The sequence below is a fragment of the Pseudoalteromonas sp. T1lg21 genome (genome assembly GCF_002964625.1).
GTDB lineage: Bacteria > Pseudomonadota > Gammaproteobacteria > Enterobacterales > Alteromonadaceae > Pseudoalteromonas > Pseudoalteromonas gelatinilytica.
Map to the genome: position 1 here is coordinate 1 of NZ_PQBX01000066.1, position 56,060 is coordinate 56,060.

General features: G+C 42.5%; 58 protein-coding genes, 2 tRNA genes and 1 rRNA gene (1 of these 61 running past the window's edge). 27 read left to right on the forward strand and 34 right to left on the reverse strand.

What is annotated here, in order from left to right:
• Positions 1-182: 182 nt before the first annotated feature.
• The 9 genes from rrf (at position 183) to C2M25_RS20125 (ending at position 7,149) form a co-directional block, all read left to right on the forward strand.
• Positions 183-297, forward strand: a 5S ribosomal RNA gene (gene rrf / locus C2M25_RS20080).
• 778 nt (positions 298-1,075) lie between these two features.
• Positions 1,076-2,008, forward strand: a complete 933-nt coding sequence (locus C2M25_RS20090; RefSeq protein ID WP_105181969.1) for a hypothetical protein — start codon at positions 1,076-1,078, stop codon at positions 2,006-2,008.
• Positions 2,009-2,038: 30 nt separating this feature from the next.
• Complete coding sequence (locus tag C2M25_RS20095; protein WP_105181970.1) at positions 2,039-2,938, forward strand: DUF350 domain-containing protein; 900 nt, start codon at positions 2,039-2,041, stop codon at positions 2,936-2,938.
• Between the two features lie 73 nt (positions 2,939-3,011).
• The gene (locus tag C2M25_RS20100; protein WP_442793044.1) at positions 3,012-4,664 is read left to right on the forward strand and encodes a polyamine aminopropyltransferase; all 1,653 of its coding nucleotides are present in this window, start codon (positions 3,012-3,014) and stop codon (positions 4,662-4,664) included.
• A gap of 79 nt (positions 4,665-4,743) precedes the next feature.
• On the forward strand, positions 4,744-5,157 hold the full coding sequence (locus tag C2M25_RS20105; RefSeq protein ID WP_063700564.1) for a YjfI family protein: 414 nt from the start codon (positions 4,744-4,746) through the stop codon (positions 5,155-5,157).
• A 24-nt stretch (positions 5,158-5,181) separates the two neighbouring features.
• Positions 5,182-5,874: a PspA/IM30 family protein gene (locus C2M25_RS20110; protein WP_105181972.1), complete on the forward strand. Its 693-nt coding sequence runs from the start codon at positions 5,182-5,184 to the stop codon at positions 5,872-5,874.
• A 71-nt stretch (positions 5,875-5,945) separates the two neighbouring features.
• Complete coding sequence (locus C2M25_RS20115; RefSeq protein ID WP_055199258.1) at positions 5,946-6,584, forward strand: hypothetical protein; 639 nt, start codon at positions 5,946-5,948, stop codon at positions 6,582-6,584.
• On the forward strand, positions 6,581-6,898 hold the full coding sequence (locus tag C2M25_RS20120; protein WP_063700569.1) for a hypothetical protein: 318 nt from the start codon (positions 6,581-6,583) through the stop codon (positions 6,896-6,898). Before C2M25_RS20115 ends, C2M25_RS20120 begins: the two co-directional genes overlap by 4 nt.
• 65 nt (positions 6,899-6,963) lie before the next feature.
• A complete protein-coding gene (locus tag C2M25_RS20125; RefSeq protein WP_054554683.1) occupies positions 6,964-7,149 on the forward strand; it encodes a hypothetical protein in 186 nt (61 codons plus the stop codon).
• On the opposite strand, the gene C2M25_RS20130 is transcribed toward C2M25_RS20125, so the two are convergent.
• The 5 genes from C2M25_RS20130 to C2M25_RS20150 form a co-directional block, all read right to left on the reverse strand.
• Positions 7,142-7,543: a hypothetical protein gene (locus C2M25_RS20130; RefSeq protein WP_105181973.1), complete on the reverse strand. Its 402-nt coding sequence runs from the start codon at positions 7,541-7,543 to the stop codon at positions 7,142-7,144. The genes C2M25_RS20125 and C2M25_RS20130 overlap by 8 nt on opposite strands.
• Positions 7,544-7,556: 13 nt before the next feature.
• Complete coding sequence (locus tag C2M25_RS20135; RefSeq protein ID WP_105181974.1) at positions 7,557-8,042, reverse strand: hypothetical protein; 486 nt, start codon at positions 8,040-8,042, stop codon at positions 7,557-7,559.
• 149 nt (positions 8,043-8,191) lie between these two features.
• Positions 8,192-9,568, reverse strand: a complete 1,377-nt coding sequence (locus tag C2M25_RS20140; RefSeq protein WP_105181975.1) for a class II fumarate hydratase — start codon at positions 9,566-9,568, stop codon at positions 8,192-8,194.
• 8 nt (positions 9,569-9,576) lie between these two features.
• Positions 9,577-9,903 carry a hypothetical protein gene (locus C2M25_RS20145; RefSeq protein ID WP_058585360.1) on the reverse strand — a complete coding sequence of 109 codons (327 nt, stop codon included), beginning with the start codon at positions 9,901-9,903 and terminating at the stop codon, positions 9,577-9,579.
• Between the two features lie 145 nt (positions 9,904-10,048).
• A complete protein-coding gene (locus tag C2M25_RS20150; protein WP_036974335.1) occupies positions 10,049-10,243 on the reverse strand; it encodes a hypothetical protein in 195 nt (64 codons plus the stop codon).
• 183 nt (positions 10,244-10,426) lie between these two features.
• On the opposite strand from C2M25_RS20150, the gene C2M25_RS20155 reads away from it, so the two are divergent.
• A complete protein-coding gene (locus C2M25_RS20155; protein WP_105174394.1) occupies positions 10,427-11,017 on the forward strand; it encodes a DUF938 domain-containing protein in 591 nt (196 codons plus the stop codon).
• Here the strand turns inward: C2M25_RS20155 and C2M25_RS20160 are convergent.
• The 3 genes from C2M25_RS20160 to C2M25_RS20170 all read right to left on the reverse strand — a co-directional run bounded on the left by C2M25_RS20160 (position 10,994) and on the right by C2M25_RS20170 (position 14,027).
• Entirely contained in the window at positions 10,994-12,133 is a 1,140-nt protein-coding gene (locus C2M25_RS20160; protein ID WP_105181976.1) for a GNAT family N-acetyltransferase, read from the reverse strand. The two genes, C2M25_RS20155 and C2M25_RS20160, sit on opposite strands and share 24 nt — an antisense overlap.
• Positions 12,130-13,497 (reverse strand): alpha/beta hydrolase, encoded by a 1,368-nt coding sequence (locus C2M25_RS20165; RefSeq protein ID WP_105174396.1) that lies wholly within the window; start codon positions 13,495-13,497, stop codon positions 12,130-12,132. Before C2M25_RS20165 ends, C2M25_RS20160 begins: the two co-directional genes overlap by 4 nt.
• Before the next feature lie 68 nt (positions 13,498-13,565).
• Positions 13,566-14,027, reverse strand: coding sequence for an Lrp/AsnC family transcriptional regulator (locus tag C2M25_RS20170; RefSeq protein WP_105174397.1), 462 nt, complete (start codon positions 14,025-14,027; stop codon positions 13,566-13,568).
• A gap of 113 nt (positions 14,028-14,140) precedes the next feature.
• Between C2M25_RS20170 and C2M25_RS20175 the strand changes: the two genes are divergently transcribed.
• The gene (locus C2M25_RS20175) at positions 14,141-15,310 is read left to right on the forward strand and encodes a PrnB family protein (protein WP_105181977.1); all 1,170 of its coding nucleotides are present in this window, start codon (positions 14,141-14,143) and stop codon (positions 15,308-15,310) included.
• Positions 15,310-16,437 carry an aminotransferase class V-fold PLP-dependent enzyme gene (locus C2M25_RS20180; RefSeq protein ID WP_105181978.1) on the forward strand — a complete coding sequence of 376 codons (1,128 nt, stop codon included), beginning with the start codon at positions 15,310-15,312 and terminating at the stop codon, positions 16,435-16,437. Before C2M25_RS20175 ends, C2M25_RS20180 begins: the two co-directional genes overlap by 1 nt.
• Before the next feature lie 122 nt (positions 16,438-16,559).
• Here the strand turns inward: C2M25_RS20180 and C2M25_RS20185 are convergent, their stop codons facing one another.
• The 5 genes from C2M25_RS20185 to C2M25_RS21885 form a co-directional block, all read right to left on the reverse strand.
• Positions 16,560-17,327: an MBL fold metallo-hydrolase gene (locus C2M25_RS20185; RefSeq protein WP_105181979.1), complete on the reverse strand. Its 768-nt coding sequence runs from the start codon at positions 17,325-17,327 to the stop codon at positions 16,560-16,562.
• Positions 17,328-17,395: 68 nt separating this feature from the next.
• Positions 17,396-17,896, reverse strand: coding sequence for a DUF4124 domain-containing protein (locus C2M25_RS20190; RefSeq protein ID WP_158679753.1), 501 nt, complete (start codon positions 17,894-17,896; stop codon positions 17,396-17,398).
• Positions 17,897-18,004: 108 nt separating this feature from the next.
• Positions 18,005-18,097 (reverse strand) — tRNA-Ser (locus tag C2M25_RS20195).
• Between the two features lie 53 nt (positions 18,098-18,150).
• Positions 18,151-18,241 (reverse strand) — tRNA-Ser (locus tag C2M25_RS20200).
• A 227-nt stretch (positions 18,242-18,468) separates the two neighbouring features.
• Positions 18,469-18,609, reverse strand: a complete 141-nt coding sequence (locus tag C2M25_RS21885; protein WP_167350231.1) for a hypothetical protein — start codon at positions 18,607-18,609, stop codon at positions 18,469-18,471.
• Between the two features lie 324 nt (positions 18,610-18,933).
• On the opposite strand from C2M25_RS21885, the gene C2M25_RS20205 reads away from it, so the two are divergent.
• The gene (locus tag C2M25_RS20205; RefSeq protein WP_105181981.1) at positions 18,934-19,782 is read left to right on the forward strand and encodes a diacylglycerol/lipid kinase family protein; all 849 of its coding nucleotides are present in this window, start codon (positions 18,934-18,936) and stop codon (positions 19,780-19,782) included.
• 54 nt (positions 19,783-19,836) lie between these two features.
• Here the strand turns inward: C2M25_RS20205 and C2M25_RS20210 are convergent, their stop codons facing one another.
• The gene (locus C2M25_RS20210; protein WP_063700595.1) at positions 19,837-20,766 is read right to left on the reverse strand and encodes a DMT family transporter; all 930 of its coding nucleotides are present in this window, start codon (positions 20,764-20,766) and stop codon (positions 19,837-19,839) included.
• A 101-nt stretch (positions 20,767-20,867) separates the two neighbouring features.
• Here C2M25_RS20210 and C2M25_RS20215 point away from each other — a divergent pair, with 101 nt between their 5' ends.
• Positions 20,868-22,310 (forward strand): aminotransferase-like domain-containing protein, encoded by a 1,443-nt coding sequence (locus C2M25_RS20215; RefSeq protein WP_063700597.1) that lies wholly within the window; start codon positions 20,868-20,870, stop codon positions 22,308-22,310.
• A gap of 65 nt (positions 22,311-22,375) precedes the next feature.
• On the opposite strand, the gene C2M25_RS20220 is transcribed toward C2M25_RS20215, so the two are convergent.
• Positions 22,376-23,176 carry a YggN family protein gene (locus C2M25_RS20220; protein ID WP_063700707.1) on the reverse strand — a complete coding sequence of 267 codons (801 nt, stop codon included), beginning with the start codon at positions 23,174-23,176 and terminating at the stop codon, positions 22,376-22,378.
• A gap of 391 nt (positions 23,177-23,567) precedes the next feature.
• Here C2M25_RS20220 and C2M25_RS20225 point away from each other — a divergent pair, with 391 nt between their 5' ends.
• Positions 23,568-23,756: a PA3496 family putative envelope integrity protein gene (locus C2M25_RS20225; RefSeq protein WP_082389337.1), complete on the forward strand. Its 189-nt coding sequence runs from the start codon at positions 23,568-23,570 to the stop codon at positions 23,754-23,756.
• Positions 23,757-23,808: 52 nt separating this feature from the next.
• On the opposite strand, the gene C2M25_RS20230 is transcribed toward C2M25_RS20225, so the two are convergent.
• Both C2M25_RS20230 and C2M25_RS20235 read right to left on the reverse strand, forming a co-directional pair.
• A complete protein-coding gene (locus tag C2M25_RS20230) occupies positions 23,809-24,291 on the reverse strand; it encodes a glutathione peroxidase (protein ID WP_105174404.1) in 483 nt (160 codons plus the stop codon).
• 67 nt (positions 24,292-24,358) lie between these two features.
• Positions 24,359-25,225 (reverse strand): LysR family transcriptional regulator, encoded by an 867-nt coding sequence (locus C2M25_RS20235; protein WP_105181982.1) that lies wholly within the window; start codon positions 25,223-25,225, stop codon positions 24,359-24,361.
• A gap of 162 nt (positions 25,226-25,387) precedes the next feature.
• Here C2M25_RS20235 and C2M25_RS20240 point away from each other — a divergent pair, with 162 nt between their 5' ends.
• On the forward strand, positions 25,388-26,542 hold the full coding sequence (locus tag C2M25_RS20240; RefSeq protein ID WP_063700603.1) for an iron-containing alcohol dehydrogenase: 1,155 nt from the start codon (positions 25,388-25,390) through the stop codon (positions 26,540-26,542).
• On the opposite strand, the gene C2M25_RS20245 is transcribed toward C2M25_RS20240, so the two are convergent.
• Positions 26,539-26,838: an AzlD domain-containing protein gene (locus C2M25_RS20245; protein WP_063700605.1), complete on the reverse strand. Its 300-nt coding sequence runs from the start codon at positions 26,836-26,838 to the stop codon at positions 26,539-26,541. The two genes, C2M25_RS20240 and C2M25_RS20245, sit on opposite strands and share 4 nt — an antisense overlap.
• On the reverse strand, positions 26,835-27,542 hold the full coding sequence (locus tag C2M25_RS20250; RefSeq protein ID WP_063700709.1) for an AzlC family ABC transporter permease: 708 nt from the start codon (positions 27,540-27,542) through the stop codon (positions 26,835-26,837). Before C2M25_RS20250 ends, C2M25_RS20245 begins: the two co-directional genes overlap by 4 nt.
• 152 nt (positions 27,543-27,694) lie before the next feature.
• On the opposite strand from C2M25_RS20250, the gene C2M25_RS20255 reads away from it, so the two are divergent.
• Entirely contained in the window at positions 27,695-28,345 is a 651-nt protein-coding gene (locus C2M25_RS20255; RefSeq protein WP_063700607.1) for a cytochrome b/b6 domain-containing protein, read from the forward strand.
• A 61-nt stretch (positions 28,346-28,406) separates the two neighbouring features.
• Here C2M25_RS20255 and C2M25_RS20260 read toward each other — a convergent pair whose 3' ends face one another.
• The gene (locus C2M25_RS20260) at positions 28,407-28,859 is read right to left on the reverse strand and encodes a c-type cytochrome (protein ID WP_063700610.1); all 453 of its coding nucleotides are present in this window, start codon (positions 28,857-28,859) and stop codon (positions 28,407-28,409) included.
• Positions 28,860-28,950: 91 nt separating this feature from the next.
• Entirely contained in the window at positions 28,951-29,421 is a 471-nt protein-coding gene (locus C2M25_RS20265) for a DUF2721 domain-containing protein (protein ID WP_063700612.1), read from the reverse strand.
• Positions 29,422-29,668: 247 nt separating this feature from the next.
• On the opposite strand from C2M25_RS20265, the gene C2M25_RS20270 reads away from it, so the two are divergent.
• The 3 genes from C2M25_RS20270 to C2M25_RS20275 all read left to right on the forward strand — a co-directional run bounded on the left by C2M25_RS20270 (position 29,669) and on the right by C2M25_RS20275 (position 35,362).
• Positions 29,669-32,791, forward strand: a complete 3,123-nt coding sequence (locus tag C2M25_RS20270) for a S8 family serine peptidase (protein WP_234003621.1) — start codon at positions 29,669-29,671, stop codon at positions 32,789-32,791.
• A complete protein-coding gene (locus C2M25_RS22130; protein WP_234003622.1) occupies positions 32,782-33,066 on the forward strand; it encodes a GlyGly-CTERM sorting domain-containing protein in 285 nt (94 codons plus the stop codon). Before C2M25_RS20270 ends, C2M25_RS22130 begins: the two co-directional genes overlap by 10 nt.
• Before the next feature lie 130 nt (positions 33,067-33,196).
• Positions 33,197-35,362, forward strand: coding sequence for a S9 family peptidase (locus C2M25_RS20275; RefSeq protein ID WP_105181983.1), 2,166 nt, complete (start codon positions 33,197-33,199; stop codon positions 35,360-35,362).
• 21 nt (positions 35,363-35,383) lie between these two features.
• Here C2M25_RS20275 and C2M25_RS20280 read toward each other — a convergent pair whose 3' ends face one another.
• The 4 genes from C2M25_RS20280 to C2M25_RS20295 are packed head-to-tail and all read right to left on the reverse strand — an operon-like array spanning position 35,384 to position 39,059.
• A complete protein-coding gene (locus C2M25_RS20280; RefSeq protein WP_105181984.1) occupies positions 35,384-36,859 on the reverse strand; it encodes a sensor histidine kinase in 1,476 nt (491 codons plus the stop codon).
• The gene (locus C2M25_RS20285) at positions 36,859-37,584 is read right to left on the reverse strand and encodes a response regulator transcription factor (protein ID WP_105181985.1); all 726 of its coding nucleotides are present in this window, start codon (positions 37,582-37,584) and stop codon (positions 36,859-36,861) included. Before C2M25_RS20285 ends, C2M25_RS20280 begins: the two co-directional genes overlap by 1 nt.
• A gap of 59 nt (positions 37,585-37,643) precedes the next feature.
• The gene (locus tag C2M25_RS20290; protein WP_105181986.1) at positions 37,644-38,348 is read right to left on the reverse strand and encodes a spondin domain-containing protein; all 705 of its coding nucleotides are present in this window, start codon (positions 38,346-38,348) and stop codon (positions 37,644-37,646) included.
• Between the two features lie 9 nt (positions 38,349-38,357).
• A complete protein-coding gene (locus C2M25_RS20295; RefSeq protein WP_063700620.1) occupies positions 38,358-39,059 on the reverse strand; it encodes a spondin domain-containing protein in 702 nt (233 codons plus the stop codon).
• Between the two features lie 205 nt (positions 39,060-39,264).
• Between C2M25_RS20295 and C2M25_RS20300 the strand changes: the two genes are divergently transcribed.
• Both C2M25_RS20300 and C2M25_RS20305 read left to right on the forward strand, forming a co-directional pair.
• Positions 39,265-39,636: a DUF4870 domain-containing protein gene (locus C2M25_RS20300; RefSeq protein ID WP_105174407.1), complete on the forward strand. Its 372-nt coding sequence runs from the start codon at positions 39,265-39,267 to the stop codon at positions 39,634-39,636.
• A 57-nt stretch (positions 39,637-39,693) separates the two neighbouring features.
• On the forward strand, positions 39,694-40,128 hold the full coding sequence (locus C2M25_RS20305; protein WP_105181987.1) for a YqaA family protein: 435 nt from the start codon (positions 39,694-39,696) through the stop codon (positions 40,126-40,128).
• Here the strand turns inward: C2M25_RS20305 and folX are convergent.
• The 3 genes from folX to folM are packed head-to-tail and all read right to left on the reverse strand — an operon-like array spanning position 40,125 to position 41,779.
• Positions 40,125-40,484: a dihydroneopterin triphosphate 2'-epimerase gene (gene folX / locus C2M25_RS20310; RefSeq protein ID WP_054554637.1), complete on the reverse strand. Its 360-nt coding sequence runs from the start codon at positions 40,482-40,484 to the stop codon at positions 40,125-40,127. The genes C2M25_RS20305 and folX overlap by 4 nt on opposite strands.
• A gap of 2 nt (positions 40,485-40,486) precedes the next feature.
• Complete coding sequence (gene folE / locus C2M25_RS20315; RefSeq protein ID WP_063700628.1) at positions 40,487-41,041, reverse strand: GTP cyclohydrolase I FolE; 555 nt, start codon at positions 41,039-41,041, stop codon at positions 40,487-40,489.
• An 18-nt stretch (positions 41,042-41,059) separates the two neighbouring features.
• Positions 41,060-41,779, reverse strand: a complete 720-nt coding sequence (folM, locus tag C2M25_RS20320) for a dihydromonapterin reductase (protein WP_063700630.1) — start codon at positions 41,777-41,779, stop codon at positions 41,060-41,062.
• 248 nt (positions 41,780-42,027) lie between these two features.
• Between folM and C2M25_RS20325 the strand changes: the two genes are divergently transcribed.
• Complete coding sequence (locus C2M25_RS20325; protein ID WP_234003623.1) at positions 42,028-42,888, forward strand: sulfite exporter TauE/SafE family protein; 861 nt, start codon at positions 42,028-42,030, stop codon at positions 42,886-42,888.
• Here the strand turns inward: C2M25_RS20325 and nadE are convergent.
• The 3 genes from nadE to C2M25_RS20340 all read right to left on the reverse strand — a co-directional run bounded on the left by nadE (position 42,885) and on the right by C2M25_RS20340 (position 47,798).
• Positions 42,885-43,721, reverse strand: a complete 837-nt coding sequence (nadE, locus tag C2M25_RS20330) for an ammonia-dependent NAD(+) synthetase (protein WP_063700632.1) — start codon at positions 43,719-43,721, stop codon at positions 42,885-42,887. The two genes, C2M25_RS20325 and nadE, sit on opposite strands and share 4 nt — an antisense overlap.
• A gap of 67 nt (positions 43,722-43,788) precedes the next feature.
• Positions 43,789-44,415, reverse strand: a complete 627-nt coding sequence (locus tag C2M25_RS20335) for a YceH family protein (RefSeq protein WP_105174409.1) — start codon at positions 44,413-44,415, stop codon at positions 43,789-43,791.
• A 17-nt stretch (positions 44,416-44,432) separates the two neighbouring features.
• The gene (locus C2M25_RS20340; protein WP_105181988.1) at positions 44,433-47,798 is read right to left on the reverse strand and encodes a response regulator; all 3,366 of its coding nucleotides are present in this window, start codon (positions 47,796-47,798) and stop codon (positions 44,433-44,435) included.
• Positions 47,799-48,226: 428 nt separating this feature from the next.
• On the opposite strand from C2M25_RS20340, the gene C2M25_RS20345 reads away from it, so the two are divergent.
• Positions 48,227-50,509, forward strand: a complete 2,283-nt coding sequence (locus C2M25_RS20345) for a penicillin acylase family protein (protein ID WP_105181989.1) — start codon at positions 48,227-48,229, stop codon at positions 50,507-50,509.
• On the opposite strand, the gene C2M25_RS20350 is transcribed toward C2M25_RS20345, so the two are convergent.
• Complete coding sequence (locus C2M25_RS20350; protein ID WP_233999161.1) at positions 50,502-51,602, reverse strand: GGDEF domain-containing protein; 1,101 nt, start codon at positions 51,600-51,602, stop codon at positions 50,502-50,504. The two genes, C2M25_RS20345 and C2M25_RS20350, sit on opposite strands and share 8 nt — an antisense overlap.
• A gap of 261 nt (positions 51,603-51,863) precedes the next feature.
• On the opposite strand from C2M25_RS20350, the gene C2M25_RS20355 reads away from it, so the two are divergent.
• Complete coding sequence (locus tag C2M25_RS20355) at positions 51,864-53,396, forward strand: carbon-nitrogen hydrolase family protein (RefSeq protein WP_063700640.1); 1,533 nt, start codon at positions 51,864-51,866, stop codon at positions 53,394-53,396.
• The gene (locus tag C2M25_RS20360) at positions 53,396-53,713 is read left to right on the forward strand and encodes a DMT family transporter (protein WP_054554646.1); all 318 of its coding nucleotides are present in this window, start codon (positions 53,396-53,398) and stop codon (positions 53,711-53,713) included. The genes C2M25_RS20355 and C2M25_RS20360 overlap by 1 nt, the downstream gene beginning before the upstream one ends.
• 41 nt (positions 53,714-53,754) lie before the next feature.
• On the opposite strand, the gene C2M25_RS20365 is transcribed toward C2M25_RS20360, so the two are convergent.
• Positions 53,755-54,633: a DMT family transporter gene (locus C2M25_RS20365; protein WP_105181990.1), complete on the reverse strand. Its 879-nt coding sequence runs from the start codon at positions 54,631-54,633 to the stop codon at positions 53,755-53,757.
• Between the two features lie 235 nt (positions 54,634-54,868).
• Here C2M25_RS20365 and C2M25_RS20370 point away from each other — a divergent pair, with 235 nt between their 5' ends.
• Positions 54,869-55,252: an MAPEG family protein gene (locus C2M25_RS20370; RefSeq protein ID WP_063700644.1), complete on the forward strand. Its 384-nt coding sequence runs from the start codon at positions 54,869-54,871 to the stop codon at positions 55,250-55,252.
• 78 nt (positions 55,253-55,330) lie between these two features.
• Here C2M25_RS20370 and C2M25_RS20375 read toward each other — a convergent pair whose 3' ends face one another.
• Positions 55,331-56,060, reverse strand: the 3' portion of a protein-coding gene (locus tag C2M25_RS20375) for a M56 family metallopeptidase (protein ID WP_105181991.1). The gene runs 476 nt beyond the window's last position; the window shows 730 of its 1,206 coding nt (coding positions 477-1,206); its start codon lies off the right edge, out of view; its stop codon occupies positions 55,331-55,333.

A 56,060-nucleotide genomic window follows, 5' to 3' on the forward strand; every position in this document is an offset into this window, starting at 1 on the left:
TGGAAGTGGTGTGAGCCATTAAGCTAACCTGTACTAATTACCCGTGAGGCTTAACCATACAACGCCAAACGCGTTTTATGACAGCGTAACGACAGAAGTTAAGTTACTAAAGTAGACATTTACTTGATATCAGAATTCCAGATTTATTAATTTGCTCAAAAGAGCGAATTAAACCAAATTTGCTTGGTGACAATAGCGTTTTGGACCCACCTGACCCCATGCCGAACTCAGTAGTGAAACGAAACAGCGCCGATGATAGTGTGGCATTTGCCATGTGAAAGTAGGACATCGCCAGGATCCAAATTAGAGAAAGCCCGATTCGAAAGAGTCGGGCTTTTTTGCGTTTGGAGCTATCCACATAACGTGCCCTATTCATTCTTCAGGTAGGTTGGGTAGAGCGCAGCGAAACCCAACGTCAGTTAGCGAGTGGCTAGTTAGCAAGGGTAAAGTTGAACTGTAGGGGGGTTGTTAAGTACAGAGTCACCCTCACTAACAACCCCATGTAGGAGGCACTTCAGTGCCGAATAGACAAGAGATATCAGACTTCAGATATTAGAGGTCAGTTGAGCTGTGGGGTTGTTTAGTACAGAGTCACCCTCAGCAACAAACCCCGTAGGAGGCACTTCAGTGCCGAATAGACAGGAGACATCAGACGTCAGATAGTAGATGTCAGTTGAACTGTGGGGTTGTTAAGTACAGAGTCACCCTCAGCAACAAACCCCGTAGAAGGCACTTCAGTGCCGAATCTAGACCATAACAAACATATTCATGGCTAAAGCCATTCCTACAAGTACACTTTGCCTAGAACCTAGAACCTAGAACCTAGAACCTAGAACCTAGAACCTAGAACCTAGAACCTAGAACCTAGAGCCAGAGGAAGACGCAGCAGCAAACACCCACACCACGCGACTGATCGCTGAAGGCTGAAAGCTGATAGCTCTGTGTTTATGTTGGGTTTCACTTCGCTCTACCCAACCTACCACCCAATTTACCCTTTGTTGCAATTTTAATCTTGGTTTAGTACCTGAGCTATGTAAAACTATTTGCGTTTTTAAACCACAATCAGGTGACATGAATGTCTCAAATAAAAGCTTGGAAACTTATTAGCCTGTTTTGTTTGGTAAGCTTGCTTATGGGCTGTGAGTCGAAAGAAGAGCAGCTGAAACAAACAATACAACAATCCATAGAAAAAGCTGAAGTTGAATTAAATCAACTTGGTACAGCGCTTGATAATGGCTCTTTGCGTAATGCGATGATACTTAAACAATACGGACAAGTGCTTGCTGAGCAGCAGCCGCAACTTTCTGAGATCGCGCGAGTAATTAGTCTTGATGCCACTCGTGAAGGGGCTATCTATACAGGTCTTAAACAACGTTTAGCAGATGTTAAGTCTACTTATCTAATACCCCCTTATGAAGATACCCTTCATCAACTTGATCTTATTCGTGATGCTGCTAAGCCATCTTTATTTCAGGATGCGCTGACTGATCCTATCAATATGCTTGCCGATATGTCGCAAGGCTCACTAGCGCGGGTTGGTGCAATTAGTGAAGCTGCTGAAGGTGAAAGTGTTGGTAACCAGTTAGTTGGTAACCCTAACTATGGGCAATGGCAAACAAATAGCAGCGGTACCAGTTTTTGGGTTTGGTACGGTATGTATCGCATGTTGGGCGATGTATTCGACCGAGTTGAATATGGTCGCTGGAGCCGTCATAGAAAGTATAGCTATTACAATGACTATGGCCGTTATCGTTATTCGAGCCCAAAACAGATTAAAGCACAACAAACGGTAGAGACGCGTACTCGACAGTCTTATCAACGCCAAGGTAAACAATTCACTAGTCCGTATGCCACTAAGCGCAGTGGTGCATCTGGATTAAGCCGTAGCAGCTATACGCCGCCACGCACACGCAGTAGCTATGCTTCTAGCAGTAGTTACAGTAAAAGCTCTGGGTCATTACGCAACAGCTCGAGCAGAACATCACGTGGCATTAGCCGCGGTAAGTAGTGAAAAGAATAACCACCGGAGTTACAACACATGTATGAATTTAATGGAATAACAACTTGGTCGTTGCAAGCTTTAGCAATCGACTTTGCAATCATTATCGCTTTATTTGTCAGCCTAAAATTTATCAAAGGCTGGGTATCTAACTTACACGCTAATGATGAAATAACTGAGCGTGATAATTTTGCTTTTGGTATTAGCTTTGCGGCAGGACTTGTGGCATTGGCTATTGTTCTAAGTGGCGTGAGCAGCGGCTCATTTGCACCAACCTTGCAACAAGAAGCATTACAAATGCTTGGATATGGTTTGATGGCGATTGTACTTATTAAGCTAGGTCATTTCTTCCAAGACAAGGTAGCGCTTCGTAAAGTGAGTCTGCACGACGAAATCGTTAAAGGTAATGCGACTGCTGCATTGATTGATTTTGGTCATGTAGTAAGTGTGGCTATCGTTATTCGCTCAGCTTTATTTTGGGTGGCAACTGAAGGTTGGCATGGTATTCCAATTGTGATCGCAGCTTTTGCGATTGGCAGCATTGCGATGCTACTGATCAGTCAATATCGCGTGCAGTTATTCAAACGTACTAATCGCAGTGGCGATTGTTTACAACAAGCGGTTATTGACGGCAACTTAGCTGTGGGTATTCGTTACGCTGGCTTTTTAGTAGGCAGTGCATTGGCATTAACTGCTGCATCAGGTATTGCTCCTTATGCTGCTGACAACATTGTAGCTAGTTTAGGTTACTGGGCATTAAGTGCAGCTGTGAGTTTAGTGGCTTTCATTTTACTACACTTAGTGACTATCAAAATCATCCTATCTGGTTGTGATATTTCAGACGAAGTGAACCGCCAGAAGAACGTGGGTGTAGCTGCTATCTCTGCAGCAATCTCATTTGCGATTGGGTCGACTATGGCAACCTTGTTAGGTGCCTAATTAAGTGTCTACTACAACAAGCGCCCCAAGTAGAGCTCATCTACTTGGGCATGATTTCCTATTAATAACTGTTATGGCCGTACTCGCTGGGTGCGGCCTTATTTATGAATACCTGCTATCTCATTATGCTGGTCGTGTATTAGGCTCGGTCGAGAGTGCCATATATGCCATGATTGGCACCATGATTGTCGCTATGGGTATCGGTGCCTTTTTAGCGCGATGGTTTAAAGATGCGTTTACTGCCTTTGCTTGGCTTGAGAGCATAATTGCTTTGGTTGGCATGGGCTGTATTTTAGCGATAGCAAGTATTATCGCTGTCAGTTATTCATTGCCGCATATCTTCTCCGAAATATTTAACCTGCCTGCAGATACCGTACTTAATGGTTACGTGTTTGAAAGGCTGCAAGAATGGTCTCGTTTTTTACCTTATGTGTTTGGTCTATTACTTGGGCTATTAATTGGTATGGAGATCCCGCTAATTGCGCGTATTCGCCAGCAAGTCTATGGGCGCTTTTTAGAGAACAATGCGGGCACCATTTACGGGGCTGATTATATCGGTGCCGGTATAGGTGCTGCGATTTGGGTGAGCATTATGCTCGCGATGCCAATTATGCAAGCAGCAGCGTGGACAGCGTTATTTAATATTATTGCCGGCCTCGTATTTTTATGGCGCTATCATCAACACGTTCGCTTCGCTAAGTTACTGTTAGTTTGCCATGTACTGTTGTTGGTGTTTTTTGCGTTTGTGCTCGTGCTTGGCACTAACTGGATGAAAAATCTAAGCAATGTTTTATACAAAGATAAAGTCATCTACTCGCAAGCAACTAAGTATCAGCATTTGGTGTTAACTGAGCGTTTGAGTCGCAATCAGCCCAATGCAATTACTGATCTTTACCTCAATGGTCGTTTACAGTTCTCAAGTGTGGATGAGCAAATTTATCATTCAATGCTTGTCTATCCTGCTATGTTGGCCTCAAATCGCCATGACCGCGTGTTGATCATCGGTGGCGGTGACGGGCTTGCATTACGTGATGTTTTGAAGTGGCCAGTAGAGCATGTCACTCTGGTTGACTTAGATGGTCAGCTGTTAAACTTATTTGGTAATGATGTTGGCGACTATGATGCGCCAGAGAAAATCAGAACACGTTTAACAGCGCTAAATAAACATTCTATGAGCGACCCTCGTGCTGATATTCGCATTGCAGATGCCTTTTTAGAGGTCGAAGCAATGCTGGCAAAAGGCGAGCGCTTTGACACTATTTTAATTGACCTACCAGACCCTAATCACCCTGATCTCAATAAGATGTACAGTGACTATTTTTACAATCATGTACGTCAGTTATTGGCACCTGACGGGGCTGTGGCTGTGCAATCAACATCCCCTTATCATGCGAAGAAAGCATTTTTGAGTATTGCTAAAACAATGAAAGCTGCGGGTTTTGGTTATGTTGAGCAATACCAACAAAATATTCCTTCGTTTGGTCAATGGGGTTGGACAATCGCGACTACCGCTGGCAAATCAGCAAGTCAGCGAATTCGTGAAACTAACGAATTACCCGTGCCATCTCGTTGGGTAAGCAAAGAATATTTATTGGCTTCTTTTGTGTTTCCGAATCATTTTTTTGAACAAGTAAACACGATTGAAGTCAATAGATTAGGTTCTGGAACCTTATATGATTATTACCGCCAAGCGTGGCAAGTTGAAACCGAATTGTACAAAAATTGATATTTTATAGTTGACATAATATGTCGGCTATGCAAATCTTAACTCAGACATAATATGTCAAAACGTAAAAAGGTGAGACATGGAATTAAATGAACTATCAATCAAACTGGCTTCTTTTGAAACAGAAGGTGTGAGCTTTGAGTCTTTCTTGATTGCCAACGAAGGTGAGCAAGATGTGTTACAAGTTATCGTCGATGGGAATGATGAGTTACCTATCTTTGTTACTCAAACAGAAGAGCAATTACTGTGTATTAGCTACCTGTTTGCTGAAGACGAAGTACAAGCAGATATGCGTAATGAGTTAAACGAAACGTTACTACGTTTAAATGTACCAATCCCATTAAGCGCATTTGCAAAAATTGATGATAAATACGCTATTTTTGGCGCGTTATCGGTTAATTCATCGTTTGATGATATTACCCATGAGTTGGTAACACTGGCAGACAATGCGATTGATGCACTTGAAGCCGTGACCATTTATTTAAACGATTAATTAGCAATTTCTGGAGTTAAGATTATGAGTATTTTAAAGAAACTATTTACAGCTGTACGTGGTGGCGCTCGTGAAGCAGGACAAGCAATTGTTGATGCAAACGGTATCCGTATCTTTGAACAAGAAATTGCTGATGCACAAAATGCCCTACAACGTGCTAAGAAAAGCCTGACTGAAGTAATGGCAAAAGAGATGCAAACGAAGCGTAAAATTAGCGTACTAGATGCATCAATTGCTGAACATGAAGCGTATGCAGGCCAAGCACTTGAAAAAGGTAACGAAGCTCTTGCATTAGAAATCGCAGAAAAAATCGGTGATTTTGAAGCTGAAAAAGCAGAGAACGAAGAAGTGTTTGCTGGTTTTAGTAACCACATTGTGCAACTAAAGCAGCAAGTTAAAGAAGCTGAAAAGTCGATTAAAGAAAACCAACGTCAATTAACAATGGTTAAAACGACTGAAAGTGTGCAGCAAGCAACAATGGCTGTAAACAGCACGCTAAATACGAATAGCTCATCAATGACATCAGCACGTGAGTCTCTAGAGCGTATTAAACAACGTCAGCAAGACCGCCAAGACCAGTTAGGTGCGGCTAAGCAATTAGAAGCTGACACTAACGGCGATGATTTAAAAGCGAAAATGGCTGAAGCGGGTATTGGTGATACGAGCCCGAAAAGCGCAGATATTTTGGCGCGTATTAAAGCAAAGCAAAATAGCTAATCAGTTAGCGGAAAAACAAAAGGTAACCCACGCACTGGGTTACCTTTTTTGCTTCAACAAGGAGTCAGCCAATGTTTAACTTTTTCAAATCTAAAAAAGCCCCAGAGCGTCAGCTTACTGATCCAAGCCAATTACTTGTTGGTGATATGCTAACAGTGATTGATTCGTTCGCTTACCCAAGCTGGTTAAAAGGACAGACACTGCGTGTTATTGATGTGCAAACGTATCAGTATCAGCGTAGTGCAGAGTATGAGTTGGTACTCGAAAGCGAATCTGGCCAAGTGGTGTTTTTGCAAATTGAGTCAGATGACGGTGAACAGTGGGCAAACTTTGCGATCAAAATTCAACGCGATGATGTTGATGAGATTTTTACCCTTGATGAGTTTGCTCGTATTTTTGATGAAGACGAATTAACGGCAATTAATGTACAAAATAGTCCAGAGCGTTTTAGTCACTTTTTAGCATCGAGCTATAAACAATCAGAAGCACCTTATGTGTGTTATTTCCATAATAAGGACTACCGTAATAAGCCTTTACCTCGATATGAAGATGAAGGTGGTGAGCCGTGTGAAATGATCTGTTTAAGCTCTGACGATGAATCGCATAGTCTAAATATTGAGATCTGGGAAGGCGGTGAGACAGAAGTATCACTGACGTTAACTAGACCAATTAGCGATATTGTTGACTTATTTCCTGGGGATGCCAAGTGAGTGATGCAAAAGCCAAATGGCAGCGTCAGGAGCAAGCTGTTAGAGCCACACAAATGGCATTTGATTTAAGCTCTGAAGTGCAAAAATCAATTAAAAAGCAAGCCATTGACCAAGAGCTTACGCCATCAGATATGATCCGTAAGATTTTGGAGCTCGACGTTAAGTCGAAAAAAACCAGACAACGCTTATCGTTTAACTTAAATGATGAAGAGATTGCCTTATTGGCTGAGCGGTTTGGTGTTGCTGCTGATGATAAACGTGCTGTGAAACAGCGAGTGGCAGAATTACTCATTGCACACAGCAAAAAAAGCTAAGGTTTTGCCTTTACTTCTTTAAGCCCTTACACTGAGACTAGTTGTTTTAAAGAAGTGGCATGACTGTGGATATTATTTTACTTGCGTATTTAGTTATTTTTGCATTATTTGGCACTGCAGCAAGTTACTTTGTTCGCTACATTTATGCTTATTGGGTGCATAATACAATGCAAGTAAAGTACATTTATAAGGCCGGGATTTGTATCATCAGCGTGGTGATAGTATCCGGCCTTATTGCATTGTTTACTTAATTTCGATTGCTTGGCACTGCTGTGAAATACACAGCGATTGTACAGGCAGGACTGGTGAGCAATCGTTAACGGTTAATGCTTGATCAGATGACTTTTCAGCTGCTGTAATTCGCTCCGCAAGTTGTTCAGCTTGCTCTTGTGCGTTGTTTAACGTTGAATAGACCACATAGCGACTTGGGCCACCACATGCTCGCTCACCAACTTCTAACACCTTACATTGAAAGCTCGCAGTACAGCTATTATTGCTAACGATATCGTTCAGCTGATCATTTAAATCACCTAGATCAACGCGCGCAGAGCTACCCGACGTTGTTGTTTCGCAACCGCTTAAAGCAATACTTGCTAGCACAGTTGTGGTGATGAAAAATTTCTTGAAAGTCGATGAACGAACCATTATTGCTTATTCCTTAGTATACACTTGCCGCTGAGCCTTCGATTCTAACACAAGTATTCTCAGAACACTGCGCACCCGGTGCGGTTAGATGCTGACAAATACTCATCATGTCGTTTGCTGCGTTAAATTGCTTTTCAAGGGCGGTGATGTCTTTTGCAAGTTTTTCAACCTCAGCAGTGTCAGCTGTTTTGGTTGAATAAACAATGAAGCTACTTGGGCCGCCACAAGCACGACTACCAACAGGTAATACTTTACATTGGCTGCTGTTATCACAGCTTGGATCATCGATTAATTGTTTAAGTTGCTCATGGGCTGAGCTAATAGTCGCTTTATCTGGGGCAGCTTTGGTCACTTCCTCAGCGTTTTTTATTTCAACGGCTTTTGGTGCCTCGATAAGTTTATTGCTGGTTGCCGTTGATTCGGCTTGCTCATTAGTTGCAGCGTCCGAGCACGCAGTTAATAACACAGGAAATAAAATTGCCAATAGAGGATAGCGCATAACATACCTAAAAATCGTTGAATAAGTACTCACTATCATACACATTGCTCAAAGTGGAGCAATAAAAACGTTAGCTTTCAGTAAGTAGCTCTGTATTCACAGAGCTACAGTAAGATAAAAGTTTTACACCTATCTGCAATAAATAGGTATTACAAACCACCTTGGGTTAGTTTGGCAGGGTTCAGTAACTCGCTCAGTTCTTCGCGCGAAATATCCGTATGCTCTGCAGCAACATCAATAATAGGACGACCTTCTTGATAAGCTAATTTGGCAATTTTTGCGGCTTTGCTATAGCCGATCACCGGATTAAGTGCAGTAACCAGAATTGGGTTTTTAGCGAGCGCTTTATCAACATTGCTTTGGTTTACTTTAAAGCTGGCAATCGCTTTATCTGCCAGTGCTTCACTGCTATTCGCCAGCAGTTCGATACTTTGCAAAATGTTTAAGGCAATCACAGGCAGCATTACATTGAGCTCAAAGTTACCCGCTTGACCAGCCACTGTAATAGTCGCGTCATTGCCAATGACTTGTGCGCTGACCATAGCGGCCGCTTCAGGGATCACTGGATTTACTTTACCCGGCATAATTGATGAGCCCGGTTGTAAAGCCTCAAGCTCAATTTCTCCAAGCCCTGCAAGAGGGCCTGAGTTCATCCAGCGTAAGTCATTGGCTATTTTCATTTGTGCGACAGCAAGTACCTTTAGCTGACCTGACAGCGCAACAATGGCATCTTGTGAGCCGATGTTATAAAAGAAGTTTTTGCTTGGGCTAAAGCGAATACCCACATTCTCACTCAAGTGTTGGCAAAACTCACCGGCAAACGCAGGGTCGGCATTAATACCAGTACCAACTGCTGTGCCACCTTGTGCAAGTTCACAAACTCGCTCGAGTGCTTGGCGAATGCCTGCCATTGCATGATCCACTTGTAACTGCCATGCAGCCAGTGTTTGTGCAAAACTCACGGGCATTGCATCCATTAAATGAGTGCGACCGGTTTTAACAATATGGCCTACTTCGGCTTGTTTGCTTTGTAGGCTTTGACTGAGTTTATCGAGTTTAGGAAACAGCTCATAAATGATGTTAATAGCGCTACTTACAGCAATCGCAGTGGGGATCACATCATTTGAGCTTTGCCCCATGTTCACATCATCATTGGGGTGAATGGTTTCGCCTGCAAATTGGCTCGCCAGCGTTGCAATGACTTCATTGGCATTCATATTTGAGCTAGTGCCTGAGCCTGTCTGAAATACATCAACAGGAAACTCTGAAAAATGTTTACCGTCGATGACCTCTTGGCATGCTTGCTCAATGGCTTTAGCTTTACCTTGGCTCAAATGGCCTAAAGCAGCATTACTTTGCGCGGCAGCTTGCTTAATGTAGGCGAGGGCGGTGATAAATTGCTTAGGCATGGCTAAGCCACTAATTTTGAAGTTATTGATAGCGCGTTGCGTTTGAGCTTGATACAACGCATTGGCAGGGACTTGTAGTTCACCCATGCTATCTGATTCGGTTCTAAATTGGCTCATAAACACTCCTAAATCGGGTTAAATTCTTGGCTGAGAAGGCACGCTTCTCGCTCCAAACTGAAATACTTTTCAATACAGTTATGAGTTTTGTAGTAACGCTTTAGCGCAAGTTGCGGTTTATAAAGCTGGGCCAAACATTGTTTACGAATTGCATTATGCACTAATGAATCACACATCTTTTCAAGTAGTTCATGAAAGGTGCGTCTTAGATACAGCTCTTGCAAAATAAAGTTGTGATGCTTTTCGTAATAGCGTGCAATGTTTAAACCCGCTTCAACATAGTTAGCAACAAGCGCAGGGGCATGTAACCCAGGTCTTTGGCAAACACATTTCATTTGCCGCTGATAATGGAGCATAGCATTGTGAGAGTGCATAGAAAAACCGATTAACTGTAATGATAATTGTTATCATTACAGTTAATCGGTTTTAGTGCAAGTCTTATATAAAGAAGCTAAGACTGAATGGATTAACTGTGTGTGATTAATTGTAGCCGAGAATAAAAATCTGGTCTGTTTCATGTTTTTTCGGCGCCTGTACATTTTCTTTGTTACATTGAGAAAGAAGATCGATCACGGTTGCTCTGTCGTCACAACTTGTTAAGGCGGCTTTTTCGCTTTCAGCACGTTCGCTGGCTGCAATCGCTGCATCTACAGCGGTGTAGGGTGAGATATACATAATATTGCTCCTATTGGTTAATTCACATATGAAAAAGCATAAGCTGTACCAATATTGATAAAAGTTCGTAACTAGCTGAAAATTATTGCTTTATATTTTTAATTAATAAATTCACCGCGACTTTGTTATTTATTTTTGCTTTACTGTTGTGCACTAATTACCAAACATGGTGCACTAATTTGTATGGATAAACCCTTCTCTCAAGCCTGTGAAAACAACAAATTACCTATTTTAAACGTATTAGAAGCGTTCTTTTCTGATGTGACGGATGTATTAGAAGTCGGCTCAGGCACAGGGCAACATAGTGTGCATTTTGCAACGCATTTAGCACATTTACAGTGGCACTGTAGTGATCGCGAGGTTAATCATCCAGGGATTTTACAATGGCATCAAGAAGCTGCATTAACTAACTTGCATGCACCACTCACACTCGACCTTAATGATCCTTGGCCGGTTGAAACAGTGAATGCAATTTTCACTGCGAATACAATGCACATTATTAGCTGGCCACTGGTGGAGCGCTTTTTCCAAGGTGTAGCAAAGCATTTAGCGCCTAAAGGTAAATTGTGTATTTATGGACCATTTAAATACCAAGGTAAGTATACCAGTGCCAGTAATGCAGAATTCGATGCTTTTTTAAAACAGCAAGATGCACATAGTGCAATCCGTGATTTTGAAGCGATTTGCCAACTTGCAGAGCAAGCTGGCTTAACCTTTGTTGAAGATGTGCAAATGCCAGCGAATAACCAATTATTGCTGTTTAAAAGGCAGTAAGCTTTCGCATTGGGCTTTATAGAGCGCCATATGTTGGCGTTCTCTAGTTATAAAATCACTAATGGCTGCTGCAAACTCAGTATGCTGAATATGATGCAATGAATAGGTATTTACGGGCTTAAAACCGCGGCTTATTTTATGCTCACCTTGCGCGCCAGAATGGAACTGCTTAAGTTTGTTGGTAATGCAGTACTCAATGCCTTGGTAATAGCAAAGCTCAAAGTGCAAACTATCAAGCTCATAATTTGTTCCCCAGTATCGACCATATAAACAGTTCTGATCTTTAAAACTGAGTGTGGCGGCAATCACTTCTCCTTGATACTTAGCGAACATTAACACCAGTTTGTCGGCCATGCTTTGCTGTAATAACTCAAAAAAGGCGGTATTCAAATAACCATTGTGGCCTGAGCGCTTCAAATAGGTTTGGCGGTAAAAATGACTAAATTTCTGCATATGCTGTTTGTTGATGTCAGCACCTTCGAGCCATTCTATGGTTATCTGTTGTTCAGCTATTTTAGCGCGTTCTTTTTTGAGCGATTTACGTTTTCTTGCGGTGAGTGAAGCTAAAAAGTCCTCAAAGTCATTATAGCCTTCATTAAACCACTGAAACTGCACGCCATGACGTTGCATTACGGTGTCGCTAGTTAATGCTGTCGCTTGTTGCTGGTGGCAAAAATTTATATGCCAACCTGACCAGTCTAATTGCGCTGCCGTTTCTGTGAGTATGTGCTGAATATACGCATAGACTTCAGCGGGCTTATTGTGATTTATACTAATTCGTTGCCCTGCAATAGGTGTGAAGGGTACGCCACACAGCCATTTAGGGTAATACTCTAGGCCATGTTGTTGATAGGCTTCAGCCCAAGCCCAGTCAAATACATATTCACCATAAGAGTGGTGTTTTAAATACCCGGGTAGTAGGGCTATGACTTGTTCTTGCTGGTAAATTGCTAGGTGCATGGGTTGCCAGCCCGACTCTTCACTCACACAGCCTGCTTGTTCTAAAGCAGCTAAAAAAGCGTGTTCTGTAAAGGGCGTATCATCAAAAAATGATTGCCAAAGAGCGGCATCAATCTCGCTTATTTGATTAAACCAGCGGTGGCTAAACTCACTCATTGTGCAGCCGATTCAATATCTTTGATGAAACCGTTGATATGCATAGCAAGCTTATCGAAATAAGGATTAAACGTGAGTCGTGCAAAGGGCTTGTGCGCTTGTAAATTTTCGGCTGTGCGCTCACCCATCACAACGTCTTTTTGGTATTTGCAGGCTGTATAAAGCGTGTCGTCATCTAAGTAGCTTCCGCAATTGCGATACAAAGCTTTACGACCGTAGTAAGGGTTGCTGGGTTTATTAACAATACCAATGTGTGACATCCCTTTGATTTTTTTACAGTCATCGGTGTCGCAGTCATCACGAATTATTTGGTAATCAGCTGGAAAGCTAGCTGGGATGTTTTTGTCATCCCCATAGTATACAAGGCGATCAAGCTGATTATTCTTGCGCGTTTTTGGGTCGTGCAGCTTAGTTAAAATCTTAAAGGTTGCTTGGTTATCTATTGTGGTGTCAATATCACTAAAGGTACTAAATATCGCTACATTAGGCAGTTGGCGATGACGTAGTTCATCAAGGCTAATACGGCTCATTGCTTCGTGACTAGCTGAGGCAGCACTAAATGGAAACGACTCATACTTGGCAAAATCAAGGTCCGCATCTTTATCAATCCAATTCACAAATGGAATCGCATCGACCCATTTCGCCAGCCAACCGTTTTTATTGTGTGGCTCGCTTGCGGGTGAAAACAACATAGCAGCCGTAATTTTATTATCGACCGGGCCTTGAGTTAAGTAATCAATAACCAGTGCAGCACCGGTTGAGTAGCCCCCTAATATCACCTGATCAAAGTCTTTTAATGTGCGCTCAATGGCATATACGCTAGCCTTTTGCCAATCATCGGCATCGATGTCTCTAAGTGCTGCAGGAGCAGTACCATGCCCAGGTAGTAAAATTGTTCGCACCGTATAACCTTGCTGATAATACACCTGTGCAAGGTCGTGATAGGTAAAGGGTGAATCGGTTAAACCGTGGATCAAGAGCACGGCTTTACGGCTGTTGGCGTGTTTAAGTTCAAATGGGCTTATTAAATCAGCAACAGTCGCGTTAGCTGGTCGAGCGCCTTGTGCAACAAGCTGCTGATAGGTGTCGGTGTAAACAGGGCATGGCAAACTAGCACGCGGATTTTCGCTACTAATTTGCAGGTACGCAGCGGTTAAATAGTCACTAAATGCTTGCTCGACATTATAGCTAAAGGTGCTATGGCTGCGTGGTAATGGCTCTCTAAATAGCCCTTCGCGCTTACTTTTCATCATTAGTGCTTGGTCTTCAAGCTGAGTAAGGCAGGTTTGTTGCTGTGCCATTAATGGGCTGCTAAATAGTCCACTGATGGCCCAAGAAAGAGCAACTAAGTTGATGAATTTCATATTTTAAGCATCCTTTTAAAGCCTGTTTTTAGCTTATCGAGTTATGTTTTATTTGCAAGCAAGCTGCGTCAAGCGAGCGGTAAATGACGCTTAGTGAACGCTTGTTTTAAAACCACCGTCGACTCGATGTTAGCAATACAATCAATACTACCTAATTTATGTTTCACAAAGCTTTCATAGCTTTCTAAATCAGCGGCAATAATCTTGAGTAGATAATCATAACTGCCTGAAATAACAGAGCACTCAAGCACATGTTCAAGCTTCTCAACCTGCTGCTCAAATTGCTCAGCAGCGGCAACAGAGTTTTGGTTTAAGCGAACAAAGGCATACACAGACACATTTAAATCAACGGCTTTAGGATTGATGGCAGCATGATAACCGCTGATCACATTTGCTGATTCGAGCTTTTTAATGCGGCGAAGGCAAGGGGTATCTGACAGGCTAACAGACTGGGCCAGCTCCGAGACAGAAGTTCTTGCATTGTCTTGTAGAGCATTAAGTAGTTGTTGGTCTTTTTTATCTAATTTCATTTTATTTTGAGTGATTTTCACTAATCTAGGCGGATTCTAGTCTATATTTTGGCGATTAGCACTCATTGAACTCTGTTAACATTATCGCAATATAATTATTTTGGAGTGAGCCTGTGACTGAGAACACCAAGGCATTTGATAGCTGGCTTCGCACCCGTTTTGTTGAAATCAACAGCGAATTAGAAAAACTATATTGGCAACAAGACGATAAAGCGAATGTAGAGGGTGTCGGTGAGCACCTTAAACGTCAATTAGAGCAAGAGGGTAATGAGCATATTCGTGCTTTACTGGCTGAGGGTAATACCGATGAAGGCTTTGATAACGCCTTCGATTTATTAGGTAATGTTGGTTTGTATATGGCGGCATGCCGTCGACATGAAATCACTGAGCCTTCTCGTGAAACAAGTTCACCGCTTGTTGAAGCCTCTGCGTTGGCAATGCACATCGGTGCATCTATTGGTGTAACCCCGCGATTTGCAACGGCGCATTTAACCACCCACAATAAAGCGGTTGATGGTTTGTATAAGCGCTTTACTGACCTTGAAGATGAGAAAATCTTTGTCGATTACAACACCAAGGGCATTTTAGCGTATAAGCGCGCGGCAGATGCTTTATTAAAAATTCAGCCGTTAGGGATATCGCACCCTATCACGGCTGATTTACTGGCAGTAGCAAAACAAGCGCTGCTTGATGTGATTGAGTCGAATAATGCGCTATATAATAAGCTCGACACAGACCGCTTTTTCTATTGTGTACGTCCGTATTACAAGCCGTATCGAGTAGGTAAAGAGGTATATCGAGGTGCGAATGCCGGTGATTTTGCGGGCATTAATGTTATCGATTTATTACTCGGTCTTTGCTTTGCTAATGAACCTAGTTACTCGCAAATGCTGGTGGATAAATTCTTGTATATGATGCCTGAAGATCAGCAGATCCTGCGTGAAAGCATGCGTATGACAAGTATTATGGATGACTTCTTAGCGGCAGAAGCTGAGCGCGATAGTGAATGGTTACAAACTAACTTAAAGCTGTTCATTCAAGTGTGTAAACTGCATGGTGATACTGCCATTGGCCATCATAATCAATTGGTCAGTAAATACATTGCGCAGCCTTCACAGCAAATGCAGCAACAACATATGGATAAAGTCACAGCCAGTGGGCCGCCTTTGCATGTGTTACTAAACTCATTAGAGCAGTTACGTGATCGCCGTGCGGCAGCAAAGAGGGATGATATTCGCACTCGTTTCGATGACTTAACTAAGTTAAAACAGTGGATTAAGTAATGAACAAAAACGATTTTGTAATTCCACAAGGCAGCTATTTGCTTAACCACTCTGTTGGGCGACCATTAAAATCTGCTGAGCAGCATTTTCATCAGCAGTTTTTTGCCGCTTGGCAACATGAAAATAAAGAACCATGGCAACAGTGGCTGCAAGGTGTCGAGGCATTTACGAGTAGTCTCGCTAAATTATTTAACTCGCACAGTGAGCTATTTTGCCCACAAGTTAACTTATCGAGTGGTTTAACTAAGCTTTTGATGTCGCACCCGCGACTTCAACAAGAAAATTGCAAAGTGTTGATGGCAGAAAGTGATTTTCCAAGCATGGGTTTTGCAATGCAAAAAGCCCTACCTGAAAGTGCTGAAATCGTGTTTATTGATAAGCATGAAGACTTAACCGATGCGCAGGTTTGGCAGTCATATTTAGCGAATAATGATATTGATTTAGTCTTTATTAGCCATGTTTATTCAAACACGGGTCAGCAAGCGCCTATTCATGAAATTATAAATTTCGCGAAACAACACAACACATTGAGCTTACTTGATGTTGCGCAGTCTGCAGGTATTTTAGAGGTCGACTTAACTAAGCTAGATGCCGACTTTATGTTGGGCTCGAGTGTCAAATGGCTATGTGGTGGGCCGGGTGCTGCTTATTTATGGGTTAACAGCAAGCAGCTATCACTTTGTCAGCCACAAGATGTTGGCTGGTTTTCTCATCAAAATCCGTTTGAGTTTGATATTAAGCACTTTGCTTATCATCAAACCGCGTTGCGCTTTTGGGGTGGCACACCCTCAGTTGCACCTTATATTTTGGCTTCGCATAGTATTAATTACTTTGCTGATCTTGGTATTGAGAAAGTACGCGCTCATAACTTAGCAATGCTCGCGCAGTTTCATGATCAATTAGCTGATTATATGCGTTCACCAATACAGGCTGACAAATGTTCTGGAACGGCCATTATGCATTTTGGCGAGCAACAAGCCGCTGTTAAAGCTGCGCTTATTGCAGCGAATATTGCGGTTGATGAACGTCACTTAGGTTTAAGAGTTTCAGCTCATATTTATAATGATCAGCAGGATATTGATAAATTTATCAAGACTGTGAAAAGCGCTTTATACCAACGCGCTTAATTAAGTGAGCTCTTTTGAGGCAATAAAACCTTGTTGATAGCAAGGCAAAAATTTCGTAGTTAAGTTGTTCTTAATGATAAATTTTTAACGCAGGTAGCGACAGGTTTTATCCCTCAAAATGATTAAGTATTATTGCGAGTTGGTATTACGTTAAGTGCTTGTCGGGCCTTTGCTTTGACGGAACGCCAGTGCGTCATTGGTTTTTCGGGGACCAGCGCTAAAATTTGCTCAAAGTCGATGTCATCAATACTAACTTCGTTACTGTGGGCAAACATAATTCGTTTTGGTTGCAGCGCTTTTAGCATCAACAAAGAGTTTAAATACAGCTTTGGGTAAAAAACAGGAAAGGGTGGCACAAGCTGCCCTTTTACTTTGACCAATAAATCAGCAATGTAAATTCGCTCGCTAGGAATATGATACAGACTAATATCTCGGTCTGTATGACCTGGGCTATGCAGTGCTTGCCAATCGTCAAAGCCCGGTAGGGTTGCATCTGTGGCAAGGTAATAATCTGCATCTAAATGGCGGCTGTACCAAAGATTGTGGCGTTTTTTATTTAACCTACCGGCGACCCACCAAGCCAAAGCGATATCGGTTAGATGCATTAAAAAACCATCAATGCCTCTATACCATTGCCCTGGGGCGTTCGACGTAGCTATTTTGCCACCACTTAACTTTCTTAATGCATGCGCTCCACCGGCATGATCGGGGTGCATATGGGTGACTACAATCAATTTTAAGTCTGTGATGGGGCGCTTGAGTTGCTCGGTAATATAGTCAAATACAGTATTCACATCAGCACGGCAACACCCATCAAGCAGCATCAATTTATCTGGATATTCAACCAAATAGATATTTTGAATATAACCTTCGAGCGTGTGAATGTGCAAAACGATTGATCCCTAAACTTAATCAGCAAACCAGTTATATCATGTCTGACCAGTTTTAGTAAGCTAGACTAATTGGGCTGGCTGTTTTGCTCAGTTAGCTGTTTCTTGCCTTCTTCTAACTGTGCTACCTGTTTTTCGAGGATGGTGATTTGGCTTTTATAATAAGCGTTAATACGCTCACTTTGTTTGCTGATAGCATCTTCAATAGAAGGCGCACCTAACCTGTTTGCGGCATCTTGCGTCATATTATTGAGTTTATCGATGCGTTCACTTTGTTGTTTTTGTAGTTCTTTGATTTCTAACTGAAGGCGGTCTATTTCGCGATCGGCTTTTTGAATTTTTAAATAATCCTCAACACTTAAGTCCGCTGGCTTTTGTGGTTTTTCCGGCTGCTCTGTGGCTGGGGGTTGGTTAGTTGCTGGTGGCGGTGCAATTTTCACGATTACTGCGTCTTTACCACAAGGCTGCTCTGTAAAGGTGGCAACCCCGTCAATCATGCACTTATAAATAGTGGCCTGACTGTTGGCGCTGGCAAATAGGGCAAGAGTAAAAAATGCAAAACGAAACATAGCATCACTTTGTGTAGCAAATAGATACTTAGCATGCATGAAATATAATGAAGTGTGCAAGGTTTCGGGCATAAAAAAACCGCTTAAAAGCGGTTTTTAATAATAAAATGGTGGAGAAGGAGGGATTCGAACCCTCGATAGAGCTACAAACCCTATACTCCCTTAGCAGGGGAGCGCCTTCGGCCACTCGGCCACCTCTCCAGCGCATAATTCTGATTGTAATTTGCTGAAATAAATCAACAAATAAAAATAAGTGGTGGAGAGATAGGGATTTGAACCCTAGAGGGGCTACAAACCCCTGCCGGTTTTCAAGACCGGTGCATTCGACCACTCTGCCATCTCTCCACATCGTGATGCGAGAATAATACTTAGCTGAATCGGCTGTGTAAATAGGAAAAAGTTTGTTTGCTTGTTTTTTGAGCGTAAAGAGGGTGTTTTTTGTAAAAAGGTTTAATTATTTGCTGTTTTTAACTTAAAAGAAGGGGGTTGGGGCAGTAAACGGAGGAGCTAAAGAAGGATCTTCGTTAGTGGTTGGGTGTTTACTGCACCGATAAAGTAACCATGGTTGGGGATTACTTGTGTTGTACTGCGCCGCCAAGAGCTAACTTTTTGCCGTAGCGATTTAGTTTAGCCAACATTTTTGCTTTGCGGTTTGTTGGTTTTACGGCAACATGAGCTGCAGCGTTTTGGTTTAATGTATTAATTGGGTTCATTACTTTGCTCCGGGTTGTGTTTGGTTGAAAACGTGAGTATTTTGCAACCAAACTGGACAAAAATAAAACGATAAAAATTGAGTCTGTCGGATAACTTTTTCTAATCTGAAAGCCTTTTATTAACATGGGGTTAAGTTTTTAAATACACATTGCTCTGCATGCTTATGCAATTGCGTTTGCATTGAAGTGTAAGTAAATAAAGGTTTTTAGCTTTTGGTGTTTTTATTTATGCGTTTTTAGAGTGAGAAAGTGATTAATTATTCAGATTAATATAATTTGAACGAGCGTGGTGTTTTTGCCATGCAAGAAAAGAAGTAACCGTTGATGTTGATAATAATAAAGCCAAGTGACAAAAAAAATCATAAAAACAGTGTTGATTGGCTACTAAAAGAATGTAAAAAAAGACAGATTGAGCCTGAATTGTATTTAACCACAGGCAAGTTTGAGAATGATTGCGCTGATATTGCGCTTTTGGCTAAAAACCAGACTCAAGTTGTGGTGATTGGTGGTGATGGGACGCTGCATTTAGCCGTTAATGCATTAATGACGAGTCGCTGTTCTATCGCGTTAATTCCAGCAGGCACAGGAAATGATTTTGCTCGTGGCTTTGCGTGTAAACAACAGGCTTGGTATGAAGCTGTTTTTAATCGCCGTACAGAATTAATCGATGTTGGACAAATCAATCAACGCTATTTTATTAATGTGGCGGGAATAGGTTTTGACGCTGAAGTAGTGACTAAACTAAATAAAGCCGGAAGTTTTAGCTCGTTTGGCTACACTTGGCAGGGCATCAAACAGCTATTTTCATTTCGGGCACGATCACTTCAGGGGGAGTTTAATGGTAAAGCACTCAACTACAGTAATTTAGCGACGATTTTTGCTAATCATCATTACTTTGGTGGTGGCTTAAAGATTGCCCCTCGGGCAAAGTTAAATGATGGTCAGCTTGATTGCTACTGCATGCCAGCTGGCGGTTTATTGAAAAACCTGCTCAGCTTTTTGTATTTACTGCTCGTAAAGCATCATAGTTTGCACGCGCTGGAATATACCCGTTTAACGACTGCCGAGATCACCTCGAAAGGACTGGCTATAGAAGCCGATGGTGAGCTCGTTGGTTTTACTCCGGCTAAAGTTAAGATTCACAAACAAGCACTTCGTTTTCATGTGCCATAAAAAAGCGCCGGCAAAATTTGCCAGCGCTTGGTGTTAGAGGCGACATAGTCACTTCTAACTGGGGATGGAGCTTTTTTGCTGTAGGTTACGTGCAGCAAAAAATGCTTTAATTTGTCGAGTTGGAGTTAGCACGATAGCATTTCCGAATAACACCAAGCTAAATCCCATAAAGGTATTCGCTTGCCATTCGAATCCTTCAAATAAGGTGCTTAAAACCACTGCAACCAGCGGGAACAATACGATTACATAGCTTGCTCGCTCAGGGCCGATATTTTTAAGTAGCGCGAAGTAACAAGCAAATGCGATTACGGTACCAAATACTGCTAAATAGAAGAGCGATACCCAATAACTGGTTGGGGCATTCAATGTCAGCTCAACGTCGCTTACTAAAACATAAGCAGCTAGCCCTAAAGCGCTGTATAACATGCCCCAGGCATTGCCCTGAAGTACGCCAATATTACGCTGAGAGTTTCGAACGCTGACCATATTTCCCAATGAAGCCACAAAGGTCCCAGACAGCGCAAGTAGTAACCCGACCAACGCACCATTACTCAAGTCGAATTGCTGAATTTGTGGCCAAAACAAGCTGGCAATACCCATTACGCCAAGTAGTGCGCCAAAGTAAATTCGTTTTGCAATTGGCTTGGCGAAGAACAAGCGGGTGTTAATAATGTTCATTAATAGCAACATCGAAAAGGCAATTGAGGCCATTGCTGAGGTGAGATAGTTCTGCGCCCAATACAGCACTAAATAATTTAAACCAAAGTTAAATAAAGCCAATAATGCAAAAAATCCGTGATCACGCAGTGAATATTGCATAGGGAGTTTTTTTACCAGCACAAAGGCCCACATTAAAATGGCTGCAATGGCAAAGCGATAAAATAAAGAGACCTCAACAGCGACATCACCCAGTTGAAACTCAATAGCTAGCCAAGTCGATCCCCAGATCAATACTGTAGCAAGGTAGAGAGCGGCGCTTTTCATAGTTAGTACCTAAAAATTGAAAGTATGTTCATTTTAGTTCGCTTCTGTATACTTAACATATACAGAAAACTAGAAATGCAACCTATACAGTTTGGTGGGCTATGTCACAAGTTATCAGTCGTAGTAACAGTGAGTTCTTATATCAACAAGTTATTCAGCTAGTTAGAGATCTTTGCTTGCAAGGCTCGTTATTACCGGGTGAAAAATTACCTTCGCTCAGAAAAATGGCTGATAAGCTCAACATTAGTATTCCAACGGTAAAGCAAGCGTATCAATTACTTGAAGGGCAAGGGCTGATCGAAGCCAGAGAAAAGTCAGGCTACTTTTTAAAGTCTTCACAGTTAAATCAGTCTCGTCCAAAGCGAGTTAGGCTCAGTCGAGAGCCGACCACAGTCAATAAGCAAGGCTTGATTGAGCAAGTCTACAGCGCTATCCATAAAGCTAATGTGGTGCCATTTGGTATCGCCAACCCTGTAGCCGCAGCTCCAACAGATAAAGCGCTGGCACGAACAATGCGCCGAGTAATGACACTAGCAGGCGCATCGGCAATTAATTACGGCCCGATGGATGGCTTTGCACCACTTAAAAAACAACTCATTCATCGCTATCTGGACTTTGGTATTGGGGTTGATAGCGACGAATTAGTGATCACCAATGGTGCTCAAGAGGCACTGGCAATTGCCCTTAAGTGTGTGGCTAAACCCGGTGATGTTATTGCAATCGAGTCGCCTTGTTATTTTGGCATTATCGAGTTAATTGAAAGCTTAGGTTTAAAGGCTCTGGAAATACCGCTGTGTCCTGATGAAGGAATATGGCTAGATGACTTGGCTCAAGCACTCGATGAGCATGATATAAAAGCCTGTGTGTTTTCTACATCATTAAATAACCCAGTTGGCAGCTTTATGCCTGATGCCAAGCGTGAGCAATTAGTGGCACTTTTAGAGCAGCGCGACGTGGTGCTTATTGAGGATGATGTTTATGGCGACTTACATTTTACAGCCAAGCGTGCGACGCCTGCACAGGCCTATTCAAAAAAGGGCTTAGTGATCACCTGCGCGTCGTTTTCAAAAACAGCTGCCCCCAGTTACCGCATAGGTTGGATCATTGCCGGTAAGTTTGCTGAACAAGCAAGACGACATAAACGCGCGCTTAGTTGCTCTGCGCCACTTATAAACCAGTGGACCTTGTATGAGTTTATAGCCAGCGGAGAGTACGACCGTAACATTCGTTTGCTTAGACAGCGCTTAAGCACCAACAAAGAGCGCATGATTTGGTGCCTGCAGCAATATATGCCAAATTGTGCGCGTATTAGTAACCCGCAAGGGGGCTGTGTTATCTGGGTTGACCTTGGTAGCCAATATGATGCGGTAAAGTTATTCCATTTGGCACTAGAGGCGGGGATCAGCATTACACCAGGGTTGATATTCTCAGCGGGTAAAAAGTACCGTAGCTGTTTTCGTTTAAGTTATGGCTTGCCTTGGTCTGAAAACTTAGAGCAGGCGATTAAAACGTTATCGCAACTGACTGTGTTGGCCAAAAAATAAAAAAGCGCAGAGCAAGCTCTGCGCGAAAGGACCAAGTTTTTGGTTCAGGGATGTTAATTCGTCAATTACTCTGCGTTCTGTTTGAAAGTAAATAGTTGGTACTCTCTTAGCTCTGGTACTAGCGCCACTAACTCTTGTTCTTTGTGAGCGATATCTGCAAAGCTGCCGCATAATGCATCTGCGCGCTCTTCCAGTTGAGCTGCCTGTGTTTCTACACGCGCTTCGATTTGTGCGCCCATGTTTTCCATACGTTGTTCAAATTCATCCATGTCGCCACCTGAGCCTAAAAGCTCAGAACCTAGCGCCACTAAAATACTGCCCATCGATTGCATCATGGCTGACTCGACTGCTGATTCGATTTGCTCATCAAATTGGTCTTCAAAGTTTTGGCCAAATTTTTCGAAATTTTGCTGACCCATGGTGAACGCACCTTGCTGATAGAAAGCGTTTTGCACTTCTACGCTGATATCGTCCATTAATTCTGAAATGTCGTTTAGGCCGTCAATATTGAAGGCTTTTGAAACCTCTTCAATTGCTACGCCTGCGATTTTTACGCCATCAAGCGCAATATTTGCTACTTCAGGAAGTTGGCTGCGTAAGCTGTCTGAGTAATCTGCAATTGCTTGCTGTTGTGAAGCATCAAGCGATACGCTTTGACCATCGATATACAAAGTGTGCTGATCGATGATTTTCATCGTGCGATTATCGGCTGTGTATACTTCTAACTCGCTAGGTGTGATGCGTACATCATTTTTAAATTCAACATCACATTGCTCACCGCTGAATGAAATATTTGTATCATTATCGTTATGAGCCATTGCGCTGGTAGCGATAAATAAAGAACTTACTAACAATAACTTTTTCATTTTTTTCTTTCCTGTTTGAAATAACACAAATACATAATCAATTAAGATGCCAAAGTTAATAATTTCATATATTTCAAATTGTTGTGTTATTTTGGCTGTTTTTACTAAAGTGATGAAAATAAAGTTTTAACCACTTTTTAGTCAAATTTACTAAAAAATACACGTGCATAAATGTGTTTTATCGAAACGATAAAAAACTCTCACTTTTCAGAAATCGAATTTAGCGCTATTTATTCACAATATTGACATATGGCCTATTTAGCATGGGTGTATGGCTTTATTTTGGTGGTTTTTTAGATACTAAATTACTACTGAGCTTTTTAATCTTTGCCAATTCATCGAGCAAATTTTAATCTCCTGAATTGGTCTCAAACACTTTATGGAGTGGGTTGTGGGTAAGACATTTAGTTATGACGCGCTAGATGACGATTTTGTTGAAGACGAGTACGAAATGGTCGGGCGTAATCAACACGACAAGAAAAAGCAACGCGTTAAGAAGAAGTTGGAAGACTATCTTGAACAAAAACGCTTGCGTAGAAACTTAGGCGATGACGACTTTGACGAGTACTTGAACGACTAAGCATAAATTTAGATAAAGAGGCAATTTGCCTCTTTATTGCTTTAAGACATTGTTACTTGCTAAGTGCAGTAACAATGTCTGACTCGAGCTGCTCAGGTTTTGTTAGTGGCGCATATCGCTTAATGGCTTTGCCGTCTTTACCAATTAAAAACTTGGTGAAGTTCCATTTTATTTTACGGGTAATAAAGCCCGGCAACTCTGATTTTAGGTATCTAAAGACAGGGTGAGCATGTTCGCCATTCACATCGACTTTGCTCATCATTAAAAAGCTAACGCCATAGTTAATAAGGCAGCCTTCTTTAATTTCCTTCGCATCCCCAGGCTCTTGTTTACCAAATTGGTTACAAGGAAAGCCAATTATTACTAAGCCTTGCTCATGATATTTTTCATGCAGTGCTTGTAAGCCTTCATATTGTGGAGTGAAGCCACATTTACTTGCAGTGTTCACAACAAGTACGACCTTGTTTTCAAAATCAGAAAAGTCAACGGTTTGGCCTTGTAGGCTGGTAGCAGAGAGTTGGTGAAATTCGCTCATAGTGATAACTTTTTATTATTGTTGCAGTGATTCTAACGTGCTTGGCATTTTTCTAAAAGGGTAAATTTTAATCAGCAAATGCATTGGTTAAGTGTTCTATTAGTAAACGTACACGAAACGGTAATAGATCTTTTCTTGGGTAGACTAACCAAGATGCATTATCACCAACCTGAAACTCATCCAGAATACTAACCAATTGGCCACTTTTTAAGTAAGGCTCCACAATATCTAACGCTAAGTGGGCGATGCCAACTCCTGCTACAGCAGCATTTAAAATTGCCTGTGGGTGGTTACTGCGCCAATTACCATCAATACGAACTTCTTTGATTTCTTCGTCAATATTAAATCGCCAACGTTTTCGCATGGTGATTAAGCAATTATGTTCAGCCAGATCGTAAGGTGTTTTGAGGGGAGTGTGGTTGGCTAAATATTCTGGGCTAGCAACAAGTGTCATAGCACGCTTACATAACGGCCGGGCAATTAAGTTCGAGTCTTGCATCCTGCCAAAGCGGATAGCTAAGTCAAAGCCTTCTTCAACTAAATTGACGTTGCGGCTATTAAAGTCGAGATCGACTTCTACCTCAGGATAACGCTTTACGAACTCAGCCACTTTCGGTGCAACTTGGTTTGCCACAAACTCGCCTGCTCCTGTGATGCGAATTAGCCCTTTGGGTTGACGTTGTTCACCTTGTAATTGATTGTTTGCATCGATTAACTCTTGGCGAATTGCTTTTAATTTTACTGCGTATTCACGGCCTGCATCGGTAAGACTTATTTTGCGAGTGGTGCGTTGAAATAACACCGAGCCTAAACGGTTTTCAAGTTGTTGTATTTGCCGGCTAATATGTGAAGTTGATACTTCCATAGCCTTTGCTGCATGAGTAAAGCTGCCGTGCTCAACAACATATAAAAATTCCTCTAAGCCTTGCCACATTATCTTGTACCCTAGAATGCCTCAGTAAATTAATAGCAGTTTAGGCTGTTTATTGTTGCATGTCTGCAAAAGTGATTATCTATTTGCTGGCTTTATCCCTATATAAAAACAACTACAATAGTCGAGTCACTGATTAATACTCACAAATATAAGGGAGTAAGCATGTTAAATTTTAGCTTTGAGAATCCAACCAAAATTCATTTTGGTGAGCAACAAATTAAAGAAATTCAAAATGAGATCCCAAAAAATGCCAAGGTGCTTGTTACTTATGGTGGCGGCAGCATCAAGAAAAACGGTGTTTATGATCAAGTTAAAGCCGCATTAAGTGAGCATACTTGGTTTGAATTTGCGGGTATTGAGCCAAACCCAAGTTACCAAACATGTATGAAAGCGGTAGAGCTGGTTAAAGAGCAGCAAATTGACTATATCTTAGCTGTAGGCGGTGGTTCAGTGGTGGATGGTAGTAAATTTATTGCCGCTGCAGCAGAATTTACTGGCGAACCATGGGATATTTTAGCAAAAGGCGCTGAAGTTAAATCTGCAGTAGCACTTGGCGTTGTACTGACATTACCTGCAACTGGCTCAGAATCAAACACGTTCAGTGTTGTATCAAACTTAGAAACTCAAGACAAACTGCCGTTTGCCAGTGAGTTTGTGCGTCCTCGTTTTGCAGTTCTTGATCCTGCAGTGACATTCTCATTACCTGAGCGTCAGGTAACGAATGGTATTGTGGATGCGTTTGTGCACACGATGGAGCAATACTTAACATATGATGTGGGTGCCAAATTACAAGACCGCTTTGCTGAGGGGATTTTAATGACCCTTATCGAAGAAGGGCCAAAAGCATTTTCTGAGCCTGATAACTATCAAGTGCGTGCGAATATAATGTGGTCAGCAACTATGGCATTAAATGGTTTGATTGGTGCAGGTGTACCACAAGACTGGGCAACCCACATGATTGGCCACGAAATGACTGCGGTGTATGGCTTGGACCACGCACAAACATTAGCGATTGTATTACCGCGTATGATGGCAGAGCAAAAAGACACGAAGCGTGGCAAGCTATTACAATACGCAGAGCGAGTGTTAGGTCTTGATATCAGCGATGAAGATGCGGCGATTGATAACGCCATTGCTGCAACAGAAGCATTTTTCCATAGTGTTAAAATGCCAACTCGTTTAAGCGATTATAAGCTAGATGAAAGTGTTGCAGATAAACTTGTTGCGCAGCTTGAGCGCCATGGTATGACGGCGCTTGGTGAGCGTGAGCAAGTTACACTTGAAAAAAGCCGCGCGATTTTACTAGCGAGCGTTTAACTTAAGATTATAAATAATCCCATCCCTGCCAGTGTTGTGTAGTATATGTTGTGCGTCTTATAAGCCACGATAACAGATACGATAGCAGCACTTAGGTAGGGATTTTGCCAATCTAGATTTATCCCTTCGTCATTAATAAACACAATGGGCACCCAAATTGCGGTGAGTACTGCTGGGGCGCTAAAACTTAAGAATTGCTGCATTTTGGGGCCGACTTTAAACGGTAATGCACGGTGCAAAAATAAGTAACGTGTGAAGAAGGTGATACACGCCATTAATAAAATGGTGGTCATCATTGTGTATGCTCCTCTTTTGCCTGCCAGCGACTAATTAGGTAACCCACTGTCATAGCGATAAGAGCCGCAGTGACAAGCCAAAGTTGAAAGCCCTGATTTTTTAATAGCGTTGCAACAACGCCAGCGGTGATCACAGTAGCCAGTGTTGCAAGGTTCTTTACACCCGGAATAACTAAAGCAATAAACGTGGCTGCGATGGCGAAATCAAGCCCTAGGTGTGTTAAATCGGGGAGGAGGCTTCCTGCGACAATACCAAGCAGGGTCCAGATATTCCAGGCAATATAAAAACTAAACCCGGCACTGAGTGCATAAATAAGGCGCACTTTTGTGCGATAGGCTTTGCGATGATGCGAAAAAGCAAATAATTCATCCGTCAATACAAAACTCACAGGCAGGCGCCAACGAAAGGGTTGATCAATGACTTTGTGACGAATAGCTAAACCATATAAAAAGTGCCGTGAGCTAATAATGAGTGTGGTAAATAAGATAGTTAAAAGCGGGGTATTGCCGGCCATTAATTCAATCGCAACGAGTTGTGCTGAGCCTGCAAATACCAACAACGACATAGCTTGTGTTTCTAAAGCACTGAAGCCATTTTGAACAGCTAACGAACCACATAAAATCCCCCAAGGTAACACCGCAAGGCATAAGGGGAGCATGTCGAAAAATCCTTTTAGCAAGGCTCTTATTGTTGATTTATGCATCTTATCGCTCATGTTTGTTGTTATGGCTCAGATCAAAACGGCTGAAATAGAGGTGTGTCAAAATAACTGAAGTTTGCAATAATGTATAGCCGAACCCGTTGCTGAAATTTCATATCTGCAAGTTATAAGCGTCTTTTAAAGGGAAAGTTACAATGTCTAAAGTTAAAGTATGGGATGGCTTTATAAGAAGCTTCCATTGGTTATTAGTTGCGGCCATCGCAACACTCTATTTTAGTGCTGAAGAAGGTATGTTGGAGCTGCACTTTGCTGCAGGCTACTTTACCTTGGCGCTTATTATTACACGCCTTGTTTGGGGCCTTGTTGGTAGCAAAACGGCAAAACTCTCTGCACTTATTCATTCGCCTGTTGCGGCAATAAAATCGTTTAAAAGCAGTGAGCATAAGGCGGGTCATGGTGCGGCGGGTAGTTATATGGTGATCGCTTTCTTTGTTTTGCTTATTGTGCAGTTAACCTCGGGCTTAATGACTAGTGACGATATTTTAACGGATGGCCCGCTGGTGGCGCATGTATCAACAGACACCGTAGAGCTTGCTGGTTGGTTGCACCATCTAAACTTTGATATTTTGTTGTATGCCATAGTGTTACATATTCTGGCGATTGTGATTTACCGTATCAAGGGTAAGAACTTAGTAAAACCCATGCTAACGGGCAGTAGCGATCAGGTATCGGTCACTGAGCCAGTCACTAAATCACCCGTACTCGCTTTTATTATTTTTGCAGTATGCTTAGTGGTGTTATTTACGACGTGGGGCGCAGAGCCGCTCAGCTATTTGCTTGGGTAGCAACTTCAAAACATGAAAAAAGGCGCTAATAAGCGCCTTTTTAGTTTAAATGATTACTAGACTAGTCTTTGAAAGACTTATGGCAATCTTTACAACCTTTAGCCCATGCGCCAAATGCTTTACCAATTACTTTTTGGTCGCCACTTTGTGCAGCTACTGCTAGCTCATCAGCATATTGTTGGAAAGCGACTGCTTTTTTCATGAAGGTTTCGTTGTCGCTCCAAACAGCTGCAAGTGCAGATGTATCACCTTTATCGGAACCCGCTACAAAAGCTTCCCAAGGCATTTTTGATAATGCCGCTGCATTGTTTGCACGCTTTTGAAAACGTTCTGCATCAAAAGGTACTTTTCCTTTTAGCATATCGCCCATGTCACCAATTTGTACGCGGATCATTGAAAATGCTGCCTGACGATACTCGATTGCATCGCTTGGTTCTTCAAATACAGAATTTGCTGATGCGCCCAGTGCCATTGTTGAAAGCATTGCACCTAGTACTAATTGTTTTAATTTCATTCCTTTTGCCCCTTAAGATGTCATAAAAGTAAACTAACTGAGTTGTATCTTAGCCCAATATAATATTCAAGTGTATTGCGGTTAATCTTAATTAATCATTAATATCAATATCGGCGAAGATCATACCGCGGCGCATGCTTCTTGTTGCTAAGAAAACCTCGCCTAATAAAGATAAAAAACCACAAATCAACAGTGCCATAGCAGCCACAAAACAGCTAGCAATCGTCACGCTTAAATTAATTGATTGAATGTGTGATAAGAATAAGCACATGACCACGGCGCACACCAATAAAGCACTGAGTACACTCAGACTAAATGCAATATGAATGCAGCGTGAGCGTTTTAACAGTGCTCTTAACTCTGTTGTCAGCGACTTATTGAAGTCTTCATCGGTACTGACTTTAAGCTTACGCTCTAACTGTCTCGCTCGATCGGTAATACGCGCTAAGCGGTTTGAAAGCACGCCTAACGTTGCAGCAATACCGGTAATTAAAAAGACCGGTGCAACAGCAGTTTGAATCACTTTTGCCATAGTAAGAATGTTGATTACTTCTGAATTCATTTAACCGTACTCTATTTATTAAAACTCAATACATGATGTTCATTTACAAATGTTTACAACTCTAGCTTGCATGTTTAAACCTCAAAAAAACATATGCTTACAGCTGTTTTGTTGTTCGGTTGCGTACTGAATGTAACGCTAATGTAACGGAAATGTTGTTCTTGTTTGGCTTTCCGTTTTATATTGGGACTGAAACGTAGTTTCAATCACTATTTAGACGATAACATAACATATCCCAGGGGAACCCATGTCTAATAATCTAATAAAAAGAACTGCAGTTGCTTTGGCTGTAACCAGTGCAATGTGCGCTAGTGCACAAGCTAATGACTTTTCTAAATATAATCTTGCCGGTAAAAAATTAATTAAATCGAGCGCCGTCACTAAAAAAGAACAGAAAGCTCATCGTGAAGCGACAAGCTGGCTAGTAAAATTAAATGCTCCAGCAACAATTAATGCGAAAACAATGGGTGCAGATGTAGCATCGATTCAAGCGCAAGCAAAAGTAGCGCAAGCAAGCGTAGAGCAAGCAATCAACAGTATGGACTTGCCTGTACAAGTTGTCGCTAAAACATCAACGTTAGTAAGCTCAATCGTAGTCAATGGTAATAAGCAAGATGTTGCTAAGTTACTATCGAACTCTCAAGTAGAAGGTATTTACCCAGTATACGATTATGAATTGCATGTTGCTGACAGCGCTGACTATATTGAAGCAACGCCTTTAGTTTCTAATGGTTTAGCAACAGGTGAAGGTGTTCGTGTTGCTGTACTTGATACAGGTATTGACTATACTCACACTGCTTTTGGCGGTGCGGGTACAGATGAAGCATATGCTGCAGCGATTGCTGACCCTGCTTCTGTAGATTGGCCACAAGGTAAGGTATTAGGCGGCTACGACTTTATTAATGATGATGCTGACCCTATCGATGTGACAACTAACCACGGTACACACGTTTCTCACTCTGTTAACGGTATCGCGCCAAACGTAGATTTATTCGTTTACTCTGTGTGTAATAGTGGCTGTCCAGGTCTTGCGCAATTATTAGCACTTGAAAGCGCGATGGATCCGAATGGTGACGGTGATATGAGCGACCGTGTTGACGTTGTAAATATGTCACTAGGTGGTGATTACGGTGATATTGCAAACGATGCTGTAGGCTTATTCATTAACCAAGCGGTTAAGCTTGGCACAAACGTTGTTATCTCTGCTGGTAATGACGGTGCATACCCGTTTATCGTTGGTGGTCCAAGTACAACTGAAAACGCTCTTTCAGTAGGTGCAATGACTCACCCTACAGGTGAAGAATCAGTTGGTAGTGGTACAGTTAATGGTGAAGAAGCGATTGTGCAACCAGCCAGCTTCGGTCCACAAACCGCATTCAGTTACACCAGTGACAACCTTGAGCTAGTTTACCCTGATGCAAACCAAACAGCATGTGAAGCGTTTGCTGATGATGTTGATTTCACAGGTAAAGGCGTAATTCTTGACCGTGGTGCGTGTAACTTCAGTGCGAAAGTATATTACGCACAAGAAAAAGGCGCAGTATTTGTTATTATCGCAAACAACACTGATGATGGTACGCCAGCACCAATGGGTGGTTCTGAGCCACTTGTTACTATTCCTTCTGTAGGCGTAACATTTGCAGCAGGTACAGCGCTTAAAGCGGGCGGTACATTTAATTTAACGGTTGAGCGTCTTGTTATGTCTGGTGCGATTGCAGACTTTACATCGCGTGGTCCTTCAATGGGCGGTCTGTTAAAACCAGAAATTACTGCACCAGGTGTTAACATCATGACTGCTCATCCGGGTCTTGGTGATGGTCTTACAGGCGCAACGGGTACATCATTCTCTGGTCCTATCACAGCAGGTGCGGTGAGCTTATTAAAAGAAGCGCTACCAGAGCGTAACGCGTTTGAAATCAAAGCGACGTTAATGAACACTGCAAACCTAAATGTGACTATGGAGCCATTAGCAATCAACCCTGATGCTGAGCTTGCACCAATTAGTTACATCGGTGCGGGTCTTGTTGATGTAAACAAAGCGGCTAACTTACCAGTTGCAGCGTGGGCTGCAGATACTAAACAAGCAGCACTTTCGTTTGGTTTAGTGAATGCATCAGAAACCGTTGAGCTAACTAAAACAGTTCAAGTTAAGAACTTCTCTAACGAAGATAAAGTGTACACGCTTTCTCTTGAACAACGTTATGCAGATGATGTTGAGCGTGGTTCATTCGCTCTTGATTACCCAGAGTCAATCACAGTGCCTGCAGGTCAAACTTTGTCATTTGATGTGACTGCGACGATTGACCCTGCAACATTACCTGAGTGGACATTAACGGATGACAATATCGGCTCACAAGATGCAACGGCTGATTTAACTAACCTAGAACTTGATGGTGCGTTAATTTTCTCTGAAGGTAGTGATGAAGCATTCCACCTTGTTTATCACGTATTACCAAAAGCAAATGCAGCAATGAGCTTCATGCCTGTGGTAACAGATAATGGTGTTGCACATGAAGTGACAAACACAGGTGCTGTGGCACTTGAGCCAGTGTTCGCGCCAACAGTAATGACTGATGATGTTGATGAAGACCAACGCTTTGACTTAGTGGGTGCGTCAATCGAAACGTTTGCTGTATCAACTGAAATCTGTGAAAGCGGTTTTGTGACATTAACGACGCTTGTTCTAAATGAAGGTATTACACACTCTTATGTGGGTGGCTTCATGGCTGACTTCGATATGGACCAAGATGGCGAATACGATGTAACGGTACAAAATGGTAAGTTAGAATGGTTCTACGATGTTGAGCCAGGCACAGCAATTACCTTTACCCACGGTTACGGTAGCGCGTCTGGTTTCTTAGACAATGTTTACCAAATCATCGGTAATAACCACCTAACAATGCAAAGCTGTATTGAAGCATTTGGTCTAACTGCTGAAGATATGGGTAAAGCGAGTGCAAGCATTCGTTTCCGTACAGAAGAAGAAACATGGACGCCAATTGCATCAGGTGAAGGTGATGTTGCAATGGGTACTTATACATTCACAGATGCATCAAACGATCAATATGCTTGGATTGAAAATGAAGCAGGAGAAACAGTTAGCTCAATTGAACCAGGTGCTTCAGCGACATTATACAATGCAGGTGAAGATTTCATGATCCTTTCAGACTCAGGTTCTAAAGCATATGCTGCAACACCTGAATCTGATTCAAACACTCCACCAGTTGTTGCTGATGCTGAGTTCTCAGTAAATGAAAATGCAGAAAACGGTACGGTAATTGGTACCTTAGAAGCAACTTACGGTGCTGACTTAGCAAGCCCTGTAACTGAGTTTATCGAATTAGCTCAACGTCAACGGCTGTGTCAGTAACATCTTCAGGTGATGTTGTAGTTATGAATCAAGACGTACTTGATTATGACGCTGGTTTAACATCAATTGAGCTTGAAGTTGTTGCAACTGACAGATCAGGTAATGTTTCAGAGTCTGCGATGGTAACTGTTACAGTTAACAACCTAGCTGATGAAGCATCTGAGCAACCAGTTGTAGTTGAAGAGCCGAAGAAGAAATCTTCTTCAGGTTCACTAGCATGGTTAACATTACTTGCTGCACCGTTCGCATTTATGCGTCGTCGTAAGCAAAAGTAATTACTTGATAAGTAAGTGATAAAAGGGAGCTTCGGCTCCCTTTTTACATTGCTTCACAAAGGCTACTTATATATTGCAGTTTTTTTACTTATATTGGAGACGGAATAATAAAAACGAACACAGGAATCCCATGAAAGTTGGCCATTCACTTTGCCTTGCGGCACTCTCTTTAGCTGTTCTATCAGCGTGTAATAAAGTCCCAGATAATAAAGAACAAGCTGTTATTACAGAGCAAGTTCAGATTGCAGCACCCGTCGCCAAAAAAATACCTCATGAAATGACCATTCATGGTGACACACGTATCGATAACTACTATTGGATGCGTGATGATGAACGCAAAGATGCCGCTGTTATTGCTCATTTGAATGCTGAAAATGCGTATGTTGAAAGTAAACTGGCACATACTCAAACGCTACAAAACACCCTATTCGAAGAGCTTAAAGGGCGTATTGAGAAAGATGACGATACCGTACCGACAAAAAAAGGGGAATATTACTACTTCTCACAAACGCGCGGTGATGACGAATACCCGGTTTATGTGCGCAGCAAAGATAGCCTAGGAGAAGATAAGCAGGTTATTTTAAATGTGAATGAGCTTGCTAAAAATCATGACTATTTTGCCGTAACCGGTTTAGCTGTGAGCCCAAATGGCAATTTGCTTGCTTATGGTGAAGATACCGTGAGTCGCCGTATTTACACAATTAAAGTAAAAGATTTAACCACAGGTAAAATGCTCACAGAAAGCCTTGAAGGCACAGAAGGTGATGTCGTGTGGGCGAATGACAACAAAACCTTTTACTACATCAAAAAAGACTTACAGACGCTGTTAGGCTACCAAGTATATCGCCATACACTAGGCACCCCGCAAGCTGACGATGAACTCGTTTACGAAGAGAAAAACACCAGTTACTACACCAGTATTTACAAGAGTAAAGACCAACAAGAGATCTATATTAGTCATGGTAGCACCAGTGCATCGGGCGTCTCGGTTATTGATGCAAATGATGTCAAAGCAATGCCAAAACGTTTTATTGAACGCGAAGCAGGGCTTGAATATGACATCAAAAAGTTAGGCGATTGGTATTACATCGTTACTAATTTAAATGCAGTTAACTTTCAACTTATGAAAGTGCACCGCGATAAAGCGCATGATAAAGCGCAATGGCAAACGCTAATTGCTGGTCGTGATAACGTAAAGCTTGAAGGCATCGAGTTATTTAACAATCATTTGGTATACGAAGAGCGAGAAATGGGGCAAACCCGTATCACTATTCGTGACCTTCGTAACCAACAAGAGCAAGTCGTAGCGTTTAATGACCCAACTTATATGGTCTTTAGTTATGGTAATGGTGAGTTAGATAACCCTAACTTACGTGTTTACTATTCAAGTATGACGACGCCAGGCAGCAGCTACGATATCAACCTAGAAAGTGGCGAAAAAACCCTGCTTAAACAGCGTAAAGTGTTAGGTGATTTTAATCCTGACAATTATGCCTCTGAGCGAGTTTACGTGACCACCCGAGATGGTGTCGATGTTCCTGTGAGCCTTGTTTATCGTAAAGACAAGTTCAAAAAAGACGGCTCGAATCCGCTTATGCAATATGGTTATGGTTCGTATGGTGCGACCATGGATCCGAGCTTTTCTAGCTCTCGATTAAGCTTACTTGATCGTGGTTTTGTGTTTGCGATTGCGCATATCCGTGGCTCACAAATGCTGGGTCGTCCTTGGTACGAAGACGGCAAGTTGCTGAAAAAACAAAACACCTTTAATGACTTTGTTGATGTGACTAAATCATTAGCAGCTCAAAAGTATGGTGATAAGGATAATATCTTTGCCATGGGTGGCAGTGCAGGTGGCTTACTAATGGGGGCTGTTGTGAATCAAGCGCCTGATCTTTATAAAGGGGTGATTGCAGCAGTGCCTTTTGTTGATGTAGTCACGACCATGTTAGATGCCAGCTTACCACTGACAACGAATGAGTATGACGAGTGGGGCAACCCGAATGATAAAGTCTATTACGATTACATGCTGTCATATTCGCCGTATGACCAAGTTAAGAAGCAGGCTTACCCAAATATGTTAGTCACCACCGGCTTACACGACTCTCAAGTTCAGTATTTTGAGCCTGCAAAATGGGTTGCTAAGCTACGTGAATATAAAACCGATGATAACTTGCTGCTGTTCAAAACCGACATGGAAGCAGGGCACGGTGGTGCTTCTGGGCGCTTTAAAAGCTTGCAAGATACCGCTTTATATTACGCCTTTATGCTCGATTTAGCGGGTATCGAAAAATAATAACAACACAGGCATCCGTGATTAAGCGGATGCCTGCATTGCTAAATTAAAACGAAATTCACTGCCTTTTCCTAGGGTACTTTTTACGTTTATTTCACTATCCATTAGGGTGAGCAGTTGCTTACAAATAGCAAGTCCCAAGCCTGTTGAGCCTCGTTTTATACTATTACGTGCTTGATAATGAGGTTCGAAAATCGCATTGAGTTCATCCTCATGAATACCAACCCCGGTATCAGACACTGCCACGTATAACTGATCACTTTGCTGGCTAACTTTAACGGCTATTTCACCGCCATTTGGGGTGTGCCGAATGGCATTTTCGATTAAGTTTGTAAGCACCCGCTCTAATTTTGCAATATCTGCTGTCACGGTAAAATCGCAAATTTCGGGAATAACCTTGAGCGAAATACCTGCTGATTGCGCTGTTAGAGCAAGCTTTGCCACACAATCATAAATCAACTCGCCCAAATTAAAGGTCTCGGATTGTATTTTCACTTGGCCGCACTCTAAATTAGCCAGCTCAAAAATTTGTTCAATCAGCTGTTTTAGTTGCTGGCAGTTATCCATTGCAAGGTTGAGATAATGACGTTGTTCGGGCTCGTTTAAGTGGCTATCCGGTTTATTGATCACCTCCAGAAAGCCGTGCAGTGAAGAGAGCGGCGTACGTAAATCGTGTGATAAATGAGTGAGCAACTCACGGCGTTGTCTATCAGCGTGCTGTAATGACTGAAACTGCTCATCGATACGCGCCAGCATGGCATTGACGCCTTTGCTTAAATTGCCAATTTCATTATCAGCTGTGTAGCTAGAGTCCAATGACATTTTGGTTAGGCTGTAGTTAGCCGCTTCTATTTTATTAAGCTCTTTATTGAGTTTTTTGAGCGGTAAGGTGAAAAACCGAAATAACAGCAACATCGCAATAAAGAGCGCAACTAAGGCGGCTATAAACCACATTGCGGCAAGCCAAAGGTTATCATTGGCTTTAATGTTTTTAAGGGTTGTATCGTAAGCTTGCCCGCCAATTATCACGTACAAATAGCCTTGCAGTTGTTGCTGATTATAAACTGGTGCGGTCGAAAAAATTTTTACGCCATCCTTGCTACGTGGATCGTCACCATAAATTGGCGTGGCAGTGGGGTTGTCGAGTAGCTGCTGCATTGGGCTTAAGTTTATTTGTTGCCTCACGACTTGCCCTGGTTTAGCTGAATAAGTCAGTAAATGACCTTCTGGGTCTACAAAATAAAACTCAAATGCAGGACCAAGTATCATCAGCGTGTGAAATAAGTTTTCTAGTGCCTTATAGTCATACACACCTTGCTGGATCAGTGGGTTATCATGCACTAAATGTTCGGCTAATTGGAGGTGCAAATTTTGCTGAGCATGGTGTACCGAGCTTTGCTCTAATTGCTTACTCCAATTTAAAACCAGTGCGCACAACAGGCTAAAAATAAGCACTAATGACCAAGCGAGTTTTTGATAAAGCGTCATTGATTTCATTAGTTTGCACTCAATTGACCGGGGTTTAATTTATAGCCTACACCCCAAACTGTTTCGATAAAATTGGCTGAGTGATGTTGCTCAAACTTACTGCGTAAACGGTTTATATGGGAATTAACCGTATGCTCGTAGCCGCTGTGTTGATAACCCCATACTTGGTCAAGTAACTGTTGGCGGCTAAAAACATGGTTTGGGTGTTTGGCAAAGTAGACCAGTAAATCAAATTCGGTGGCGGTTAAGTTAATTGCTTGGTCAGCTAAAAATGCTTGGTGGCTGGCAAATTCAATGTGTAGCTCTCCAAGTTGAATTGCCGCTTGAGCGCTATCTTCATGGTGTGATTGAGCTGCTATAAGTTGTGACCTATGCCGTAATTGCGTTTTTATTCGTGCTTGTAACTCTCTAGCGAAGAACGGCTTGCAAATGTAATCATCAGCGCCCATTTCCAGACCAATCACTCTGTCCATATCGCTACTGAGTGCGGTCAGTAAAATAACGGCAATACTTGGGTAGTGCTCTTTAATTTTGCGACATAAGCTCAAGCCATCCATTTGTGGCAGGTTAATATCAAGCAGTACTAAGCCATAACTTGAGCTGGCAAGCTTCTTTATTGCAGTTTCTGCGCTCGAGGCTTCATCAATATGTAAGTTTAGGCAGTGCAATTGTGTGCTGATAAGTTGGCGGATTGCTCTATCATCTTCGACGATTAATAATTTTTCTTGGCGCATGGCTCACTCCAAATCACAGAGGCACATCCTTATGACCTTCTGTGTAAGGAGTGCGATTATTATTGCGTCCGCGTTATCGTGATCCGAGCAACCGGGTTATCAAACTTATGCTGGTTGGTGAGCACTGAGTTTGTCAGGCCATCATCTTGACTAACCACACCTGGGTGCATTGCAACACGGTTAATATCGTCACGCATTTCGTTGTAGCCTTCGCCTGAGTCGGCAGGGCCTGGGATCGTGCCTTGTGCTTCAGAGTTAGCCTCTGTGCCTGCATCATAGGCAAAACTAGTGCGAGACAGTGACTCATTAACCGCTAACGAAGACACGTCTATTGCATTAAGACCGGTAAACGCGTCATTTGTATTCACCAACATGGTCGCTAAGCTGATTTTTAATGAATCAAGCTGCTCAGTACTCAGCATTAAAGTGACTTGCTCACCTGGAGGGAGTGGACTCTCAGCTGAGCTTGAGGCCATAGCAAAATCAGTTGCTAATAATTCACTGTTATCTCCTCCTTCAGCCATTAATTCGAGCGCAGCAGAAGCTGGTTCACCTATTTGCCAAAGCATACCCTCAGAGTGAGCAATGGCTGCAATCGGTGACAATGGTTGGGCATTGGTTAAATTCGTAACTTGTACTGTAAATTCATAGCTCATAACGGGCATTACAGGATCTGTTACTTCCACCTCGTTATTATCTGAATCCCCACAGGCCGCAAGGCTGGCACTCAATGCGAGGATAATTAAGCTTTTTGAAAAGCGCATAATAACCTCCTATTTAACCGTAACTGTTAGCATCGCAACTGGGTTTAACCATCTGTGTACGGTGTTATCGAGGTCACTTATCCCCGCTTCTAAATCGTCGTCGCCTAAGTTACCCGGATGAATATGCACCATCATATTCGTTTCGCTACTGGTGACGCCGCTGCCATTCATACCCGCATTGCCACCCGGTGCAGCAGGAATACCTGGCGTGCCCGGCATGCCTGAGCCTTCAACAACAAGCTCATCATTGGCTTCGGTGCCCGCATCATAGGCATTGAGATAAACAGTGTAGGTACCAGCTTCTGTTGGGATCATCCAACTATCTAAACCTACAAAGCCATCATTGGTAGGCAGTAGCATGGCTGTTAGAGATAAGTAGTTATTGCCATCCTTGGTGGATAAGCTCGCCATCGTTGAGCTTGCTGGGGCTAATAAACCTTCAGCTGGGTTGGCAACCATGTCACTGTTTGCGGCTGTAGCTTCAGTCATTAATGGCTCGAGATTGCCACCTTCAGCCATAGTTTGTAGGGCTGTAGAAGCAGGCATAGCAACGCTGAAAAGTTTGCTGTCACTGTTATGAGCCGTAATGAGAATAGGGGTAAAGTGTAAACCTTGCGTGAGGTTAGTTAGTTTTATATCAAGCTCAGCAGCTTGGCTTGCAAGGCTAGTTACTGCGCATGCAGCGAATAAAGTTAAAGGTAAAGCTTTCATGTGAGATTCCTGTTTTTGATGATTCAAAACCAGTATCGAATAGCAATATCCAGAAACCCTCACGAAGTTATCACATTTTTATCACAACGTTGATTACAGTCTTTAGTGTTGGTTTGGAGTATTAAATTTAACCAATTTAGCTAGGGTAAAAGGTCATTACAGTTTATAGTAGAGAGACAAACAGACCCATAACAAGGAATTTAAAATGGATGATAATCAAAAAGTTGAAATAATTGTGGCAGATAAAGAGCAGCGCACATGGGCAATGTTTTGTCACTTAAGTGCCTTAGCCGGGTTGCTTTTCCCGTTCGGCTCAGTGATTGGACCTTTGATTGTTTGGCTTGTAAAAAAAGAAGAAATGCCACTTGTAGCTGAGCATGGACGCAAGTCATTAAACTTTCAATTAACCATGATGATCGCCTACATTGTCTGCTTTATGCTGATGTTTGTTGTCGTTGGTGTCATTCTGTTGCCATTGGTTGCGCTATTCTCATTGATTATGGTGGTCGTATCGGCGATTAAAGCCAACGATGGTAAAGAAGTGAACTACCCAATGGCGATAGAATTTATAAAGTAAGCTGATTGCCATATACTAAAAGCTCAGCCATTTGCTGAGCTTTTTTATGTGATGTTTATGGCCTACTTATCGTTATTTCTCAGCGCGTTTATTTCCGCAACCTTATTACCTAGCTCTTCAGAATTAGTGATGACAGCTATGATAGCCAGTGGTGACTATCTACTTTGGTTGTTATGGCTAAGTGCAACCGTGGGCAATGTACTTGGGAGTTGTGTGAATTATTGGCTGGGCACGCAGGTTATGCGATTTAAAGACCGTAAATGGTTTCCTGTTTCACAAAACTCGATAGACAAAGCCGAACAGCAATTTAATAAGTACGGTGTTTACAGTTTGTTGTTTGCTTGGCTGCCTATTGTCGGCGACCCTTTAACGGTTGTTGGCGGAATTTTTAGGGTTAAGTTTTCAATCTTTTTGTTACTCGTGACCCTAGGCAAAGGCGCACGTTATTTAGCTGTGCTTGCCTTTGCAGTAGGGCTAGAAAAGTTATTTTAACTTTTTTGCCAATCAAGGGTCAGTGATACTGAATCAGCAAAGCGCAGCGCATGAGGTTTATCGACGCGTACTTTGGCATAGTGAACACTTTGATGCTGGTGGCAAATTGCTAAAATTTCAGCAACCAATTTTTCTAACAGCAAAAAGTGGCCTTCTTCGACAAGGCTGATCACTTCTTTGGTGATGGTCTTGTAGTTTAGTGCTTTATCGACTGCGTCAGTCTCACAAGCTTGATCAGCGGGGTAGTGAATTTCTAAATTAATCACTACATCTTGCTTTTTCTCACGTTCCTCAGGGTTAAAACCTATAAAGGTTCGTAGCCTGAGGTTAGTAACATTAATAATTGCGTTGGCCATCATTACCCTCTAACTAGTTGTAAAAACTCGTTACGGGTTTTTGGATCGGCTCTGAAGTTACCTAACATAACCGATGTACGCATGCTTGAGTTTTGCTTTTCAACGCCGCGCATCATCATACACATGTGTTTTGCTTCAACGATTACGCCAACACCTTTCGCGCCAGTTACTTCTTCAACTGCTTTAGCAATTTGATGGGTTAATTGTTCTTGAATTTGGAAACGACGCGCATACATGTCAACAATTCGCGCAAACTTAGATAAACCAAGTACTTTGCCGTTAGGGATATAAGCGATATGACAGCGGCCAACAAATGGCAGCAAGTGATGCTCACACATAGAGTAAAGCTCAATGTCTTGGATCAATACCATATCATCGGCATCTGAAGTGAATACCGCATTATTGGTGATCTCGTCTAACGTTTGACGATAACCCTTAGTTAGATATTCCATCGCTTTTGCTGCGCGTTTTGGTGTGTCGAGTAATCCTTCACGAGCAGGATCTTCACCCACTGCGCTAATTATTTGTTGGTAACTGTTTTTTAAATCATCGTGCATAGCTTTCTCAGTAATTCGTTATTTTAAATGTCTGCCACCATCAACAGGCATAGAGCGACCTGTGATGTAGTGACTGTTTAGTAATAGTTCTACGCTGTTAATAATCTCGGCGCAGCCGGGCTCAATGCCCATTAGCGATTTCTTTAATGTTTTTGCTTTGTATTCGTCGCTATCGTGCTCGTTAAAAATGATAAGCGAGGGAGCGATAGCATTCACTTTAATGGCTGGTGCAAATTTAGCAGCAAACGACTTGGTTAAATTATCAAGCGCCGCTTTACTTGCTGCATAAGCAAGGTGCTTAGGGCTGCCTTTTTCAACCACATAATCGGTTAGGTGAATAATATCTGCGGCTTGGCCACTGTTTTGCTGATAATGCAGTAACAAATCAGAAGCTGCTAGATTAATTAAATAAGGCGCTTTGGCGTGAATACGCATCATGTTATCAAACAGGTCTGCGTAATCGTGGTTATTTTCCTCACAATCCCAGCTAGACGCATTATGGATAATTGCTTTGAGCTGGTTGGTATGGGTTTTTAATTCTTCGATAAAATGCCCGATAGCTTGGTCACTGTTAAAATCGGCATGAAGACAAGTAGCACCTTTACCTGCAAGCACATCTATAGCTGCATGGCGGGTACGATAAGTGACTATGATTTCTTGCCCTTGCGCTAAAAAGTGCTCGGCCAGAGCGAGTCCAATACGTTGGCCTGCGCCAGTAATTAATATGGGCGATGACATAAACTAATATAAAACCTTAGATTTTTAATACGAAATGTAATGTATTTAATGGCTATAACTGTAACAACTATAAACCAAATTACAGAACTATTTCATCTTTACTGCAATCATGTTGCCAAACTTTCTACGCGATACTGTCAAACATAGATCAGTTGCTCGGTTTTCTGTCTCAGGCATAATAGCCATACTTGATGCTTTTCTTTTTCACTATGTTTGCTGTCATAAAATCATTTAGCTGGCTACGAACTGTGCCATGGCTATTTATTATCGCTGTTTACAGTACTTTATTGCTTTCGCAAGGGCCTGCTAATGCGGTGAGTAATTTTGTGGCGCAATTGAGTATTGCTGCAACGATGGCCATTGGCTCATTTGTCGCTGGTGGCACGGCTCTAGGAGGCGGTGCGGTAGCGTTTCCGGTAATGACCAAACTATTAGCAATTGAACCTGCGACAGCGAAAGTGTTCTCTCTTGCTATCCAAAGCTTTGGTATGACAGCAGCAGCCTTAACAATTATTTTTAGCCGTATCCCTTACTACAAACAAGTGGTGTTAATCGCGACGCCAATGGCTATTTTAGGCGCTGTATTTAGTTTATTGTTCATTGCTGAACATTTACCAAGGTTAGCGGTGAAAGGGGTCTTTAGCGCACTATTATTATGTTTTGCGTTGACCTTAGCGTGGCGTATTTATCGCCGAGCTCAGCATATTTGTAGCCAAACAAAGATTACTGTGAATAAAACGCGGGTCGCGTTGATTGCTATGTTGGGTGGTGTTGCATCAGGCTTGGTAGGGTCGGGCGCCGATATTGCTATTTTTGCGCTGTTAGTTATTGCATATAACGCGAATATTCAACGTGCAACGGCAACTACGGTGATCATTATGGCTGTGACGTCTGTCGTTGCAAGTGTCGTGAATTATTTTTATCTCGAGACAATTAACTCACAAATTCAAGCCTACTTATTAGCTGCAATTCCTGTTGTGGTGCTTGGCGCACCGCTTGGTGCTTATGTGTGTGCAAAAGTGAAAAGTGGGCAACTCATTAGCTTTTTATTGCTACTCATTGCCCTCGAGGTGTCGTTTACGATTTATGAATTGCTGAGTGTTGTTTAAAGCGCATCGTAAACAGTTGGGATCGCTTGGCGCTTATGCTGAGTACGTAAGTAAATGCCAGTCAGCTTTTCTTCAACTTCACTACTAACGTCTTTACCTTCTAAGAAATCATCAATTTGATCGTAAGTGAGGCCAAGCGCTTCTTCGTCAGTCAGGCCTGGGCGATCACATTCTAAATCGGCAGTCGGGGCTTTATGCACAAGTACTGCTGGCGCACCTAAGTGCTCAGCAAGTGCACGAACTTGACGTTTTGATAAACCAAATAATGGTGCTAGGTCACATGCTCCATCACCAAATTTTGTGTAAAAACCAGTGATGTTCTCAGCGCTGTGATCGGTACCAACAACTAACCCTTGGCAAAAGCCGGCAATTTCATACTGCGCAACCATGCGCTGGCGTGCTTTTACATTACCTTTGATAAAGTCGATTTTAGCTTGTTCTGGCAATTCGGCGCCACCACCAACAACCGCGGCCATTGCTTGTTCATGCATGCCATCGACAGCCGCTTTGATGTTAACCGTCATACGTTTACTCGGTTGAATAAAATCAACGGCTAGTTGTGCTTCGTCTTCGTCTGCTTGTACGCCGTAAGGTAAGCGCACAGCAATAAATTGATATTCGTTGGTGTTATGTTCTTGGTTTAATTCATCCACCGCTAATTGGCATAAACGGCCGCAGGTTGATGAGTCAACACCGCCACTGATCCCTAATACAAGTGAGCGAGAGTGCGCAGCAATAAGTCGGCTTTTAAGAAAGTTAACGCGACGGGTGATTTCCGCTTTTACATCAATAGTTGGTTGGACTTTCATTTCCGCCAGAATGTCGGCACGCATGGTAGAGCTCCTATTTTTCGTTGTGGTTGTCAGCGTTTAGTACATTATGTTACGGGCGCAGTTTTTATTAAAGACCTAAATGCGCTTTTATTGCGTTAATTTGCTGCTTAAGATCTTCGATTTCGCTTCGTAATTGTTGCACTTCACTACTGTTATCCTGCATCGGCTCGTTACTTGCCATGTCTTCAGTAATGCTGTCTGGGTCAACAAATAAGTGCATGTAGCGGCTCTCTCGCTTGCCTGGCTCTCGTGCTAAGCGCGCAACATGTTCTTGCTCTATAAGTGCATTTAATGCGGCTTCGACTTCATTGACGTTACTGAACTCAGCGAGGCGGTTGCTGCGAGTTCTCAGTTCGCCTGGTGTTTGCGGGCCACGTAACAGTAACAAACAAATTATGGCTCGTTGCTGCTCAGTAAATTGCAAACTGCCAAATTCGGTATTACAAAAGCGGTGAGCGTATTTATTTACACGACCTGATAGCCCTTCATCAACCGTCACTAAGCGTGATGCAACAAGCTCATCGAGTGTATCTTGGACTTGCGCTTCAGTGAGAGACAATACTGGCTCACGGTTAGATTTTTGATTACATGCATTAGTCAGTGAGTTTAAAGATAATGGATAATGTTCGGGTGTTGTACTTTGCTTTTCGAGTAAACAGCCAATAACACGTTGTTGAATTGATGATAATTGCATGGTTTTACTCTCTTTCTTTATTCTTCAGTGGTTAGCCACACTGTTAACTTTTTATTGAGCGAGTCAAATTTTAGGGGTTTGGTAACATAGTCGTTCATACCTGCGTTTAAACAACGCTCTTTGTCACCTTGCATCGCATTTGCAGTGAGTGCGACGATATTAACTCCCTGATGAGCTGCGCCTGCTTCACCTGCCCGAATGGCTCGTGTTGCTTGGTAACCATCCATTTCTGGCATTTGGCAATCCATTAACACTAATTGATAAGGACTTTGTTCTCGGCTTGAAAGTTTTGCAATCGCTTCAAGGCCATTTTCGGCAATATCAAAACTAATGCCTGCTTGTTTTAGCAACGAACCTGCCACCATCTGATTTACTTTATTATCTTCAACCAGCAACACTTGCGACTCAGCGCTACCGCTGTTTGTCATCACTTTGGTAATTAGGGTTTCTTTATTAACCTGCTGCTGTTCAATGTACTTGTCGTTCGCAAGAGCATTAAATAAATCAGACTGCGTTAATGGTTTAAAGATAATACTCTCAACTTTTAAGGTTTGTCTTGTTTGTTTTTCTGTCAGGCTCATAGGCGCCATTAAAATACGCTTGCAGCTGGTGGCATTGAAATAGTTTAAGAACTCTTTCTGCAATTCTTTAGTAGCACTGTTATAAAACTTATAATCTATTAGAATTGCATCGCAGCCCTTATTATCAGGCATGGCTGCGCGATTTAATAAGCTTGGCATATCGCTGTAAGTTTCTACCTCAGCTCCCCACAACTGCAATTGCTTTTTGGCGATATTGCTGCTGAGCTTACAGCTATCAGCAATTAAGATATGTTTTTTATCAATAATATGACTTGGCTCTGGCGCATGTTTCGTGTGATCACGTTTAACCTTTACTGAGAAATTAAAGGTGCTGCCTTCTCCGTATGAGCTAACAACACTGACATCTCCAGCCATCAACTGACAAAGCTGTTTTACAATTGCAAGGCCAAGCCCCGTACCGCCGTATTGACGGGTGGTAGAGGCATCTGCTTGCGTGAATGAGTCAAATAAAGTGGCTTGTTTTTCAGGTTTAATGCCCACTCCCGAATCAATAACAGAGCAGTTCAAGAATAATTCTTCATTGCTAGTTTCGAGCTTGGCGATAACAATTATCTCACCATCTTTTGTGAATTTAACCGCATTGCTCACTAGGTTATTGATGATTTGCCTAATCCGATTGGGGTCACTGATAATAAACCCGTGATGAAGATTCGTTGTATCAAGCAGTAGTTTGGTATTGTTCTGTTCAGCCTTAATAGCAAACGATTCGATTGTGTCGCCTAGTAATTTAGACACGTTGAAGCTGACATTTTCAATATCGAGTTTACCAGCCTCAATTTTAGAGAAATCTAAAATATCATTAATGATATGCAGTAAAGACTCTGCTGATGATTGCGCAAGTTCAAGATGGTGGTTTTGTTGGCTATCTAGCTTGCTTTGTTTAATGATATTGAGCATGCCGATCACGCCATTCATCGGGGTGCGGATCTCATGACTCATACTCGCTAAAAATTCACTTTTGGCTTTTACGGCTTGTTCTGCAGCTTCTTTTGCTTGAACGAGTTGTTGTTCGGTCTCTATACGACGTTGGCTGGCATGCAAACTACCAATGAGTGCGGCAACGGCAATTAAAAAGCTTTCTTCATTTTTACTCCAATGCCTACGTGTAAAGCATTTTTCAGCGCACACCACCCCCATGCTTTTACTCCCTGTGGGAATAATCACCGTTAACATTGAGCGTATATTAAACCAATCTAGGTAATTGCTACGAAGATCACTTGTCAGAGGGTGTTGCTGGGCATCGCTGGCATTAATTACTGCGTGATTATTAATGGCATCAAAATAGTTTTGAAATTCAATTTGTTGCAACGATATGGCTTCATTAAATTCGGGTTGGCTCTGATCGTGAATGGCAAAGGTGTTGAGCGATTGTCGATCGTCACTGAATAGCCAGATACTGGCGCGATCTATATCAAATGCATGACAAATGGCTTGCACAATAACATGCTTGGAGAGGTTAAGATTACCTGTCAGTACCGCATCATTGACGGTGAGAGACGCTAAAATCTCGTTATGTAAGGCGATTTTGTTATTTTCGAGCTCAACACGTTTACGGGTATCAATATTTTGCAGTGAGCCAAAAAGTTTTATACAACGACCATTTTTGTGTTCGGCTTCACCATGTAGCAGCACCCAAATTTCATCACCTTCTGCAGTGATGATCTCAACTTGTGTTTCAAAACTTTCACCATACTTGATTGCGCGCTCGTTCAAACGGCGAATTTTATCGCGGCTTTCGCCAGCTTTGAAATGGGTAAAGTTAGCAGGCCACTCAGGTTGAACATTCAGTGGAAACTTAAATATTTGCTTGGTCATATCTGACCAATACACGGTTTTTGTTTCAAGGTTAAATGACCATGCACCCACTTTGGCAAGGCTACTCATGGTTTCTAACATGCGTTCGCTTTTGTACTGCCTTTCAACCATGCGCAAAAAGAATAGTGAAGCACAAGCAAACAAAATGCAGAACAAAATAATGGCGAATCTTAGAGGCCAAACAGCAGAGCTTGGTGGCTGCCAGCCAGATTTTGGCGAGGCATACATGCGCCACTCACCACCGGGCAGGTTTATCGTAAAGCTCAGAGGTTTTGTGTTAAGTATATCTTCTGAGCCATAGAAAAAATCGCCTTGTAAACCGCGACCACCACGGCCTTGCAGTGCAACATCATAATGCTGGCTAAGCGCAATCAACCCCGAATTGCTATAGATTTTATTTACATCGAGTACGACCGAGAGGAGCCCCCAAAAAGTGTTCTCAGGAGGAATGAACACCGGCATTCTTGCTATCAGCGCTTGGCCTCCTTGTACAAGCTCCAAAGGGCCTGCCATAACAATACGATTTTCATCTCGAGCTCTAATCGCATCATCACGCTGTGCTGGATTTTCTAAAAAGTTTAGCCCGATGGATTTTTCGTTGCCTGCGAGAGGATAAGTCATCTGGATAATCATATCCGGTGCTGCACCGATGTTTCTAAGTTCTGAAGAGGTTGCGAATAAGGGCGCGGCTATTTGCTCATAGCGAGCTTGGTCTAAATTGGGTTCGGCAGCAACGGCAACGGCAAGGCCCCTAACAAGTTGAATGTTAGATACTAAGGTGGCTTCGAGCTCTGCACGATAGGCGCTGATTTTTGCAAGCTCCTGCGCCCGAAAAGCATCTTTCTCACGGCTGTAATTAATTTGGTCGATGACGAAGCCAATTACCACCACACAGGCGAGTGAAACCCAGAAGGCTAGCTTCAGTTTTTGCAGCTTTTTATTATCTGTTTCGGTGGCTAGCGGCATGAGAAATATCGGGTTTTATACTTTCTACCTACTATAGACAATTTCTGTGGTAATTAACAATGAACAGTAGACTAAGAGTACTAATTGCAATTATTTGTATCGCAACACTATTCTTTCACAAAACTCAGGTTAATATACCCAAACCACCTCAAGGTGCGAGTTTCAGTTGGAATTAAAAGCGATTTAGGCAAGGCATTGATTGCAAGTAATAGTGGTTCTATTGTTCAAATCAATAACGCAGTATAAATCGCTTTTAAACCAACCCGTTGGGCGCATCACAGGCACTTACTCTCATCGTTGTTACTTCTTAAAAGGGACTACCATTGTTGCAAAGTAACGCCTTGATATTAAGCACCTGTGAAGCGCTGAATTCTGCATCTTGAGGTGGTTTGGGTATACAGTGTTACTTTAGCGCAAGGATAATTGGCATGTTTAAGATAATCAAATGGTTACTCATAGGTTTGTTCGTGGTGGTGTTACTCGCAACCGGGCTTGTTTATGGCGTATTAAACTTAAGTTTACCGGCACTTGATGGCCGTGGTAAAAGTGGCGCTATTGCGCAGTCTGTCAAGATCGAGCGAGATACGTTGGGGCAAGCTGTTATTCATGCCGAAAACCGTTTAGATGCGGCCTATGCATTAGGCTTTGCGCATGGTCAGGACCGATTCTTTCAGATGGATTTACTGCGCCGCAATGCTGCTGGCGAACTCAGCGAGCTATTTGGTAAAGCTGCTATAGGGCTTGATAAAAAAATGCGCTTTCATCAGTTGCGTAAACGTAGTCAGATTGCGGTTGCACAGTTACCCGCTAAAGATAAAGCGCTATTAAAAGCGTATGCGAATGGGGTCAATGAAGGCCATGCACAAGTTGGCTATGATAGTTTTGAGTATTTACTCACTGGCGCTGAAGCCAAGCCTTGGCAAAGTGAAGACAGCTTGCTAATCATTTTTAGCATGTACCTTGATTTGCAATCGACGACGTTTCAGCGTGACAAAGCATTGATCGAAATCGAAGATTTATATGGCAAGGAGATGGTTGACTTTATTACGCAGCCTAGCCTCTATCAAGCTGCACTCGATAACAGCCAATTAGCGCCTTATGACGGCGGTATTCCTCATCTTAAAGACGCTCAATGGGCTATGACAGAGATTGCCGACCGAAAAGAACTTGGCAGTAATAACTGGGCTGTAACTGGGCAGCTAACTGAAACCGGTGCAGCCATGCTGTCTGACGATATGCACTTATCATTTGCAGTGCCAATCATTTGGTACCGTGCTCAGCTTAATTACCCTCTCAATGGCGAAATGCAACAAATCACTGGTGTGTCTTTACCAGGCGCTCCTGCCATTGTTGTTGGGACCAATAATAAAATTGCGTGGGGATTCACTAACGGTTATTTAGATACAGCGGATTGGGTCGCACTTGAGAGTAAAGAGAAAACCTGGCAAATAGATGAACCAATTTTACTCAATGACGGCAACAGCGAAAATTACGCTTTAACCATGAGCGAGTACGGCCCGGTTAAAGAAATTAACGGCAAACCTTATGCGCTAAGTTGGGTTGCTCACCATGAGTATGCGGTTGATATGGAATTACTTAAACTTGAGCAAGCAAACACTGTTGACGATGCATTAGCACTTGCTTCTGAGGTGGGAATTCCTGTACAAAATTTAATGGTCGTTGATGATAAAGGTAATGCAGCTTGGAAGAATATGGGGGCTGTGCCTGCCCGTAAAGTTCCGCATCAATTAGCTGTTTCAGAGCAAGCGTATCCTGCAGCATGGCATGATAACGAAACGCAGCGTCCATTTGTCAAAAATCCAGAAAGTGGCCGATTATGGACAGGCAACTCACGAGTCGTTTCAGCAGAGGATGATCAGCGCTTTGGTAATGGTGGTTATGCAATGGGGGCTCGCTCGGCACAAATTCGCGATCGCCTATTTGAAAAGCAGCAGTTTAACGAACACGATTTTTACGACATACAACATGATAACGAAGCGCGTTTCTTAACGGCTTGGCATAAACTGCTGGTCAAACAGCTTAGCACTGCAGGCGATAAATATGCGCTGTATTTAAAAGAGCTAAATAATTGGCAGGCGTGTGCTTGTAGCGACTCAATTGGCTACACCTTAGTAAAACGCTACCGCAGTGAAGTGATTAATGGCTTATTTAGCCCGTTAGAGAATAAGCTAAAAGCTCTCGATAGTAGCTTAAAACCGATAAAACGAGACTTAGAGCCCGCAGTTTGGCAGCTTATCGAAGCCCAGCCTCAGGCATGGTTAAACCCTGAGTATGCAAACTGGCAACAGCAAATGATAGGAGCCTTTGATCGCGTTATCACTAAACTAACCGAGCAATACGGTAACAACCCGCACAGCTGGGAGTGGGGCAAGGTTAACGAATTAGTGATTGAGCACCCATTTGCCAAGCAAATACCCGCATTGAAAAGCTTACTGAATATGCCAACAGCGCCAGGATTTGGTGATACCTTTATGCCTTCGGTGCAAGGACGTAGCTTTGGTGCTTCGCAGCGCTTTATTGTCCAACCTGGGCACTTAGATAAAGCAATTATGGCTATTCCGGGAGGGCAGTCGGGGCACCCATTGTCAGAGTTTTACCGCGCAGGATTTAATGATTATGTCAGTAATGGTTTAACGCCATTATTGCCACAAGAGATTGCCCACAGTATCACTATCGATGCGGTTAATTAACCGCATCAGCATCTTTAAAAGCAGGGTGTTGGCCTTTGGCAACGGTTGTTTGGTTGCGCCCTGCATGCTTACTTTTATACAGCGCCTCATCGGCGTGCTGTAGCATTTTTTCTATTGAAGCGAGCGGTTGCCATTCAATAAGCCCAAAACTCATGGTGACATTGAGATCAGGAAACTCGTGATGCGCCTCTAATTCGGCGATTTTTAAACGTAGCGCTTCAATTTTTGCAAAGGCTTGTTTTGCATCTGTATTGGTTAATAAAATTAAAAACTCTTCACCCCCCCAACGCACCGCAATATCGTCATCATCAATAAATTGGCGAATGAGCCTTGCGACATTAATGAGCACCGTATCACCTTTTTCGTGGCCGTAATTGTCATTAATATTTTTAAATTTATCGATGTCAGCCATAACAATGCAAAGGTTGCTCTCAAGCTCGATGCTTTTTTGATGTGCAGCAGTAATCAGCTTTTTTGCAAAACGGCGGTTATAGAGTTTAGTGAGTGGGTCGCGAGCGGCCATGTCGGTTAACTCAACCCGTTGTGACAAGGTGATTTCTCTAATTAGACCCATGCCGTAGACCATAGGTAAGCCAGCAATAATGATGTTGATCACATTCACGTGTGGGAGGAGTTCAGGGTAAGCAAAACTGTACTGAACATCTGCAAAAAATACATACAGCAGGGCGAATGTCGCAATCATCATTAGGCTATAAAAAGCAGCGCGTTTAAAGGTTAATTGATAATCGATCATTAAAATACAAGACACTGTCCACAAGTAAAATTGAAAGCCTGCACCTAAGCCTAGGGTGGCGCAGACAATCACTGCATGAATAATTACTTCTAGACAAAATACTCTGAGTGCTAGCGAAGTCAGTCCTTGCTTAATTAAGAAGATACCGCTGGCCCAAGCAAACACGCTCAAAATATTAACTAACGCAAGCATGTTCGCCCCTATGTGGGCAAATGCGGGGATCAGCAAAGCATGAACAATTAGCGCAAAGTATGCGATTTTGGAAATAATCAGAAATTTAACGTGTTCAATTTCTTCTAAGCCAGATTGCTTTGATTGTTTTAATAAATGTTTGATCAATCCAACCTCTAATACACATGGAAGTAGCATAATTATAGATTAAAAGCTGAACAATGCAGGTTTATAATTGCTCGCTTTTGCTTTGTAAACTTAGGTAGGTTCTGTTTATGAATGAGGCTAAGCGTTTGTTCACATCGAGTTTGCTAAGCTTAGGGCTTGGCAGAGTTTGCAATTGATGCCACTCTAGTTAAAGCAAATCAAGAAACATTCTGACTCAATGTTTGCTGTGATTATTCTCTCGTGCCTAAAAAAGGAGTATCTATGCCGGCGGAAAAAACGCATTTAGCGATCTGTAATCTCACTAAAGAACAGTATCCACAAATCAAAACTCTGATGGATCAAGCCTATCCAGGGCTTGGTGGGGCTTGGCCTAGCCACACTATTTTTAGGCTGATAGACCAGTTTCCGGAAGGGCAAATAGGCATCGTCGATGATGGTGTCTTGGTGGGCATCGCCTTGAGTGTGCAGGTAGATTACGCGCGCTTTTCTAACCCTCATACCTACGAAGACATTGTTGATGGTCACGACCGAGTATTTAGTGACCCTGAGGGTGATGCACTTTATGGTTTGGATGTGGTTATTTCATCGACTCATCGAGGGATGCGACTTGGCAGACGTTTATACGATGCACGAAAAGAGCTGTGCCGTCAGTATAACTTACGCGCTATTTTAGCGGGTGGGCGAATTCCGCGATATTACAATCACAGTGCAGAGATGTCTCCGATGGAGTACATCGAAAAAGTTGACCACAAAGAGCTTTACGATCCGATTCTAAGCTTTCAGCTATCTAATGATTTTCAAGTTAAACGTTTACTTAAAAAGTATCTTCCTGAAGATCAGGAATCCGTTGGTTATGCCACTTTACTAGAGTGGAATAATATTATGTTTGAGCCCACTGATACGGTACTTGAGTCGACTAAATCAATTGTGCGTGTCGGTGCTGTACAGTGGCAAATGCGCTGTGTTGAGTCTGTGGAAGAACTGCTCAAGCAGGTGGAATATTTTGTTGATACGGTGTCTGACTATAAAAGTGACTTTATTCTGTTTCCGGAATTTTTCAATGCTCCATTAATGGGGCTCACTGAGCAAAGTAATCAAACGGAAGCAATTCGCTATCTGGCCGAATACACAGAAACATTCCGTGATGCGATGTCGCGCATGGCGGTTGAATACAATGCCAATATTATCACCGGCTCAATGCCGCTCGCAGAAGATGACAAGATTTATAATGTCAGCTATTTGTGCCACCGTAGCGGTAAAATTGATGAGCAGCGCAAAATTCATATTACGCCCCATGAGCAAAATGACTGGGTGATCCAAGGCGGTGACAAAATTGCGGTATTTGAAACGGATGCGGGTCGTGTCGGTATTCAAATTTGTTACGATGTTGAGTTCCCTGAGCTGTCGCGTATTCTCGCTAAGCAAGGGCTGGATATTTTGTTCGTGCCATTTTGGACGGATACTAAAAACAGTTACTTACGTGTTCGTCATTGTGCGCAAGCACGTGCAATCGAAAATGAATGTTATGTTGTGATTGCAGGCTCGGTTGGTAACCTACCAGAGGTAGAAAGTTTAGATGTACAGTACTCACAATCGGCAGTGCTTACCCCATCTGATTTCTCATTCCCGCATGATGCGACCTTGAATGAAGCAACACCGAATACCGAAATGCTGTTATTCAGTGATTTAGATATGGATAAACTGAAAATTCTTCACAGTGAAGGTACGGTAAGAAACTTAAAAGACCGCCGTGAAGATTTGTATGACGTGATCTTGAAAAAGCGAGATCAATAATGGCGTGGTTGTATTTAATTGTCGCAGGTCTGTTAGAAATTGGCTGGCCTGTTGGCCTTAAGATGTCTCAACAGGCAGACAGCCGCTGGTTAGGCATTGCAATAGCCGTCGCCTTTATGGTCGCTAGTGGCTTTATGTTGTGGTTGGCGCAGAAGGATATTCCGATGGGGACATCCTATGCTGTATGGACAGGGATCGGTGCAGCGGGCACTTTCTTGGTCGGTATTTTATTTTATGGTGATGCCGCCACATTTGGCCGCATTGCCGGAGTACTGCTGATAATTAGCGGAGTGATAACGCTCAAAATTAGTCATTAAAAAAGCGGCAATAGCCGCTTTTTTAATGACTAGAAACGCACCTAATTGGGTAGCATTACCAGAATGGCTGCCAGTGCAATTAACACAAGCCCCGCCGTGTCTTGGCGTTTTAGCGGTTGTTTTAACCAAAGAATCGATACCAAAATGGTAAAGAATACTTCTATCTGCCCCAATGTTTTTACATAAGCAACATGCTGCAAGCTCATGGCGCTAAACCAACCAATAGAACCTAAACAGCTACAAACACTAACAGCGGTCGTGGTGCCTTTGTGATGCCACATTTTCTTAAATGTATCGCGCTCTTTTAATGCAATATACACGCACAGCATCAGTGTTTGTAAGCTAATTATCAGCACTAACACCCAAGCTGCTGAGTGTGGAAAAGTCAGTCCTGAATTTAAACTTGCCTCACGGATCCATGACGATGAAAGAGCAAATGAAGTACCACAGGCAAGCCCAAGCAGTGCGGTGCCCAAATTAAAGTGTTTAACATTCGCGATGCCACTTAATAGCAATACCGCAATTGCACCAATAAATACGCCAACCCAACCTAGCAATGACAGTGCTGAGCCAAAGAACATTACACCTAAAATCGCCGCCATCAGTGCTTCACTTTTGGCAAGCCCTGCCCCGACTGCAAAGTTATTCATTTTAAACAGTTTTACCATCAAACCAGTGGCAACGATTTGGACGATACTGGCACCAACAATATAGCCAATAAAAGCGAGATTAAAATCAGGAAGTGCGGCGTCTTGATACTGATAAAGTGCAAATAAATACAGGGCAGCAATTGGGCTGGCAACGATAAAGCGAGCAAGTGTTACCCCGGCAACACTCACAGTTGCACTGAGTTTACTTTGCAGTGCGTTGCGCCACGACTGCATAAATGCCGCAAAAATAGTTAAGAAAATCCAAGTCATATTGAAAATAAATTAATGAGGAGAGGCAATTAGAGTAACAAAACCAAAGTATGAGAGCATTAGCTTATCGACCAACTTGAGAAAAACTCAGCTGTGACAATATGCCGCAGGGCTTTTTTGCTGTCATTAGGCTATAGTGACAATGATGCTATTGCTAGCCGCTGCTGTTTTAAGTAGCGGCTTTTTTTTGTTTGCGGTAGGGTGAGCTATTACAGTTAAAAGATAAGGAAATTTCATGACCACATTGATTATCTGCGCACTCATCGCAGTGCTCATACCTTATTTAGCTAAAGCCCCCGTGGCTTTTGCACAAAATAAGTTGTCGGGCTATGACAATAAACACCCGCGTGAACAACAAGCTAAACTAACAGGCTTTGGTGCTCGAGCATTGGCTGCACATCAAAATAGCTTTGAGTCACTAATTATTTTTGCGGTCGCGCTGGCAGTTGTAATAGGTAGCAATAATGTCTATCAGGTGACAGAAACCTTAGCGATTATGCATGTTATCGCCCGCGTGTTGTATTGTATTTTCTACTACATAAACCAAGATATTCTGCGCTCATTAGTCTGGCTAGTGGGGTATGTCTGTGCTGTGGCGATGATTGCTGTTTGCCTCTAGTCACAAGCCAATGAGTTAAAAACCACAAAGCAAGCGGCTTAAATAAGGCGCTTGCTTTAGGGTCTTAAGTGGTTACTTTTACTTAGAGCTAACTTTAATTTTCTCTATTAAATCCTTTGCTTGATAGTTTTCATCTAAGGCAAAATCGAGTTGCACTAAGGCATTTTTAAAGCCAGATTCAGACGGCGCATATTGCCATTGTTTTAAGGCTCTTTTCGCTTCTCGATTGAAAACACCTTCAGGCTCTGCGCTCACCACACTAACATTGCTGGTGGCGCCGCTTGGTAAAATATCGTATTTCAAAACGACTGAACCGCTAATACCTTGCTCTGCCGCTTGAATTGGGTATATCGGCTCTACGCGCATTACCGCTTGATAGTCTTTTGTCTTTTCAACGGACATCGGCTGTTTTGCAATGGCAAAACTGCTAAGCATGCCCATTGTAAAAATAACTAACGCTGTTTTTGCAATAAATGAGCTGTTGTCGATCTGCTTGATCTGATTTAGACGTTGTAACATGGTGTTTTTATCTCCGTATTGTGAATAAGCCATTAAGCCTGTTCTGCTAAAGCTTGCACAGTGCACTAATGCCTTACTGTATAAAATTCGTTGTTCAGTTGATTTATCTTTGAGTACTTGCTCATCACATGAAAGCTCTTGAATGCGGCGCAGACTTGCATAACCAAGCCAAGCGACAGGATTAAACCACAACAAAATAGTGGCACTTAAAGCGATGGCATTAATTAGGTTATCTTTACGTTTAATGTGCACTGATTCATGCTCTAAAATAAGCGCTAAAGCATGGCTG

What these genes read in the sequence shown, in the direction of transcription:
- C2M25_RS20135 (WP_105181974.1), bottom strand. Translation starts at nt 8,042, where the DNA reads ATGCGCTATCCTCTATTGGCAATTTTATTTCCTGTGTTATTAACTGCG.
- C2M25_RS20365 (WP_105181990.1), bottom strand. Translation starts at nt 54,633, where the DNA reads ATGACTTGGATTTTCTTAACTATTTTTGCGGCATTTATGCAGTCGTGG.
- C2M25_RS20295 (WP_063700620.1), bottom strand. Translation starts at nt 39,059, where the DNA reads ATGAAAGCTTTACCTTTAACTTTATTCGCTGCATGCGCAGTAACTAGC.
- C2M25_RS20335 (WP_105174409.1), bottom strand. Translation starts at nt 44,415, where the DNA reads ATGCAATTATCATCAATTCAACAACGTGTTATTGGCTGTTTACTCGAA.
- C2M25_RS20145 (WP_058585360.1), bottom strand. Translation starts at nt 9,903, where the DNA reads ATGAAATGTGTTTGCCAAAGACCTGGGTTACATGCCCCTGCGCTTGTT.
- C2M25_RS20170 (WP_105174397.1), bottom strand. Translation starts at nt 14,027, where the DNA reads ATGAAATTAGATAAAAAAGACCAACAACTACTTAATGCTCTACAAGAC.
- C2M25_RS20245 (WP_063700605.1), bottom strand. Translation starts at nt 26,838, where the DNA reads ATGATGACCACCATTTTATTAATGGCGTGTATCACCTTCTTCACACGT.
- C2M25_RS20265 (WP_063700612.1), bottom strand. Translation starts at nt 29,421, where the DNA reads ATGAATTCAGAAGTAATCAACATTCTTACTATGGCAAAAGTGATTCAA.
- C2M25_RS20190 (WP_158679753.1), bottom strand. Translation starts at nt 17,896, where the DNA reads ATGTTTCGTTTTGCATTTTTTACTCTTGCCCTATTTGCCAGCGCCAAC.
- C2M25_RS20230 (WP_105174404.1), bottom strand. Translation starts at nt 24,291, where the DNA reads ATGAGCGAATTTCACCAACTCTCTGCTACCAGCCTACAAGGCCAAACC.
- C2M25_RS20155 (WP_105174394.1), top strand. Translation starts at nt 10,427, where the DNA reads ATGGATAAACCCTTCTCTCAAGCCTGTGAAAACAACAAATTACCTATT.
- nadE (WP_063700632.1), bottom strand. Translation starts at nt 43,721, where the DNA reads ATGCGTGCCGACATTCTGGCGGAAATGAAAGTCCAACCAACTATTGAT.
- C2M25_RS20165 (WP_105174396.1), bottom strand. Translation starts at nt 13,497, where the DNA reads ATGAAATTCATCAACTTAGTTGCTCTTTCTTGGGCCATCAGTGGACTA.
- C2M25_RS20095 (WP_105181970.1), top strand. Translation starts at nt 2,039, where the DNA reads ATGTATGAATTTAATGGAATAACAACTTGGTCGTTGCAAGCTTTAGCA.
- C2M25_RS20100 (WP_442793044.1), top strand. Translation starts at nt 3,012, where the DNA reads ATGGCCGTACTCGCTGGGTGCGGCCTTATTTATGAATACCTGCTATCT.
- C2M25_RS20220 (WP_063700707.1), bottom strand. Translation starts at nt 23,176, where the DNA reads ATGAAAAAGTTATTGTTAGTAAGTTCTTTATTTATCGCTACCAGCGCA.
- C2M25_RS20275 (WP_105181983.1), top strand. Translation starts at nt 33,197, where the DNA reads ATGAAAGTTGGCCATTCACTTTGCCTTGCGGCACTCTCTTTAGCTGTT.
- C2M25_RS20110 (WP_105181972.1), top strand. Translation starts at nt 5,182, where the DNA reads ATGAGTATTTTAAAGAAACTATTTACAGCTGTACGTGGTGGCGCTCGT.
- C2M25_RS20105 (WP_063700564.1), top strand. Translation starts at nt 4,744, where the DNA reads ATGGAATTAAATGAACTATCAATCAAACTGGCTTCTTTTGAAACAGAA.
- C2M25_RS20340 (WP_105181988.1), bottom strand. Translation starts at nt 47,798, where the DNA reads ATGCCGCTAGCCACCGAAACAGATAATAAAAAGCTGCAAAAACTGAAG.
- C2M25_RS20270 (WP_234003621.1), top strand. Translation starts at nt 29,669, where the DNA reads ATGTCTAATAATCTAATAAAAAGAACTGCAGTTGCTTTGGCTGTAACC.
- C2M25_RS20285 (WP_105181985.1), bottom strand. Translation starts at nt 37,584, where the DNA reads ATGCGCCAAGAAAAATTATTAATCGTCGAAGATGATAGAGCAATCCGC.
- C2M25_RS20280 (WP_105181984.1), bottom strand. Translation starts at nt 36,859, where the DNA reads ATGAAATCAATGACGCTTTATCAAAAACTCGCTTGGTCATTAGTGCTT.
- C2M25_RS20345 (WP_105181989.1), top strand. Translation starts at nt 48,227, where the DNA reads ATGTTTAAGATAATCAAATGGTTACTCATAGGTTTGTTCGTGGTGGTG.
- C2M25_RS20290 (WP_105181986.1), bottom strand. Translation starts at nt 38,348, where the DNA reads ATGCGCTTTTCAAAAAGCTTAATTATCCTCGCATTGAGTGCCAGCCTT.
- C2M25_RS20215 (WP_063700597.1), top strand. Translation starts at nt 20,868, where the DNA reads ATGTCACAAGTTATCAGTCGTAGTAACAGTGAGTTCTTATATCAACAA.
- C2M25_RS20205 (WP_105181981.1), top strand. Translation starts at nt 18,934, where the DNA reads ATGTTGATAATAATAAAGCCAAGTGACAAAAAAAATCATAAAAACAGT.
- C2M25_RS20130 (WP_105181973.1), bottom strand. Translation starts at nt 7,543, where the DNA reads ATGGTTCGTTCATCGACTTTCAAGAAATTTTTCATCACCACAACTGTG.
- C2M25_RS20180 (WP_105181978.1), top strand. Translation starts at nt 15,310, where the DNA reads ATGAACAAAAACGATTTTGTAATTCCACAAGGCAGCTATTTGCTTAAC.
- folM (WP_063700630.1), bottom strand. Translation starts at nt 41,779, where the DNA reads ATGTCATCGCCCATATTAATTACTGGCGCAGGCCAACGTATTGGACTC.
- C2M25_RS21885 (WP_167350231.1), bottom strand. Translation starts at nt 18,609, where the DNA reads ATGAACCCAATTAATACATTAAACCAAAACGCTGCAGCTCATGTTGCC.
- C2M25_RS20370 (WP_063700644.1), top strand. Translation starts at nt 54,869, where the DNA reads ATGACCACATTGATTATCTGCGCACTCATCGCAGTGCTCATACCTTAT.
- C2M25_RS20355 (WP_063700640.1), top strand. Translation starts at nt 51,864, where the DNA reads ATGCCGGCGGAAAAAACGCATTTAGCGATCTGTAATCTCACTAAAGAA.
- C2M25_RS20115 (WP_055199258.1), top strand. Translation starts at nt 5,946, where the DNA reads ATGTTTAACTTTTTCAAATCTAAAAAAGCCCCAGAGCGTCAGCTTACT.
- C2M25_RS20300 (WP_105174407.1), top strand. Translation starts at nt 39,265, where the DNA reads ATGGATGATAATCAAAAAGTTGAAATAATTGTGGCAGATAAAGAGCAG.
- C2M25_RS20090 (WP_105181969.1), top strand. Translation starts at nt 1,076, where the DNA reads ATGTCTCAAATAAAAGCTTGGAAACTTATTAGCCTGTTTTGTTTGGTA.
- C2M25_RS20305 (WP_105181987.1), top strand. Translation starts at nt 39,694, where the DNA reads ATGGCCTACTTATCGTTATTTCTCAGCGCGTTTATTTCCGCAACCTTA.
- C2M25_RS20260 (WP_063700610.1), bottom strand. Translation starts at nt 28,859, where the DNA reads ATGAAATTAAAACAATTAGTACTAGGTGCAATGCTTTCAACAATGGCA.
- C2M25_RS20150 (WP_036974335.1), bottom strand. Translation starts at nt 10,243, where the DNA reads ATGTATATCTCACCCTACACCGCTGTAGATGCAGCGATTGCAGCCAGC.
- folX (WP_054554637.1), bottom strand. Translation starts at nt 40,484, where the DNA reads ATGGCCAACGCAATTATTAATGTTACTAACCTCAGGCTACGAACCTTT.
- C2M25_RS20255 (WP_063700607.1), top strand. Translation starts at nt 27,695, where the DNA reads ATGTCTAAAGTTAAAGTATGGGATGGCTTTATAAGAAGCTTCCATTGG.
- C2M25_RS20250 (WP_063700709.1), bottom strand. Translation starts at nt 27,542, where the DNA reads ATGCATAAATCAACAATAAGAGCCTTGCTAAAAGGATTTTTCGACATG.
- folE (WP_063700628.1), bottom strand. Translation starts at nt 41,041, where the DNA reads ATGCACGATGATTTAAAAAACAGTTACCAACAAATAATTAGCGCAGTG.
- C2M25_RS20140 (WP_105181975.1), bottom strand. Translation starts at nt 9,568, where the DNA reads ATGAGCCAATTTAGAACCGAATCAGATAGCATGGGTGAACTACAAGTC.
- C2M25_RS20160 (WP_105181976.1), bottom strand. Translation starts at nt 12,133, where the DNA reads ATGAGTGAGTTTAGCCACCGCTGGTTTAATCAAATAAGCGAGATTGAT.
- C2M25_RS20240 (WP_063700603.1), top strand. Translation starts at nt 25,388, where the DNA reads ATGTTAAATTTTAGCTTTGAGAATCCAACCAAAATTCATTTTGGTGAG.
- C2M25_RS20210 (WP_063700595.1), bottom strand. Translation starts at nt 20,766, where the DNA reads ATGAAAAGCGCCGCTCTCTACCTTGCTACAGTATTGATCTGGGGATCG.
- C2M25_RS20360 (WP_054554646.1), top strand. Translation starts at nt 53,396, where the DNA reads ATGGCGTGGTTGTATTTAATTGTCGCAGGTCTGTTAGAAATTGGCTGG.
- C2M25_RS20235 (WP_105181982.1), bottom strand. Translation starts at nt 25,225, where the DNA reads ATGTGGCAAGGCTTAGAGGAATTTTTATATGTTGTTGAGCACGGCAGC.